This window comes from Micromonospora zhanjiangensis (assembly GCF_042650605.1).
GTDB classification, from domain to species: Bacteria; Actinomycetota; Actinomycetes; order Mycobacteriales; family Micromonosporaceae; genus Micromonospora_J; species Micromonospora_J zhanjiangensis.
Genome location: NZ_JBHSBN010000002.1, coordinates 1 through 55,282 on the forward strand (window position 1 = coordinate 1; position 55,282 = coordinate 55,282).

Consider the following 55,282-nt stretch of genomic DNA (forward strand, 5'->3'; position numbering starts at 1 on the left):
AGCAGGACTACCCGGACGTGGAGAACTGGATCGGTCCGCTGTTCGTCACCGGCGGTTCCTCCAACGACGGCCAGTACACCAACCCCGAGGTGGACAAGCTCTACAAGGAGGGCACCGCGGCGGCCGATGTCGAGGCGGCGCACGCCAAGTTCGCCGACGCCGTGGCGCTGGTCGACAAGGACGTGCCGTCCATGCCGATCTACTTCTACGGTCAGCAGTCGGGTTACTCCGACAAGCTCAAGAAGGTCGAACTCAGCGCCAAGGGCCCGATCGACCTGGCCTCGATCGAACTCAAGTAGACGGACGTGGCTCCGGCCCGGTAGGGGTCCCGGACCGGAGCGCGCGCCGGGTGACGATCAGGTGCTCCAGCAGATTGAGCCCCGCGACCAGGGTCGCGAGGACGAGCAGTGCGGCGAGTGCCGGCACCAGCAGGGCGACCGGCAGCAGCGCCAGCACCACCACCGCCGTGCTCAACCGCGTCGTCGACCAGGTACGGAACATCCGGTACCGGGTGTACCCGAACGTTGCCAGGTACAACCCCGTACCGCCGAACAGGAACGCGGCGGCACCCGGGCCGAGGGGCCGGCCCGGATGGGCGACCACCTCGGTGAGTCCCACCGCGACGGCGACGACGGCCGCCACGAAGGCCAGGTGGCCCCAGGTCAGCACCGGTCGGATCACGTCCGTCTTGATCTCCGCGGTGGCGACGGCGTACCGCATGGCGCTGCTGGCGTAGACGAAGTAGACCCACCACAGCGCGCAGGCCAGGGCGAACGCCGCGGTGACGGCGAGCACCACCGCCGCGGACAGGTGCTCCAGGTGCGCGGCGGTCGCGCCGATGCCGACCACCGACTCGCCGAGCGCGATCATCAGGAACAGACCGAACCGCTCGACCAGGTGACCCGGGTCGAAGGCGGTCCGGATCATCCGCGACCGCAGGACCCGGGGAGCGGCCAGGTCCACCAGGGCGACCAGCGCCCACAACAGGGTCCGCCACGGCATCGGCGCCAGACCACCGGCGAGCATCAACGGCCCGGTCACGCAGACCGCGATCTGCGGAGTGACGATGAACGTCTGCCGGCCGCGCAGGTAGAGGGCGGCCAGCAGCACCCGCAGGGCCACGTACGCGCCGGCGAACAACATGCCCCGCGGCCCGTACGCCTCCGGCAGGGCGAGCGCCATGAACAACGCGCACAGCGCCAGCGCGCCGAGACCCAACCGGTCGGTCGGGTTCTCCACGTCGTGCAGGTTGGCGTGCACCGTGGTGCCGACCCAGGCCCAGTAGACCGGCATGAAGACGATCAGCGCCTGGCCCACCCCGGCCCAGGTGTGCTGATCGTGCAGCAGCTCGCTGACCTGGGTGATGGCGAAGACGAGGACCAGGTCGAAGAAGAGTTCCGCCCAGGTCACCCGCTTTTCCCGAGTATCCGTCACGTCGTGCACTGTGCAATACCGCCGATCGATGCGCCAGAGCCGCGGTTGCGCTGTCGGCGAAGCAGGTACGCGGCGCCGGTCTCCGGTGCTCCCGGACGCTCCGCCGGGGGCGACCGTGACGGTACGGTCGCCAACGGTGACTGAATCGGGTGAGTCGCCTTAGGCCGCCGCCAAGCAAGTCTTAAGACTCGGCTAAGTGTGCCGGCACGCTGGTGTCGGGGGGTGCGGACCGGTAGACAGGCACCGTGAAACGGGATGTCGAGACCAGGGAGCCGCTGACCAACTGGGTTTCCACCCTGCGCGATGCTCCCGACCCGTTCGCCGACTTCGACGAGCCGGCGGACCTCGACGAACCGGAGCCACGGGCGAACCGGGCCCCCGGCCCTCGGGACGGGTGGACCGGCGAGCAGCCCCGGCTCGCCCCGACCGGCGAGCAGCCGCTCCTCGGCCGTACCGGCGAGCAGTTCCGCTCGGGTCGTACCGGGGAGATGCCGCGGCGGTCGTCCTGGACCGGCGAGCAGCCCCGGGTGGACCGGACCGGCGAGATCCCGCGCCGGACCCGCACCGCCGAGCGCCCCGGCTTCACCCGCACCGGCGAGCACCCGAGCCTGGCCCGTACCGGCGAGCACCCCAGGGTGGCGGAGAGCCAGTACCAGCCCGCGCAGCCCGGCCCGGCGCAGCACCGCGAGGGCGAGGCCCCCGAGCCGTACGACAAGGGTGGCCGGCTGTTCTTCCACATCGTCTTCTGGTGCGCGCTGGCCGCCAGCGTCGAACTGTGGTGGCTGAACACCGCGCCCGGGTCGGTCCGCAGCACCACCGACATCCTGCTCGCGGGCGGCCGGCTGACCGGCATGGTCGGCGGCTTCCTGATGCTCGCCCAGGTGCTGCTGATGAGCCGGGTGTGGTGGCTGGAACGCTGGATCGGCGCGCACTCGCTGCTGATCTGGCACCGGGAACTCGGCGGCGCGCTGCTGTTCATGATCCTGGCGCACGTCGGTCTGATCACGGTCGGCTACAGCCAACTCGGCCAGCAGTCGGTGGTCGAGGGCACCTGGTCGCTGATCACCGAGTACGAGGACATGATCGGCGCCACCGTGGCGACCGGCATCCTGGTCGCCACCGGGCTGTTGGCGATCCGGGCCGTCCGGCGGGTGATGCCGTACGAACTCTGGTACTACCTGCACCTGACCACGTACCTGATCCTGCTGCTCAGCTACGGTCACCAGTTCGCCACCGGGCAGGAACTGGTGAAGGCGGGCTTCGGCCGGTACTACTGGATCGGGCTCTACCTGTTCGTCGTCGCCTGCCTGGTCTGGGGCCGGGTGATCACCCCGCTGATGCTGAACGCGCGGCACCGGCTGCGGGTGGAACGGGTGGTGGACGAGGCCGCTCCCGGCATGATCTCCATCTACGTCAGCGGCCGGCGGCTGGAGGACCTCAACGCCCGGGCCGGCCAGTACTTCCGCTGGCGCTTCCTGACCGCCGGTTGCTGGTGGCAGGCGCACCCGTTCTCGCTCTCCGCCGCCCCGAACGAGCACTTCCTGCGGCTGACCATCAAGGTGGTCGGCGACCACACCGAACAGTTGCAGCACCTCCGGCCCGGCGTCCGGGTCTTCATCGAGGGCCCGTCCGGGGTGTTCACCGCCGACCGCCGGATCCGGCCGCGGGCGCTGCTGATCGCCGGCGGCAGCGGGATCGCCCCGATCCGGGCCCTGCTGGAGGACCTGCCCCCGATGACCGTGGTCATCTACCGGGCCCGCAACGAGGAGGAACTGGTCTTCCGCCGCGAGCTGGACTGGCTGGCCCGGGAGCGTGAGGCGCAGGTCTGGTACGTCCTGGGCTCCCGGGACGACCCGGCGCCGCAGCACCTGTTCACCGCCAAGGGCATGCGTGAGCTGGTGCCGGACGTCCGGCGGCGGGACGTGTTCCTCTGCGGCCCGCAGGGTCTGGTGGACACCTCGGTCCGGGCGCTGCGCCGGCTGCGGGTGCCCCGCCGACAGATCCATCTCGACCCGTTCGAATTCTGATCCCCGCCGGATCCGCACCCCTCGGATCCCCACCCCCTCGGAGGCATCACGTGCGTCGCGCGGCTCTGGCCCTGCTCGGCACCGCTGTCGGTACGTCGCTGCTGGTCGGCGCGAAGCTCGGTACACCGGTCAAGAACACCGCCGGTCAGGTCATCACCGACCCGAACGGCGGCGCGGCGGGAGCGCCCCCGGCCGACCCCGTGGGGGCGCCGGCCGACCCGGCCGCACCCGCACCGACCGGTGCCGCCGGGGCGCCCGACGGTGCCGCCGCGCCGACCGGACCGGCCGCCCGGAAGACCACCGCCCCGGCCGCCGGTGGCACGAAGACCCAGCAGGCGGCCCCGAAACCGCCGGCCGCCCCGGCCGGCCTGCGCAGCGGCACCTACACCGGCTCCGGGGTGAGCCACGAGTACGGCACCGTCCAGGTCACCATCACGGTCGCCGGGGGCGTGGTGACCAAGGCCAGCGCCACCTTCCCGACGGACAGGTCGACCAGCCGGTCGATCAACAACGGCGCGGTGCCCACCCTGAACAGCCGGGCGGTGGCCGCGAAGACCAGTTCGAACATCCAGTCCGTGTCGGGCGCGACGCTGACCAGCGACGCGTACAAGTCGTCGTTGCAGTCGGCCCTCGACAAGGCCAAGTGACCCGGGCGGTGGCCGGTGCCGGACTGCGCCGGGTGGAGCAGGTGATGGGTACTGCGATCAGTCTCCAGATCAGCGACCCGTTGCCCGAGTCGCGGTTGCACGAGTTGGCCGACGACGTCTTCGACTGGCTGCGGGCGGTCGACCGGCGGTTCAGCACGTACCTCGAGGACAGCGAGGTGAACCGGTTCGACCGGGGGGAGCTGTCGGTCGGCGAGTGCTCCGCCGACCTGCGCACGGTGATCGACGCCTGCGCCTCGCTGTGGCGGACCACGGACGGCTACTTCGACGCGTACGCGACCGGGCGGTTCGACCCGTCCGGGTACGTGAAGGGCTGGTCGGTGCAGGTCGCCTCGGACCGGCTGCTGGCCGCCGGCAGCGGGTCGCACTGGATCAATGCCGGTGGGGACATCCGGGCCCGGGGCGGTCCGGCGCCCGGCCAGCCGTGGCGGATGGGCGTTCGGCACCCGGAGCAGGCGGACAAGATCTGCTGGGTGCTCACCGGTCACGACTTCGCGATCGCCACCTCGGGCACGTACGAGCGGGGGCATCACGTGATCGACCCGCACACCGGCCGGCCGGCCACCGCGCTGCGCTCGGTCACCGTGGTCGGCGCGGACCTCGGCCTCGCCGACGCGTACGCCACGGCCGGACTGGCGATGGGCCGCGGCGGGCTGCGCTGGCTGGCCGCGTTGCCCGGCTACGAGGTCGGGGTGATCAACGCGGACCTGGAGGGGTTCTGCTCGGCCGGCTTCCCGGCCCTGCCCGACGACGATCCGGCCGGCTGAGCCCGACTGTCCCGCCGGCCGAGCCCGAGACGACCGGGAGGTCACCGGTCGTCCGAGTGCTCCTGTTCCGCGTCCCGCCGATCGGTGGTCGCCTGCGGCGCTCCGGCCACGCAACGCACCTCGACGTTCAGGTGCCGCCGCCCGGCCTCGAAGGTGAGCCGGGCGACGACGGCGGGCCCGCGGGCGACGTGTTCGGCGTGGTAGCCCGGCGTCGGGCTCCACGACACGAGGTACGCCTGACCGCCGGCGCACCGGGCCACGACCGACCCGCCCGGGGTGGTGAAGCTGTTCTCCACCGGGCGCGGGGTGCCCGGGCCGCGCCCGGTGGCGCCGCCACCGGCGGTCGCCGTCGGCCGGACGGTCGCCCGGCGCGGTGAGACGGTCGGGCGCGGCGTACCGGCGGCGGAGGCCGAGGGAGCATCCGGTACGGCACTGGTCGTCACCGGGTCCGCGCTCAACGGTCGTACGCCGTCGGCGGCCAGCCCGTCGTTGATCTGGGTCAGCGCGGCCACGCCCACGGCCACCGACACGGCCGCGCCGCCGAACCAGGCGACGACGTTCACGGCCATGCGACGCATCGGGCGACTCACCCGGCCACCATCGCACATCCCGCACTAATGCCTGGTTAAGAGGCGCTTAGATCTCCCGAAGGTCCTTCACCGGCTGCCGAACGGTGACCACCGGCGACTACCGTTGCGGCATGCCGCAGCTGTTGTTGATCGAGGACGACCCGGAGATCCGCCGGGCGTTGATCAAAACGCTGACCGAGTTGGGGCATGTGGTGGAGAGCGCCACGGACGGGCTGACCGGGTTGGCCGCGGCCCACCGGTCCCCGGCCGACCTGGTCGTCCTCGACCTCGGCCTGCCCGACGTCGACGGCACCGAGGTGCTGCGCATGATCCGCGCGATCAGCGACGTACCGATCATCGTGGCGACCGCGCGGGACGACGAACCGGCCATCGTCGCGGCCCTGCACCACGGCGCCGACGACTATCTGACCAAGCCGTTCGGCGCGACCCAGCTCGACGCCCGGATCCGGGCGGTGCTGCGTCGGGCCGGCACCGGGCCGGCCGACGGGCCGATCGAGATCGGTGGCCTGGTGATCGACCTGACCACCCGGCGGGTCACCGTCGACGGGCGCGAGGTGGAGCTGACGCCGCGCGAGTTCGACCTGCTCGGCTACCTGGCCGCCCGGCCCGGCACGGTGGTCACCAAGCGCGAGCTGATCCACCAGGTGTGGCGGCAGCCGGCCGGCGGCGCGGACAAGACCGTCGACGTCCACCTGTCCTGGCTGCGCCGCAAGCTCGGCGACAACGCCAAGGACCCCCGGTTCCTGCACACCCTGCGCGGTGTCGGGGTCAAACTGGCCGCGCCGGAGGGCCGGCCCGGAGGAACCCCGGTACGACCTTGAGGGGTCGGCTGATCCTGCTCGTCGCCGCGACCAGCCTGCTGGTGGTGGTGGCCTTCCTGGTGCCGCTGGCGTTGCTGGTCCGTTCGTCGGCCGAGGACCGCGCGGTCAGCGCCGCCGCAATGGAGGCGCAGACCTGGGCCCCGGTGGTCGCCACGGCCGACCGGACCACGCTCGAACGCACCCTCGCCGAGACGAACGCCGACAATCCGCACCGGGTGACCGTGTTCCTCCCGGACGGCACGACGCTGGGCGCGCCCGCCGACCAGTCGGCCGCGGTGCGGTTGGCCGCCGGTGGCCGCAGCGTCACCTCCGACGTACCGGGCGGCCGGGAGGTGGTGGTCGCGGTGGCCGGCCTGCCCGACGGTACGGCGGTGATCCGTACCCTGGTCCCGGAGTCGGAACTGCATCGCGGGGTGACCGGCGCGTGGGCGGTGCTCGGGCTGCTCGGCGCGGGCCTGGTGCTGGTCAGCACGCTGGTCGCCGACCAGCTCGCGCGCAGCTTCATCCGGCCGCTGGCGGCGGTCGCCGGGGTGTCGCACCGGATGGCGAACGGCGACCTGACCGTCCGCGCCGACGCCGACGGCCCCGCGGAGGTACGCGCGGTCGGGCTCGGCCTCAACCTGCTGGCCGGCCGGATCGGCGACCTGTTGCTGCGCGAACGGGAACACGTGGTCGACCTGTCGCACCGGCTGCGTACCCCGCTGACGGCCCTGCGGATCGACGCCGAGGGACTGCCCGACGGCGCGGACCGGGCCCGGATCGTCGGCGACGTGGACGCGCTGGAACGCCAGGTGGACGACATCATCCGGACCGCCCGGGGACTCGGCCGGTCCACCGAGGACGCCGCCTGCGACGCCGCCCGGGTGGTGGCGGACCGGGTCAACTTCTGGTCGGCGCTCGCCGACGAGGAACAACGGGCCGTCCGGGTCGACCTGGTGCCCGGCCCGGTGCCGGTGCGGGTCGCCGCGGACGAGTTGTCCGCCGCCGTGGACGCCCTGCTGGACAACGTCTTCGCGCACACCCCGGAGGGCAGCGGCTTCGCCGTACGACTGGGTCACCGGACCGGTGGCGGCGCCCGGCTGGAGATCGCCGACTCCGGGCCGGGACCGCCGGACGAGTTGCTGCTGCAGCGCGGCCGCAGCGGTCGCGGCTCCACCGGCCTGGGCCTGGACATCGCCGCCCGCACGGCCACCGACTCCGGCGGCGGCCTGACCCTGGGCCGGGGAGAGAACGGCGGCGCGACGGTGACCCTCGACCTCGGCCCGCCCCGCCCCGCCGGTGGCCCGCCCACCGCGATCACGGCCCGGCCCGGCGGCCCGCCCGGGTAGCTGGTCGACACCGTCGGGACCTGGCCGACGGTGCGGACAGGGGCGTCGCCGGGGCCATCCGCCGGGCGCCGGGCGTCTTCATGATCCCGGAGAGTTCTGCTCGTCAGGACGAGCAGAACTCTCCGCGCTGCACCTGCGTAAGCTCTCCGCGTACGGGATGTTCGCAAGCTTCGCGGAACAGTTCGAGCAGATCTGGGACACGGTGAAGGCGCCGGAAGGTGGCAGGGCATGAGCCGGCGGGTCGACTACTACGACGATCCGGACGCGCCGACGGCGAACTCGCTCGTGCCGGGTGGCTCGGCCCTGGTGACCGACGACCAGGGTCGCATCCTCATCCAGAAGCGCGTCGACAGCGGCAACTGGTCGCTGCCGGGCGGCACGATGGAGATCGGCGAAACGCTGGCCGGCGCCGTGGTCCGGGAGACCCGGGAGGAGACCGGCCTGGACATCGAGATCACCGGCATCCTCGGCATCTTCACCGATCCGCGGCACGTCATCGCGTACGACGACGGTGAGGTCCGGCAGGAGTTCAACGTGACCTTCACCGCCCGCCCGGTCGGTGGGTCGTTGTTCGTCAGTCCGGAGTCGACCGACGTACGCTTCGCCGCTGCCACCGAGATAGCCGGTCTTCGGATGCACGAAACGGTACGGCTGCGCATCCGAACCCATCTCGACGCGAGGCGCACTCCGTTCATCGGATGACCGCTCCCTGTCAGCGATGGTCGCCGAGGAAGGCGGGGATGTCGGCGGGTTTCGGGTAGTCGGGCAGGGGCGCCGGCCGGTCCTCCAGGAAGGCGGTGATGACCGCGCCGGCCCGTTCGTTGTTGTCGTCGAGGCCGTTCCACATGCGGTGTCCGACGCCCGGCAGGTACTGCGTGCGCCGGATGGTGGGGACGGCGGCCAGGACGGCGGTCTCCCAGGCGCGGACCTGCGACGAGCATTCCGCGATCATCAGCATCGCGGGAGTACGGGCGAGGCCCAGCGGTGCGGTGATCGCGGGCGAGTCCTTGACCGTCTGCTGGATCCGGAGGCTGGCCGCCGGGCTGAAGGAGAAGGTCTCGGCGGTGTCCTCCGCCGGAATGCGGTGCGCGTCCCGCGCGCAGTACGCCGACGCCGTGTCACCGCCGAGGTCGGCGGCCCGGAAGGCGTTGTCGCCCTCGGCCTGCCCGATCAGGGCGGTGTCGGGGGACAGCAGTCCGAGGCGCATGAGGCCGAGCGCCACGGCGTACCGGGGAACGTGCGTCGACCGGGGTCCCGTCGGCGCCGGCGCGAGACCCCGCGCGGACGGTCGGCCGGTCTGCCCGCCGATCGCGGCGGTGGGGCCGTCCATGGGACCGGGTTCGGCGATGACGGCCCGGTGCAGCCGCGCGGCGGCCTGCGGATCGGCCATGGCCCGGGTGAGCACGACCGCGCCCGCGGAGAAGCCGAGCACGTCGGCCGGGCCCTTCCCCAGGCGGTCGAGGAAGGCGTCGAGGTCACGGACCAGCCGGTCGATCGTGTACTCCCGGATGGGAAGCAGGTCACTGCGCCCACCGCCGGCCTGCTCATAGGCGTACACGTCGTAGCCCTTGTCGGCCAACAGTTTCAGGAACCGGTGGTCGATCAGCGAGATCGCCCGGATCGGCCCGCCGTGCAGGTAGACCAGCGGCGTCGGGCGCCGGACCGACGCCGGGGCGGGCGGGTAGTGGTAGACGGCGACCCGGCTTCCGGTGGCGAGGTCCCAGCGCTCCGTCGCCACGAACGGAAGGTCGGCCGGCGGGCGTCGCTGCGTGGGGACGGTCGGGACGCAGACGGAGCCCGCCAGCGCCGCCGCGAGGAGCACCGGCAGCAGGCGGGTGAACCGCTGCGGCCAGCTGCGGCGACGGGTCAGCAGGAGCGTGGCGACGGTGCCCGATCCGACGGCCGTCACCCAGGCGGCGAATCCGGACCAGGCCCCGTCGGTGACGACGAGCAGGGCGAGGAACAGCACGATGAGGCCGATCGCGGCGGCCAGGGCCAGGCCCAGTCGGGCGACGACGCGGACGGGACGGTTGCGGGGGCGGTGCACGACGAGGGCCCTCCAGGGTTTCCAAACGATGTTTCAAAACAATGTATCAGAACTGGTTGCCCGGAAGCTCGCGCCGACGTGGCCTTCGCGGCCGAGGGCTTTACGCTGGTCGTCATGGGTCGCCCCAGGACGAACGACGACACGGTGCGGGAGCGACTCGTGGTGTGCGCCACCGAACTGTTCGCGACCCGCCCACCGGAGTCGGTAAGCGTCCGGGCCCTGGCCGCGGCCGCCGGTACGGCGACGGCGGCGGTGTACTCGTTGTTCGGCAGCAAGGACGCGCTGATCGGCGAGGTGCGCAACCGGGCGGTCGGTGGACTCTTCGGCGAGCTGTCGACCGTGCCGGCCTCGGCCGACCCGCTCGCGGACATCCACGCGCTCGCCGAGGCGTACCGGCGGTGGGGGCGCGAGCACCGGCACCTCTACACCGTGCTCTTCGGCGGTGTGCAGTCCTTCGATCCGACCGGACCGGTCGGCACGGGCGATCCGGTACGACCGCTCATCGAGGCGATCGACCGCGCGCTGTCGGGCGCGGTGCTCGCCGGCGACGCCACGGCCATCGCCCTCTCGGTCTGGGTCTGCCTGCACGGGCTCGTGGCGCTCGAACTGGCCGGGGCGCTGGACGCCGCGACGGCGGATCGAACGTTCGACGTCAGCGTCCGGGCCACCCTGCGCGGCTGGGCGACCCCGGCGACGTTCCGGGTCCTGCGCCGGGCGGACTCCCCACCGGTACGGTGACGGCGCGGTCGATCCCGGCCGCGCTGCCGGCGTCGGTCGTCAGGGGTGGACGACGCGGTCGACGACCGCCGCGCCGCCGACCTCGACCAGTGGGCCGCTGTCACCATCCCGGACGGTCGTGCTGATGCTGGCCGGCACACCCAGCGCGTCACCCATGTCGACGGTGAGGTCGGTCGTACCGGCTCGGGCCAGGTGGGCGGCCAGGCAGGCGGTGCTGTTGGCGTTGGCGATGTCCTCCGGCACCCCGATCGACGGGGCGAACATCCGGGCCGCCACACGACCGCGCCGGGAGTCCCCCGGCACCCGGCCGTCGGCGGTCGGTCCGTGGTAGACGTAGCAGCCGAGCAGGCCGAGCCGGTCGCAGGCGACGCGCAGCCGGTCGAGGTCCGGGGCCAGCCCGGCCAGCACGGACCGGGCGGAGACCGGGACCAGCAGGCGCGGCCGGCCGAGCGTGGCGACGTGGGCGTCGACGGCGAGCGGGTCCGCGTCGAGCCCCAGCGCGCGGAGCACCGGGACCGTCTCGTCCGGCGCCGGTTCCCGTACCGTGACGGGACCTGGATCGAAGGCGGCCCGGAACTCGCGGCCGACCCGGCCGACCCGGCCGGTGAAGACCCGGCCCGGCGTGCGGAGGGTGACCGGCGAATGGTCGGCGGGGCCGAGCGCGTCGCCGTGCCCTCCGGTCGTTTCCCGCGGGGCGGCCAGGTAGGCCAGCGCCGCCACCGTCCCGTGCCCGCAGGCCGGCAGTTCGCCCGTGGTGGTGAAGAAGCGCAGCGAGACGTCGGCGCTCACCGGCCCGGCCGGGGCGAGCGAGACGAAGACGGCGTGTGAGGTGCCCAGCAAGGCCGGGACGGCGCGGCGTTCGCGGTCGCTCAGGCCCGTCTCGGGCAGCACCGCGGTCGGACTGCCACCGGCACCGTCGCGCAGGCACGCGCGCACGACAGTGACGGTCGGTGCCACACCATCACGCACGGCAGCAAGCGTAGTGCGGCGGTGGCCGCACGCACGGAGAGGCTGGGTACGTTTGTTGTCACCCCGATGATAAGAAACGCACCCGGCCTCCCGGGTCACCATCGGGGGTCGGCCCTACCGTCGATGGTGGGGCTCGCGGGATGGTTCCGGGCGCGGGCGGGCGGTTGGCTGTGGCCATGACAGCACTCAGCCGCCGCGGCCTGTTGGGCGCCGCCGCGGGAACGCTTGCCGCGGCTCTGCCGGCCCTGCCCGCCCTCGCTGATCCGACCCGCTCGCACCGCCGGGATTCCCGCCCGGACCCGTCCGGCCCGCGACCGTGGGTGCCGCTCCCGCCGCCGACCGGTCCGCATCCCGTCGGCACGGTGGAGCTGCGGCTGGTGGATCCGTCGCGCCGCGACCCGTGGGTTCCGTCGGTCCCGTTCCGGGAGCTGATGGTCAGTGTCTGGTATCCGGCGGCGCCGAACCACCGCGCCCGCGCGGGGTACATGCGGCCGGCCGCGAGCGCCCACTACGACCAGGGACTGGCTCGGCAGATTCCGCGGTACACGACCGGCGTCGTCGACTTCGCCGGCACCCCCACCCACGCCGGCCTCGGGGCACCGGTGCGGCCACGCCGCGGCGGCCGCCCCGTCGTGCTGTACGGACCGGGCGGCGGCAACGCCCGCACCACCGGCACCGTCCTGGTGGAGGAACTGGCCAGCCAGGGGTACGTGGTGGTCACCGTCGACCACACGTACGAGGCGGCGGAGGTGGAGTTCCCCGACGGTCGGCTGGCGGTGGATCGCCGGCCGACCGATGCCACCCGGGAGGCGTCCGCTCTGGTCCGGGTCGACGACACCCGGTTCGTGCTGGACACCATGGCCCGGCTCAACGCCGGCTCCCTCCTGCGGGGGGCTCTCGATCTGGACCGGATCGGCATGGTCGGCTACTCCGCCGGCGGGTACGCCGCCGCCGAGACGATGCTCGTCGACCGGCGGGTGCGTGCCGGCTGCAACCTCGACGGCAAGCTGCTCGCCGACGACGATCCGGTGCTGCTCGGCCGGGCGGCGCGGCAGGGGCTGGACCGGCCGTTCCTGCAGATCGCCACGCCCGGCCACGACGGCAGCACCGACCCGTCCTGGGCGGCGATCCGGGCCAACTCCCGCGGCTGGTACCGGGAGCTGCGCCTCGACGGCTCCACCCATCTCGGCCTGAGCGACCTGCAGATCACCATCCCGTTCCTGGCCGAGGTCTTCGGGCTCACCGCCGAAGAGGTCCGGTACGCCCTCGGCACCATCGACCCGACCCGCGCCGTGGCGACCGTGCGGGCGTACGTGACCGCGTTCTTCGACCGGCAGTTGCGCGGTGCCGGGGGCAATTTGCTGGACCGGCCGTCCCCCCGGTATCCGGAGATGGTGATCGTCGCCTGACCGGGAGCGGCGGTCGGTCGCCGGGGTCTGGCCGGGAGCCGCGGTCAGCGGGCGGCGGGGGTGCTGGGGAGCGTGTGCGAGCCGCAGGTGTCGCGGACGACGAGGCGGGTGGGAAGGATCTCGTGGCGGGCCGGCGTCCGGTCGTGGTCCGGTTCGGTGATCCGTTCGTGCAGGCGTTGGGCGGCGGTGGCGCCGAGTTCGCGCAGCGGCTGGCGGACGGTGGTGAGGCCGGCGAACCGGGCCGCCATCACGTCGTCCCAGCCGGTGATGGCCAGATCCTCGGGCACCCGCAGGCCGCGTTCCCGGGCCGCGGTGAGCAGGCCGAGCGCCACCTCGTCGTTGGCGCAGACCACCGCGTCCGGCCGGTCGCGGCTGCGCAGCAGTCGGCTGCCCTCGGCACGGCCGGCGGCCAGGTCGAAGGCGCACGGCACCGGCGTGGGCGCCGGCAGCGACGCGCGGGCGAGCACGTCGGCGAAACCGGCGTACCGGTCGGCGACGTCGGGGGAGCGGTCCGGGTCGCCGAGGAAGGCGAACCGCCGGTGCCCGTGGGCCAGCAGGTGTTCGGTGACCTCCCGGGAGCTGCGCCGGCTCTCGGTGGTGATGGTGTCGACCTCGCCGACCGGGTGCCGGGCCACCAGCACCATCGGCAGGCCGCTCGCGGCGATCCGGCGGACCACGTCGTCGTCGACGGTACGACCCATGATGACCAGTCCGTCGACCCGGCCGGCCAGTTCCAGTACGGTGCGTTCGGTCGACCGGCGCCCGCCGGTGGTCAGGATCAGGACGCTGCGGCCCAGGTCGGCGGCCACCTCCTCGTAGCCGAGCACCACCTCCGCGTAGTACGGACCGGCCAGGTCGGGGAAGACGATGCCGTTGGCGGCGTGCTGCCGTTCGGCCAGGGATCGGCCCAGCCGGCTGGGGGTGAAGTGCAGTTCCTCGGCCACCGCGCGGATCCGGGCCGAGGTTTCCGGTGCGCCCTGACCACGCAGCGCGCGGGAGACGGTGGCGGTCGAGACACCGCACCGTCGCGCCACGTCGTAGATCGTTACCGGCCGTCGGCGAGTCATGAGTTCCGCTCCGAACAGGACGTAAGCGCTTGCATCGTGGGAACTACACGGTAGCGCGCCCATTCGCGTACCCGGTCCGGTCGGCGTCGGCATGCCGGGCCGTCGAGGTGCGGGGTATGGGGTTCAACTGCTACAAACACGTTCTGTCATCGCTCACGTTCGATGTGCCGGCCTTGACAGGTGGCGGGACAGTGAGCATATTTCCATGAAACCGGTTACATGAAGCTCCGGTTACGGCGCGGGCGTGGAGGTCGGCGGATGAGGATCAGACGATGGCGGTTGGCCACGGCGGTCGCCGTACTGGTGGCGTTGCCGCTGGCGGGCTGCGGCCGCGCGGACGACGCGGGCGGTGACTCCGGCGGTGCCGGGCAGGCGGTCGGCGCCGGACCGGCCAAGGGCGAGATCGCCGTCTGGGCGATGGGCACCGAGGGGGAGAAGCTGCCGGCCCTGGCCGCGGACTTCATGAAGGAGAACCCGGAGGCGAAGGTCAACGTCACGGCCGTACCGTGGGACGCCGCGCACCAGAAGATCGCCAACGCGGTCGCCGCCCGGCAGACTCCGGACGTGAGCCTGGTCGGCACCACCTGGATGGGCGAGTTCGCCAAGACCGGCGCCCTGGACAGGACCCCGGACGGCCTGATCGACAAGGCGTCGTTCTACCCCGGCGCGTGGGACACCACCGAGGTCAAGGGCGCCTCGTACGGCATCCCCTGGTACGTCGAGACCCGGCTCATCTACTACCGCACGGACCTCGCCGCCAAGGCCGGCATCACCAGCCCGCCGAAGAACTGGGACGAGCTGAAGGCGATGGCCACGGCGATGAAGGAGAAGACCGGCGCGAAGTCCGGCTTCTACCTGCAACCCGGCAAGACCGGAAGCTGGCAGAGCGTCCTGCCGTTCGCCTGGCAGGCCGGCGCCGAGCTGACCAAGGGCGACGCGTTCAACCTGAACAGCCCGGAAATGACCGAGGCGCTCAGCTACTACCAGTCCTTCTTCAAGGAGGGACTGTCGGTGACCGACATGGACCCCGGCGCCACCGAGCAGGAGTTCATCGCCGGCCGGATGGGCGCGTTCATCTCCGGCCCGTGGCACATCGGCCTGCTCAAGGAGAAGGGCGGCCCCGCCTTCGCCGACAAGTTCGCGGTGGCCCACATGCCGACCGGCAAGAAGGCCGCCACCTCGTTCGTCGGCGGCGGCGACCTGGCCGTCTTCAAGGACGGCAAGAACCGCGACGCGGCCTGGAAGTTCGTCGCCTGGCTGGCCAAGCCGGAGACCCAGGCCAAGTGGTACGGGCTGAGCACCGACCTGCCGGCGATGAAGCAGGCATGGGACGACCCGAAGCTGCGGGCCGACCCGATGCTCAAGACGTTCGGCGCGCAGCTCGACGACGCGAAGTCGCCGCCGGCCATCCCGAACTGGGAGCAGATCGCCGCGGCCGTCGACGACCAGGTCGAGCAGCTCTGCAAGAGCGACCGGTCGGCCGCCGACGCCGCCGCCGCGATGCAACAGAAGGCGACGAGCATCGGCACCGGGGCCTGACGTGAGCACCGGCGCCCGTCAGGAGGTGCCCGCGGCGGCGGCGCGCTCGGGACCGGAGGCGCCCGCCGTCGACACCATCTTGGACAGGGCCGGCCCGCGCCGGCCGGCCCTGCGCCGGGCCGTCGTCGGCTGGGCCTTCGCGCTGCCGTTCGTGGTGCTGTTCCTGATCTTCATGGCGGGGCCGGTGCTCGCCTCCCTGCTGATGAGCTTCACCGACCTGCGCAGCGCCGACCTGCGCAACCCGCTGGCGGTGGACTTCGTCGGGCTGGACAACTACGCGCGGCTCTTCTCCGACGAGCTGTTCCGCCGGGCGGCGCTGAACACGGTGCTGTTCGTCGTGGTCGGGGTGCCGCTCACCATGGCCACCGGGCTGGCCGCCGCGGTCGGGCTGAACGCCGGGGTCACCAAGTTCCGCACCGTGTTCCGGGTCGGCTACTACCTGCCCGTGGTGACCAGCATCGTCGCGGTGTCGGTGGTCTGGAAGTTCCTGCTGCACCCGGACGCCGGTCTGGTCAACAGCCTGCTCTGGCTGGTCGGCGTGGACGGCCCGAACTGGTTCTTCGAGTCCCGGTACGCGCTGCCGTCGCTGATCCTGATGGCGACCTGGCGCAACCTCGGCTTCCTGATGGTGATCTTCCTGGCCGGGCTGCAGGCGGTGCCCGGCCAGCTCTACGAGGCGGCGGTGATCGACGGGGCCGGCCGGTGGACCCGGTTCCGCCGGGTCACCCTGCCGTTGCTGCGGCCCACCCTGCTGTTCGCCGCCGTGGTGACCGGCATCGGTTACCTCCAGGTGTTCGAGGAACCGCTGGTGATGACCCAGGGCGGGCCGCTCAACTCGACGCTGTCGGTGTCGTACCACATCTACAACCAGTTCGGGTTCGGCAACTACGGCTACGCCTCGGCGGCCAGCTACCTGCTGTTCGTCGCCGTCGTGCTGCTGTCGCTGCTGCAGTTCCGGCTGATGCGGTCCACGGACTGAGGGGCGCGGTCATGCGAACGCGAACCCGCCGACCGGTGGACACGGTGGCCACCGTGGCGCTGCATGTCGTCCTGGTGGCCGGGCTGCTGGTGATGGTCGGACCGATCGTCTGGATGCTGCTGTCCTCGCTGAAACCCGAGGGCGAGATCCTCCGGGTGCCGCAGACCTGGTGGCCGGAGCACCCGACGCTGGCGAACTTCCGGCACCTGTTCGCCCGGCTGGACTTCTCCACGTACGCGGTGAACTCGGTGCTGGTCGCGGTGGTGGTCACGGTCGGCAACCTGCTGATCTGCTCGGCGCTGGGCTACGCGCTGGCGAAGCTGCGGTTCGCCGGTTCCCGGCTGCTGCTCGGTACGGTGCTGGGCACCCTGATGGTGCCCGGCATGGTGACCTTCGTGCCGCTGTTCGTGCTGGTGTCCAACCTGGGGCTGGTCAACACGTACGCCGGGTTGATCCTGCCGTTCCTCGCCCAGGCGTTCGGGGTGTTCCTGATGCGGCAGTTCATCCTGTCCATCCCGGACGAGCTGCTGGAGGCGGCCCGGGTGGACGGGGCGGGCGAGTTCCGCATCTTCTGGCGGATCGTGCTGCCGCTGTGCCGGCCGGCCCTGGCCACCCTGGGCATCCTGACCTTCCTCGGCTCGTGGAACAACTTCCTCTGGCCGGTGGTCGCCGCCACCACCGAGGACAAGTACACCCTGCCGGTGGCGCTCGCGCTGTTCAGCGTCGGGCAGAACCGCGTCGAGTACGGCCTGCTGCTGGCCGGCTCGGTGGTCGTGGTGCTGCCGGTCGTCCTGGTCTTCGTCGCCCTGCAGCGCCTGTTCACCCGGGGCATCGCAATGACCGGCATCAAGTAGGGACAGCTCACACCCCCCGTAGAGGAGCGCCATGACCCGCACACCGCGACGGCTGCTCGCCGCCGCCGTCACCACGCTGGCCCTGGTGGCCGCCGCGATCGTCCTGCCGTTTGCGCCGGCTGGGGCGCGGGTAACGGGGTTCACGGCATCGAGCACGGAAAGGGTGGCGTAGGGGCCGGGCGGACACGGCCGCGGCTGGGCGACCGGGGGAGGAACGGTGAGGCGGACCCTGAACGGGCGCTACGAGCTGCAGCAACGCGCCGGCATCGGCGGGATGTCGGAGGTCTGGCGGGCCCGGGACCGGGTGCTGGACCGGCCGGTCGCGGTGAAGCTGCTCGCCCCCGGACACGCCGAGGAGCCCGGTTCGCTGGAACGGATCCGCACCGAGGCCCGCGCTGCGGCCAAGCTTTTGCACCCCAACGTGGCGAGCGTGCACGACTTCGGCGAGGCCGAGCTGCTGCCCGGCGAGTCGCTGCCGTACCTGGTGATGGAGCTGGTCGAGGGGGAGACCCTGGCCGCGCATCTGGCGGCCGGCCCGATCGACTGGCGGATCGGGGTCCGGGTCTGCGCCGAGGTGTGTGCCGCGCTGGCCGCCGCGCACGCGCACGGCGTCGTGCACCGGGACATCAAGCCCGCCAACATCATGCTCACCCCGGCCGGGGTGAAGGTGCTCGACTTCGGCATCGCCGCCTCGGCCGGCCAACCCGATCCCGAGGTGGACGGCCTGGTCATCGGCACCCCCGCCTTCGTCGCGCCGGAACGCTTCGACGGGATTCCGGCCACCCCGGCCACCGACATGTACGCCGTCGGCGTCCTGCTGCACCTGTGCCTGTCCGGCCGGCTGCCGTGGGCGGTCGACACCGAACTGCGGCTGGGCCGGGCCGGCCGGCACCGCAGCCCCGAGCCGCTGCCGCCGATCGACGGCCTGCCGCCCGAGGTGGCCGACCTGTGCCGTGACTGCGTCTCCCGCGACCCGGTCGACCGGCCGACCAGCATGGCGGCGGCACTGCTGCTCGCCGAGGCGGTCGACGCCCGGGTCTACGTACCGCTGGCGGACCTGGCGGTGCCGCGGCCCCGACCGGCGGCGATCTCGCCGTGGGACGACCAGGCCGCCAACGCGCCCACCGATGTGGCCGCGACGTCGGGCGGCTGGTAGACCGGCGGTCGGGCCGCGCTGGACCCGGCGATCGGTGGCCGGTGGGCCACCGTCAGGCGGCCGGGAGGCGGACCACGAACCGGCAGCCGTCCCGGATGTTGTGTACGTCCACCCGGCCGCCGTGCGCCTCGACCAGGCCGCGGACGATGGCCAACCCCAACCCGCCGGCGCCCCCCGCCGTGCCGCCACCCGGTTGGTGCGGGGTGCGCGCCCGCTCGCTGCGGAACGCCACGTCGAACAGCCGGGGCAGGTCCGGCTCGGGGATGCCGCCGCAGGTGTCCGCCACCGACAGCCAGGCACTGCCCGCGTCCCGCCCGGCGGACACCATCACCGTGCCGTCCTCCGGGGTGTAGCGGACCGCGTTGACCAGCAGGTTCGCCACCACCCGGGCCAGCTCCGGCGGGCTGGCCGTGACCACGGGCCAACCCGACTCGGCCGCGACCAACCGGATCCGCCGGGCCGCCGCCATCGGCGCGGTGCTGGCCAGCGCGTCGGAGACCAGGTCACCCAGGGGTACGGCGGTGAGCGACAGCCGCAGCGCGCCCGCGTTGATCCGGGACAGCTCGAACAGGTCGTCGACGAGTTGGCTCATCCGGTCGGTCTCCACCCGGATCCGGCGGTGGTACTCGCGCACCGTCGCCGGGTCGCGCACCACCCCGTCCTCCAGCGCCTCGGCCATCGCCCGCATCCCGGCCAGCGGGGTGCGCAGGTCGTGCGACACCCAGGCGACCAGGTCGCGGCGGCCCTTCTCGATCCGGCGCTCCCGGTCCCGGGCCTGGTCGGCCCAGACCGCGGCGGTGGCCAACCGCCGGCCGAACAGCCAACCGACGGCCAGGCTGACCACGGCCGCGGCGGTGACGGTGATCAGGACGACCTTCTCGTCGTGCGGGGAGAGGAACATCGCCTCGGCGATCACCACCACGCCGGCCACCACCGCGGTCACGGTCATCGTCAGCAGGACGCAGATGTGTGTGGTGATCGACCGGCCGGGCATCAGCCGCAGGGTCAGGGCGCCGAGCAGGCCCACCACCACTGCCGCGGCCAGCGCCGCGCCGAAGATGAGCAGCAGGTCAGTCACGGCCGTACTCGTACCGGTAGCCGACCCCCCAGACGGTGACGATCCGGCGCGGGTCGGCCGGGTCGTCCTCGACCTTCTCCCGCAGCCGCCGCACGTGCACGGTCACCGTCGACTGGTCGCCGAAGCTCCACCCCCACACGCGCTCCAGCAGGTCGGCCCGGCCCAACGCCCGGGACGGGTGACGCATCAGGTAGGTCAGCAGGTCGAACTCGCGCACGGTGAGGGTGAGTTCGGTGCCGCGCAACCGGACCAACCGGCGGGCCACGTCCACCACCAGGTCGCCGTCGACGAGCGTCTCCGGCCGGATCCGCGCCGGCTCGGCACGGGTACGGCGCAGCACCGACCCCACCCGCAGCACGAGTTCCCGGGGGGAGAACGGTTTGCTGACGTAGTCGTCGGCGCCAAGACTCAGACCGGCTATCCGGTCCGCCTCGTCGCCGAGCGCGGTGAGCATGATGATCGGCGGGCTGCCGACCCGGCCGCGCAGCCGCCGGCACACCTCCAGCCCGTCGACCTCCGGCAGCATCAGGTCCAGCACCACCAGGTCGGGCCGGTCCCGGTCGACGGCCGCGAGCGCGGCGGCGCCGTCCCCGGCGTGCGAGACCGCGTAGCCCGCGTGCTCCAGGTAACGGCAGACCACGTCGCTGACCGTACGGTCGTCGTCGACCACCAGGACCCGCCGTACCGGGTCGGTCCGCTGCGTCACCACCCGGTCAGGTTAGCCGCGCCCGGCCGGCCCGCCGTTGTTGATCTATTTCGGGGTGCTTACGGTGTGCCGCGCGGGTGCTCCGGGGCATTCCGGGGCGCCTAGCGTCTGCCTGATGCGGGTACTCGTCACCGGGGCAGCCGGGTTCATCGGATCGCACGTCGCGGACCTACTGGCGGACGTGGGCCACGAGGTGGTGGCGCTGGACGCGCTGCTGCCGCAGGCGCACGGCGGTACGGTGCCGCCCTGGGCCGCCCGGCACGGGCTGGTCCGCGGCGACGTCCGCGACCTGGCCATGCTGCCCGACCTGCTGATCGGGGTGGACGCGGTGTGCCACCAGGCCGCCATGGTGGGCCACGGGCTCGACCCGGGCGACGCCCCCGCGTACGCCGACCACAACGACCACGGCACCGCCGTGCTGCTCGCCGCGATGCACCGGGCCGGGGTGTCCCGGCTGGTGCTGGCCAGTTCGATGGTGGTCTACGGCGAGGGCCGGTACGTCTGCCCCGAGCACGGGGTACGGCCACCGGCGCCCCGCCGGGCCGAGGACCTGGCCGCCGGCCGGTACGACCCGACCTGCCCGTCCTGCGGTGCGACCCTGGCGCCGGAGCTGGTGCCGGAGGACGCCCCGTTGCGCCCACGCAGCACGTACGCGGCCACCAAGCTCGCCCAGGAGCACCTGGCCGCCGCGTGGGCCCGACAGACCGGTGGCACGGTCCGGGCGCTGCGCTACCACAACGTCTACGGCCCGCGGATGCCCCGGGACACCCCGTACGCCGGGGTCGCCTCGATCTTCCGGTCGGCGCTGGCCGCCGGCCGGCCGCCCCGGGTGCTGGAGGACGGCCGGCAGCGCCGCGACTTCGTGCACGTCACCGACGTGGCCCGGGCCAACCTGTTGGCGCTGACCGCCACCGACGTGCCGGACGACGAGGGCTTCCTCGCGGTGAACGTCTGCTCCGGCGAACCGCGCACCGTCGGCGACCTGGCCGCCGCGCTGGCCGCCGCGATGGGCGGACCGCCGCCCGAGGTGGTCGGCGGGGCCCGGGCCGCGGACGTCCGGCACGTGGTGGCCTCCCCGGAGTTGGCGGCCCGGCTGCTCGGCTTCCGGGCCCGGGTGGATTTCGCCACCGGCGTCGCCGCGTTCGCCACCGACCCGCTCCGCGATCCGGCCACCGTGTCCGCCTGACCACGCGCCGGCGGCCGAGGACGGCCCGACAGGTCACCGTCCGCTACGAGCTGGTGAACACCAAATGGTTGACCGCCAGCGCGGTGACCGCCTGGCCCGCCAGCCACCACCGCCGGTCGGCGGCCGGCAGGCGCGCCACCGCGACCAGCAACCACACCGCGAACGGCACCCAGATCCGCTCCACCTCAGCCTTCGACAACCCCGACAGATCGGCGAGGGCCACAACCCCCAGGGCAACCACCGGCAACCACACCACCGCCCCCCGCTCCCCGTTGATCATGAAGTTGTTGTCGCGACGCGCCGAGGGGCGGGACAACAACTTCATGATCGACCCGGATAGGTGGGACCAGGCGGCGACGGTCGCGCGGCGGAGGGCCGGGGCCACCGCCGGGCCGGCCGACAGGATCAGGGCGGCCAGGTTGGCCCAGAGCCAGTAGGTGTAGGGGCGGTCGGCGGCCCAGCCCTGGTAGTAGCGCTGGACGACGAGGTGGTAGCCGTCCGGCCACCAGAAGCCGGTCGCCGTGAACGCGGCGACCACCGCCGCGGTGCCGAGCGCGGCGGCGGCGAGGGCCGCGACGCGGCCGGCGTGGCGCAGCGCGATCACCGTCGCCGCGAGCAGGCCGACCAGCACGAAGCCGTACGACAGGTAGAGCGCGGAACCGAGCAGCAGGCCCCCGCCCAGGGCGGCGAGATGGCGAACGGGCGTCCGCCCCAGCGGCTGGACGGCGAGCAGGGCGAGACCGGCGGCCACCACGCCGGCGAAGATGCCGTCCGCCGAGGCGCCCACCCAGACGGCGCCGGGGAACAGCACCAGGAACGGTACGACCGCGCGGGCCGCCGCCTCGTCGCCCAGCGCCCGCAGCGTCACCGGCACCGAGACGGCCACCGTCGCACCGACCAGTACGCAGCAGAACGCGGCCGGCCCACCGCCGCCGAGACCGATCCGGTCCAGCACGACGAAGAGCAGCAACGCGCCGGGCGGATGCCCGGCCGCGTGGGTGGCGTACGAGTCGGGCTGGAAGTCGAGGATGCGCCCGGTGAACTCGGCCAGCAGCCGGGACACCGATCCGGCCTTGGGCACCTCGGGCAGGTACTCGGCCTGCGGGGTGAGCCGGTCGATCAGTCCGCGCCGCCAGCCGTCCACCAGGGCCAGCGCCAGCGTCCAGGCCACCGAGCCGAGGTAGCCGGCGGTCAACAGGCGACGCCAGGACGCCCGGGTGGCCCAGGCCGGTCCCCACCAGAGCACCGCCCCGGCGAGCAGCACCGCCGCCGGGGTGCCCCAGCCGAGGTGCGGTCCCCAGGTCGCGTAGAGCGGCGCGGCGTCGGCGTGCAGCCGCACGCCCCGCCCGTTCAGCAGCGCGCCGACCAGCGCCGCGCCGGCCACCAGCACCACCTCGACGGCCAGCACGAACAGGTCCACCCGCCGGTCCCGACCCGCCGGTGCCCGCGCCGCCGCTCCGGTGGCCGGGCCTCCGGCGACCATCGCAGCCGGTCCGGACCCGCCGGCGGCCGGGCAAACGTGGGCTGCGGCCAGGCCAACCGGGGCCGCGGCCGGGTCGGCGGGGGCTGCTGCCGAGCCAACCTGGGCCGCGGTCGGGGCGTGGGCCGGGTTGACGGGAGTGGCGGGACCGCCGTTCCGGGCATGGGCTCGGGTCATGGTGAGGGCGACCATAGGGCCACCGGGCCCGGGCCGGGGCGCTTCGCCGGCAGCCGTCAGCGGTTCGTAAGAAAGGTTGCGGCGTAAGGGATCCGTAATCGGCCGGGGCACGCCGGGCGGCGGCCGGCGGGCCTAGCGTCGCGGCCATGGCCAATCGGATTGACGTGGTGCTGCCCTGCCTGGACGAGGCGGCAGCCCTCCCCGCGGTGCTGGCCGCGCTGCCGGACGGTTACCGCCCGATCGTGGTGGACAACGGCTCGACGGACGGCTCGCCCGAGGTCGCCGCCGCGCACGGCGCGTACGTGGTGCGCGAGTCACGCCGCGGCTACGGCGCCGCCGTACACAGTGGACTGGAGGCCGCCGACGGGGACATCGTCTGCGTGCTCGACGCGGACGGCTCGCTGGACCCGCGGGCGCTGCCCGGACTCGTCGAACCGGTGTCGGCCGGGCGGGCCGAGCTGGCGGTGGGCCGCCGGGTGCCGACCGCCCCGGGGGCCTGGCCGTGGCACGCCCGAGCCGGTAACGCGGTGCTGGCGGCCCTGCTGCGCCGCCGTGGCGTACCGGTGCGGGACATCGGCCCGGTGCGCGCGGCCCGGCGGGCGGACCTGCTGGCGCTCGGCGTCACCGACCGCGCCTTCGGCTACCCGCTGGAGCTGTTGCTGCGGGCCGGTGCCGCCGGCTGGCGGATCGCCGAGCTGGACGTCGGGTACGGACCGCGCGCGGCCGGCACCCGGTCGAAGGTCTCCGGCACCGTGCGCGGCACCCTGCGGGCCGCCCGGGACATGGCCGGGGTGCTGCGGTGACCGTGCTGCTGGTGGTGGCCAAGGCGCCGGTGGCCGGGCTGGTCAAGACCCGGCTCTGCCCGCCGGCCACCCCGCGACAGGCGGCCCGGATCGCCGCCGCGGCGCTGCTGGACACCGTCGACGCGGTCCGGGCCGTGCCGGAGGTGACGCCGGTGCTGGCGTACGCCGGTTGGCTGGCCCGGGCCGAGCGGTCCGACGAGATCGACCGGGCGCTGGCCGGTTGGTGGCTGCTGCCGCAGCGCGGTGCCGGGTTCGCCGCACGGTTGGCGAACGCGTACGCCGACGTCGCCGCCCGGCATCCCGGCCGGCCGGTCCTGCAGCTCGGCATGGACACCCCGCAGGTGACCCCGGCGGTGCTGACCGTCGCGGTCGACCGGCTGGCCGGGTCCGACGCGGTGCTGGGCCGGGCGTGCGACGGCGGTTGGTGGACGCTCGGCCTGCGCGACCCGGCGCACGCCGAGGTGCTGCGCGGGGTGCCGATGTCCACCCCGGAGACCGGGCGGCTGACCCACCGGGCGCTGGTCTCCCGCCGGCTGCGGGTGGCCGCGCTGCCGACCGAGACCGACGTGGACACCTGGTCCGACGCGGTGGCGGTCGCCGAGCGGTACGCCGCCGGCCGGTTCGCCGCGGCCGTGGCGGCGGTGGCCGGCGCGCTGACCGGCGGGCGGCCGCGATGACCGACGTGACCGCGCCGAGCGGTTCCGACGTGGCGGTGGCCGAGCCGGTCGGCTCCGACCTGGCGGGCTCCGAGCCGGTCGGTTCCGACGTGGCGGTCGGTTTCGACGTGGCGGTCGGTTTCGACGCGGCGGTCGGTTTCGACGCGGCGCTGGCGGCGTCGGGCGGGGGGTCGGGCGGGCGGCACTGGCTGGTCGACGCCGGCGGGCGCCGCGTCCCGCTCCCGGTCGGCCGCTGGCACGGACCACCCGAACCGGCGGTCCGGGAGCTGGTCGACCGGTGCACCGGGCCGACCGTGGACGTCGGCTGCGGACCGGGTCGGCTGGTCGCCGCCGTGGCCGAGCGCGGCGTCGTCTCGCTGGGGATCGACACCTCGGCGGTGGCGGTGCGGCTGACCCGGCGGCGCGGCGTACCGGCCCTGTGCCGGGACGTGTTCGCCCCGCTGCCGGGCGAGGGCCGTTGGGCGTACCTGCTGCTGGTCGACGGGAACATCGGCATCGGCGGGGATCCGGTCGCGCTGTTGCGCCGCTGCCGGCAACTGCTGCGGCCGGGCGGCACCGCGCTTGTCGAACTGGCCGCGCCCGGCACCGGCCTGTGGCGCGGCACGGTCCGGGTGGAGTACGACGACCGGACCGGCATGACGTACGCCGGGCCCGCCTTCCGCTGGGCCCGGCTCGGCACCGAGGCGATCCACGACCTCGCCGGTCCGGCTGGCCTGCGGGTACGGTCGGTCCGGTCCACCGACGGCCGCTGGTTCGCCGAGTTGGTGCGACCGTGACCGGCCGGCGGGCCGGACGGGTCCGGTTGCCCCGACCGGCGGACTTCCGGTCGCCCAACCACTCGCCGGCGGTGGCGGCCCGGCTCGGCGTGTGGCTCGGGGTCGCCTTCGGGTTGTGCTTCGTCACCGGGGTGACCAGCCACCTGATCCAGCACCCGCCGGTCTGGTTCGGCTGGCCGTCCCGACCGGTGCAGCTCTACCGGATCACCCAGGGCGTGCACGTCCTCGCCGGGGTGGCCGCGATCCCGCTGCTGCTGGCCAAGCTGTGGAGCGTCTACCCGAACCTGTTCGTCCGGCCCCGGCTGTGGCCGCCGGTGCGGGCACTGGCCCAGGCGGCGGAGCGGCTGTCGATCTTCGTGCTGCTGGCGGCCGCCTTCTTCGAACTGGTCACCGGGCTGTTCAACGTGGCGCAGTCGTACCCCTGGCGGTTCTTCTTCCCGGCGGCGCATTACGCGGCCGGTTGGGTGGCGACCGGGGCGCTGGTCGTCCACATCGGAGTGAAGCTGCCGGTGGCCCGGTCGGCCCTGGCCCGCGCGGACCGGCGGACGGCCCCGCCGGCCGGGCGGCGGGCCTTCCTCGGTACGGCTCTCGGCGCGGCGGCCGTGGCGGTGCTGGCCACCGCGGGTGGGACGGTGCCCGCGCTGCGCCGGGTGTCGGCGCTGGCCTGGCGCGCCGGCGACGGTCCACAGCGGTTGCCGGTCAACCGCACCGCCGCCGCGGCCGGGATCAGCGTGCCGCCCGACTGGCGGCTGCTGGTCGCCTGGCCCGGCGGCAGGCGCGCGTTCTCGCTGGCCGAGCTGAACGGCCTGCCGCAGCGCACCGCGAACCTGCCGATCGCCTGTGTCGAGGGCTGGAGCGCCACGGCCGACTGGACCGGCGTGCCGATCGGCGCGCTGCTCGCCGCGGCCGGGGCACCCACCGGCCGTCCGGTACGGGTCACCTCGCTGGAGGGCCCCGGCCGGTACTCCGGCAGCGTCCTGCCGGCCGGGCACGTCGACGACCCGCTGAGCCTGCTGGCGCTGCGCTGCAACGGCGAGGTGCTGCACCCGGACCACGGCTACCCCTGCCGGATCATCGCGCCGAACCGGCCGGGCGTCCTGCAGACCAAGTGGGTGTCCCGACTGGAGGTGCTCGGGTGAGGGCGGTCCGGGTCGTCCTGGTGCTGCTCGGCGCGGCCGTGGCCGGTTACGGCCTGTTGCTGGCCCGGCCCGAGTTGCCTGCCATGGCCGGCTGGCTGGTCGCCGGTCCGGTGCTGCACGACCTGCTGGTCGCCCCGCTGGTGGGGTTCGTCGGGCTGGCCCTGTCCCGGCTGCCGGTGCGGCGGTGGCGCGGCTGGCTGGCCCTGGCTCTGGCCGCGACCGGTACGTCGCTGCCGCTGGCGGTGCCGCTGTTGTGGCGGCCGGTGCCCGCACCGGTGAACCCCGGCCTGCACGACCGTGACTACCGCCTCGCGCTGCTGATCTGGCTGGCCGCGATCTGGGCCGGCGCACTGCTCGCCGGGCTGGTCACCGCTGTTCGTCGGACTCGCGGCGGTGCACTGCTCGGCGGGCTGGTCACCGCTGTTCGTCGGACTCGCGGCGGTGCGCCCGGATCCGCCAGCCGATGAGACCGCCCACCACGATCACCGCGAGCACGATCGCCGTGCCGCGCCCGAGGTACCGCTCCACCTGGTGGTAGGAGTTGCCGGCCAGGTAGCCGGCCAGCACCGAGCCGGCCCCCCAGACCAGCCCGCCGGCGGCGTTCCAGGCCAGGAACCGGCGGTACGGCATGTGCGCGGTGCCGGCCAACGCCGGCATGACGGCGCGCAGGAACGCGACGAACCGACCCAGGAAGATGGCCTTGCCACCCCGTCGGGCGAGCAGGTCGGCGGCCCGGTCCAGGCTTTGCCGGCGGTGCCGCAGCGGCCTGGTCTCCAGCAGCCGGCCACCGAGCCGGTGCCCGACCTCGTAGCCGATGCTGTCGCCGATTATCGCGGCCAGCACCACGACCGCGATCATGCCGGTCAGCGACACGTGACCGAGTCCGGCGGCCACCCCGCCGAGGACGGCGGCCGTCTCGCCGGGCACGACGAAGCCGACGAACACGGCGTCCTCGGCCAGTACCAGCCCGCCGACGACGAGGTAGACAACAGTGCCCGGCAGCGCGATCAACCGTTCCAACAGCCCGGTCACCGGTCGAGTCTAGGATCATCGCGTGTTCGACCGGCGGTTGTTCCTGCACCTGGTGACCTGGCTCGGCCAGTGGCCGGCCGGTCCGGGGCTGCACGTGGTGGGTTCCCGGCAACGTACCCGGCCCGGCTGGGACGGGCAGGTCCGGCCGGTGGTGGGTGTCGGCACGCCGACCAGCACGCTGGTGTCCGTACCGGTGCGGTTGGTCTCGGCGGCGCGGCTGCTGCCCGCCGGGTCGCCCGCGAAACTGGTCGGTGCCCTGCCGAAGCTGCTGGAGCGACCGGACTGGCAGGGCTTCCGGGCGGTGTTCCGGTCCACCCGGGCGCCGGCGCCGCTGCCGGACGCGGGGGAGTGGGTCCGGGCGGACGACCCGGTGGTGCCGGGGTGGCTGCGCCCGTTCGGGCCGGAGGTGCTGCTGGCCCGGGACGACGAGGGCGGTTACCTGGCCGGCGTCGGGGTGAAGCGGCACGACCGGTACGGGCGCGAACTGGCGGTGGGTACGGACCCGGCGGCCGAGGGGCGTGGGCTGGCCCGGCGGTTGGTCGCGCAGGCGGCCCGGCGGGTGCTGGACGAGGGGGCGGTGCCGACGTACCTGCACGCCCCGGACAACGTCGCGTCGGCCCGGGTGGCCGAGGCCGCGGGCTTCGCCGACCGGGGCTGGTCCATGTACGGCCTGTTTAAGGCGGATGGCGAGTAAAGTGGTGTGACGGCCGTCACCGTCATAGGGTGCCGGAATGACCACGTCCCCCCCGACCTCCACGCCCCCGCCGTCCGACCCGGCCGGGGACGCCGCGCCGGCGCGGCGCCAGGACCGCACCCGTTACCTCTATCTGGCCGTCATCGTCGCGGTGCTGGCCGGCATCGCGGTCGGGTTCCTCTTCCCGGACTTCGCCAAGAAACTCGCGCCGCTCGGCACCGGCTTCGTCAACCTGATCAAGATGATGATCGTCCCGGTCATCTTCTGCACGATCGTGCTCGGCGTCGGGTCGGTACGCCGGGCCGCCCAGGTGGGCAAGGTCGGCGGGCTGGCGCTCGGGTACTTCCTCACCATGTCGACCGTGGCGTTGACGATCGGCCTGGTGGTCGGCAACATCATTCACCCCGGCACCGGTCTGCACCTGAGTGACACGGTGGCCAAGGCGGGCCAGAAGGCGGCCGGTGGCGCCGAGGAGGGCACGGTCGAGTTCCTGCTCGGCATCGTGCCGAAGACGCTGTTCTCCGCGCTGACCGAGGGCGAGGTGCTGCAGGCGCTGCTGGTGGCGCTGCTGGTCGGCTTCGCCGTGCAGAGCCTGGGCCGGCGCGGCGAGCCGGTGCTGAACGCCATCGAGATCGCCCAGCGGGTGATCTTCAAGGTGCTGGCCATGATCATGTGGGTGGCACCGATCGGCGCGTTCGGCGCGATGGCCGCCGTGGTCGGCGCGACCGGGTTGGACGCGCTGAAGAGCCTGCTCCAGGTCATGATCGGCTTCTACGTGACCTGTGCGATCTTCGTCTTCGTGGTGCTGGGGTCGCTGCTCTGGTTCGTCGCCCGGATCTCGATCTTCAAGCTGCTGGCCTACCTGGGCCGCGAGTTCCTGCTGATCCTGGGTACCTCGTCGTCCGAGTCGGCGCTGCCCCGACTGATCGCCAAGATGCAGCACGTCGGGGTCAGTCGCTCGGTGGTCGGCATCACGGTCCCCACCGGCTACTCGTTCAATCTGGACGGCACCGCGATCTACCTGACCATGGCGTCGCTGTTCATCGCCGACGCGCTCGGCAAGCCGCTGTCGGTGGGCGAACAGATCTCCCTGCTGCTGTTCATGATCATCGCCTCCAAGGGCGCCGCCGGGGTCACCGGCGCGGGTCTGGCCACCCTGGCCGGTGGGTTGCAGAGCCACCGCCCGGATCTGGTCGACGGGGTCGGCGTGATCGTCGGCATCGACCGGTTCATGTCCGAGGCCCGGGCGCTGACCAACTTCGCCGGGAACGCGGTGGCCACCGTGCTGGTCGGCACCTGGACCGGTGGGTTCGACCGGGACCGGGCCCGTACGGTGCTGGCCGGCGAGGACCCGTTCGACGAGACGACCATGGTGGACGACGACCATCGGGGCGGCCCCGAGCGACCGGCCGAGCCGGTGCCGGCCTGCGCCCAGGCCACCGACGAGAGTTCGATCCCGCACCAGCGGTAGCGCGGACCGCTCCGGGCCGGTCGGGGTGACTGCCGGCCGGGGTGCTGCCGGTCGGTGCGGCAGCCGACCCGGAGCTGGCACCGGCCCGGAGGCGGGGTCAGCCGGCCAGGCCCAGGGCCTCGGCGGCGGCCCGACCGTTGGCGTGGCTGGCCCCGTACGTGGTGAGGAACGCCCGCGCGCCGGCCGGCCGCCAGTCCGAGGGCCAGCCCATCTCCACCACCGTCACCGGGTGCGCGGCGGCCAGCGCCTCGACCAGTTCCCGGGCCCCGGGCAGTCGGTGCAGGTGGCGGCCGACCAGCACGATCGGCCGGCCGGCGGCCCGCTCCCGCAGGGCGCCGGGGTCGGTCTCGGTGGCCATTATCGGGAGCAGTTCGGCACCGGCCAGGTGCGGGCCCAGTCCCCACGGCACCCGCCCCTCGGCCACGGTGGAGGCGGCGAGCAGTTGCACCACCAGGGGCGTCGTGCCGAGGCCCGCGAGCACGCCCTCCACCCGGACCGCCCGGCGGGCCGCGGCGTAGCCGAGGTCGCCGTCGGCCGGCGGGGCGTCGACCACCGTACGCGTCCAACCGGCCAGGTCGTCGGCCCGGCCGGCGGCCTCCTCGACCCGGGCCAGGTCGAGCCGACCGTCGTCCAGCGCGCCGACGATCTCGTCGACCACCCGCTCGACCAGGGTGGCGTCCACCTCGGAGCCGATGCACAGCAGGTCGGCCCCGGCCGCCAGGGCCAGGACCGCAGCCGGGCCGGTGCCGCCGGCCGCCGCGGCGGCGCCCTTCATCTCCAGCGCGTCCGTGATCACCGTGCCGGTGAAGCCGTACTCCCCGCGCAGCAGGTCGCCGAGCACGGCGGGGGAGAAGGTGGCCGGCCCGTCACCGGTCAGCGCCGGCACCCGGATGTGCGCGGTCATCACCGCCCGGGTCCCGGCGGCGATCACGGCCGCGAACGGGGGCAGGTCGCGTTCGCGCAGCACCTGCACCGGTACGTCGACGGTCGGCAACTCGTGGTGCGAGTCGGTCACCGTGGCGCCGTGTCCGGGGAAGTGCTTGGCGCAGGCGGCCACCCCGGCCGCCTGCAGGCCGGCGACCGCCGCCGCGGCGTGTGCGGCGACCGGGACCGGGTCGGCGCCGAACGAGCGGGTGCCGATCACCGGGTTGTCGGCGGCGGAGTTCACGTCCACCGTGGGGGCGAGGTTCACGTTGATCCCGAGGGCGGCCAGTTCGTCGCCGATGGCCCGGTAGACCCGACGGGTCAGCCCGACGTCGCCGACCGCGCCGAGCGCCGCGTTGCCCGGATACGGGCTGCCGGTGGCGTGCGCCAGCCGGGTGACGTCGCCGCCCTCCTCGTCGATGGTGAGCAGGACGTCGGACCGGGCGGCGCGCAGCGCGGCGGTGCAGGCGGCCACCTGGTCGGGATCCCGCACGTTGCGGCCGAACAGGGTGTATCCGGCCAGCCCGTCGCGGAGCAGTTCGAGCGCCCAGTCCGGCGGCGCGCTGCCGGGAAAGGCGGCGAGCAGCGTACGTAGCGCCAGTCGGCGAAGTCCCGGGTCGGTGCCCATGGTGTCTCCCTTCGACACGGTCGTCCGAGCGTGCAACCCGGGACGGGCCGTTACGCTACGGCTACCCTTCAGGTGATCAGCTTAGTTAAGTTTGCTTACAATAAAGGACATCGCATGGGTGCCTCCCACCTCCCCGGCACACCCCGCCTGCTGCGCGCCCTGAACGACCGGGCCGCGCTGGAGCTGTTGCTGGAGCGGGGACCCCTCACCCGGGCGCAGCTCGGCGAGCTGACCGGGCTGTCCAAGGTGACCGCCTCGCAACTGGTGGAGCGATTGGAGGCACGGGGACTGGTGACCCGGGTCGGCGAGCAGGCTGGCGGGCGGGGACCCAACGCACAGCTCTACGCCGTCCGACCGCGCAGCGCCCACGTGGTGGGGGTGGACGTCGGCCCGGACCGGGTGGTCGCCGCCTGCGCGGACATCACCGGCGCCGTGGTCGGCCGGGTGGAGCAGTCCACCGGAGACAGCGACGACCCGGTCGGCGTGGTGCACACCGCGGTGGTGCGGGCGGTCGCCAGCGCCCGGGCCGACCTCGGCACGGTCCGCCGGGTGGTGCTCGGTACGCCCGGCCTCGTCGATCCGGCCACCGGCGACATCACCTTCGCCTTCAACCTGCCCCGCTGGCACCGCGGCCTGCTGGCGGCGCTGCGGGAGGACCTGCACACCCCGGTGGTCTTCGAGAACGACGTCAACCTCGCCGCGGTGGCCGAGGCGCAGTCCGGTGCCGCGGCGGGCGTCGACGACTTCGTCCTGGTCTGGGTCGGCGTCGGGGTCGGTCTGGCGATCATGCTGGGCGGCCGGCTGCACCACGGCAGCTCCGGGGCGGCCGGGGAGATCGGCTACCTCCCGGTGCCGGGGGCGCCCATCCCGCGCGGTGCCGCGCGCCGGGCCACGCCGGCCTTCGGGGCGCTGGCCGGGGCCGAGGCGATCCGGGCGGTCGCCCGGGAGCACGGTTTCCGGGCCGGCACGGCGGCCGAGGCGATCCGGGCCGCGATCGCCGCCGGCGCGCGGGGCGGGCCGGTGCTCGACGAGGTGGCCCGTCGACTCGCCCTCGGGGTGGCCAGCACCTGCGTGGTGCTCGACCCGCCGCTGGTGGTGCTGGCCGGCGAGGTCGGCCAGGCCGGCGGTACCGCGCTGGCCGAGCGGGTGCAGCGGGAGGTGGCGACGATCACGCTGGTCAGCCCGCGGGTGACGGTGACCGGCCTGACCGACGAGCCGATCCTGTGCGGCGCCCTGGGGACCGCCCTGGGCGCGGTCCGGGACGAGGTGTTCGGCTCGACCGTCGGCTGACCGGCGCGGCCGTTCGGCGCTTGTTGCCGGTCCGATGGCGTTCACGCGAAGGAATTCTTCACCATCCCGACCGGCTTGGAAAGGGGCCCCGCCGCTGGTCGGGGCCCGTCGACCGAAACCCGCGGACCAGTCAGGCGAGGTCGCGGCGGCGGAAGGTGGCGAACGTGGTGACCAGGCAACCGCCGACCAGTACGACCAGGACGGCCAGCGCGCCGACCCAGGTGATCGTGTACGACGGATCGCAGTTGGCGGCGCTCGGCCCGACGCACGCGGTCCGGTCCCAGAAGTCGACGCGGCCGGACATCCAGGCGATCAGATAGCTGGACAGCATCCACTGCTCCGGCCGGGCCGCCTGGACGATCTCCATCATCAGCCGGGCGCCGAGTTCCCAGACCACCGCGTACGCCGCGACCACACCCAGCGCGGCCGACGTCCGCCGGCCCAGGGCGGCGATGCCGAAGCCGGCCGCCGTGGCGAGGCCGATCAGCACCAGGCCGCGTACCGCGATCAGCGCCAGCCGTCCCCAGAACGCGCCGTCCAGCAGGCCGGGGAAGCCGGCCACCGCGGCCACCAGCCGGAACGCCCCGACGTACAGGGCCCCGCCGACGACCGCCAGGGCCAGCACGCCGGCCAGCAGGGTGCCGAGCTTCGTGCCGAGCACCACCATCCGCTGCGGTCGCCACAGCAGCAGGTTGGTCATCCCGCCCGAGGTGAGTTCGGCGCCGATGGCGGACGCACCGACCAGGAAGCCGAACAGGGCCAGGAAGACGACCAGGAAGTGCATCAGGTCCGGCATCTGGTACTGGAAGACGAAGACGCCGTCCAGGAACTGGGTCAACTCGGCGCGTTTCGGCGCCTCACCACAGATCCGTCGCGGGTCGATCCGGATCTCACCCGGCTCCGCGCGGGACAGGCACTCCGCGCGCGCCTGCTGGGCCTGGATCCACTGTTCGTCGGCCTGCTGCCGGGCGCTGACCACCTCGTTGCCGGTGGGCTTGTGCGAGCCGGCCAGGGTGGTGGCCACGGTGAGCCCGAAGGCGACGACCAGCAACGCCACCATCAACCGGACGAAGCCGCGGGCGGCGAGCCGGCCCAGTTCGGCGCGGACCAGGTTCATGCCGTCACCTCCGGGGTGGTCGGGCCGAGTTCGACGTGCCCGTCGGTCCCGGGTGGTCCGCCCGCGTCGTCCACCTGCCGGGGGACCCGGGCGCCGGTCAGTTCCAGGAAGACGCTCTCCAGGTCCGGCGTGAGCGGGGTCAGCTCGCGTACCCACAGGTCGTGCCCGCCGAGCAGCTCACTGAGCCGGGCCGGGTCGTCGACGCCGGAGACCACCAGGTGGTCGTCGTGGATGACGACCCGCAAACCGGCCGCCTCGACGACCTCGGCGGCACGGGCCGGCTCGGCGACCCGGACCAGGTAGTCGCCGTGGTCGAAGCCGGCGAGGACCGCACGGACGGTGCCGGCCGCCACCCGGCGACCACGCGAGATGATCGTCACATGGTCGCAGATCAGTTCGATCTCGGCCAGGATGTGGCTCGACACCAACACCGTCACACCGTCGGCAGCGAGCGCGCGCATCATGTCCCGCATCTCGCGGATCCCGGCCGGGTCGAGCCCGTTCGCCGGTTCGTCCAGGATCAGCAGCTCCGGCTGCTTGAGCAGGGCCGACGCCACCGCCAGCCGCTGCTTCATGCCGAGCGAGTACGCCTTCACCCGGTCGTCGCCGCGATCGCGCAACCCGACCCGCTCCAGCGCCTCGTCCACCCGTACGGCCGGCACGCCACCGGCCGTAGCCAGCAGTTGCAGCGTCTTGCGGCCGGTGAAGTTGCCGAAGAACTGCGGGCTCTCCACGATCGCGCCGAACCGGTTGGACACCGCCCGCAACAGCCGCGGCGCCGGCTGACCCAGCACGGTCATCCGGCCGGCGTCGGCGCGGACCAGGCCCAGCAGGGCGCGCAGTGTGGTGGTCTTGCCGGAGCCGTTCGGGCCCAGGAAGCCGTGCACCTGACCCGCCTCGACCAGCAGGTCGAAGCCGTCCAGCGCGACCCGGTCGCCGTGCCGCAGCCGCCGGAACGACTTGCGTAGTCCCTCGATCTCGATGACCGCGCTCACGTCGTCCCTCCACTTCGCCCCGCCCCGGTCAGCCCCGCCCCGGTCAGCCCTGGCCGGCTCGGCCCCCGCCCGCTCGGCCCGAGCCCCGACCCGGCGGTTCCGGCCGGCACAGTGATCAATGACACGGCACACACCCTACGGGCGGGGCGACTGCCGTGGGGGGCACCCGGGAGCGCGTGGTTGGATGGTCGGGTGCCTATCGAGCTGGTCGACGGTGTCCACAAGACGCCCGACTCCGTGGACGTTGACGACCTGGTGATCGCCCTCGACGCGGTGACCGTGCAACGGTCGGGCAACCATCTGCTGCGCGACGTGACCTGGCGGGTCGAACTGGACGAGCGGTGGGTGGTGCTCGGCCCGAACGGCGCCGGCAAGAGCACCCTGCTCAACCTGGCGGCCGGCCTGATGTACCCGACCACCGGCACCGCGTACGTCCTGGGCGAGCGCCTCAGCCGCACCGACGTCAACGAGCTGCGTACCCGGATCGGGTTGTCCACCGCGGCGCTGGGCGGCCGGATTCCCGCCCAGGAGCGGGTCCGCGACGTTGTGGTGACCGCCGCCTGGTCGGTGGTCGGCCGCTTCCGGGAGAGCTACGACCCGATGGACGAGGCCCGCGCGACCGCGCTGCTCGGCCAGCTCGGCGTCGGCGCGCTGGCCGACCGGGCGTACGGGACGCTGTCCGAGGGCGAGCGCAAGCGGGTGCAGATCGCCCGCGCCCTGATGACCGACCCCGAGTTGCTGCTGCTCGACGAGCCGGCGGCCGGCCTCGACCTGGGTGGCCGGGAGGACCTGGTGGCCCGGCTCGCGCGGTTGGCCCGGGATCCGGACGCGCCGGCGTCGGTGCTGGTCACCCACCACGTCGAGGAGATTCCGCCGGGCTTCACCCACGCCCTGCTGCTGCGCGCCGGCGTCGTGGTCGCGCAGGGACTGCTGACCGACACCCTCACCGGCGAGAACCTGTCCACCACGTTCGGCGTCCCGCTGCAGGTCGAGCGGCGCGGCGACCGTTACACCGCCCGCGCCGCCTGACCCGAACGCCGGCCGCGGCACCGCCGTCCGCGGTGAGCGCCCGCCGTCCGCGGTGAGCGCCCGCGGTCAGTCGCGGAGCAGCGGGAGGAGGGCCTCGGCGGCCAGGGTGATCTGGGCGACCGCGAGCTGCGGGTCCGGCGGCGGGACGAGGACCACCGCGTCGGAACGGTCAGCCGGGCGTGCCGGCCGTTGACGCTGAGCCGGTCGCCGGCCAGCAGGCCGCGTACCGCCTCGACGGTCTCGCCGAGCACGGCCAGCGGTGACGGGTGCCCGGCACCGACCTGGCGGACCCAGTCGGCGACGCCGTGGCCGAAGCCGGGCCGGATCCGGCCGCAGGTGGCCGGAAGCCGGACATCCCGCCGCCGAACCGTCCCCACCGCGTCCGGGCTGACCTCGGCCTCGGCGCGGGTACGCCTACACTCGCCGCATCCGCCGAACCGGGAGGTGCCCGTGGATCGTCCGTCGGTCGTCGTGGTCGGCAGTGCCAACATGGACCTGATCGGGATGGCGCCCACCCTGCCGTCGCCCGGGGAGACCGTCCTCGGCTCCGACTTCGCCATGCTGCCCGGTGGCAAGGGCGCCAACCAGGCGATCGCGGTGGCCCGGGCCGGTGGCCGGTGCACCTTCCTCGGCGCCGTCGGCTCCGACTCGTTCGGCGTCACGCTGACCGCCCGGATCGCCGCGTCCGGCGTCGACACCGGGCAGTTGCGGGTGGTGTACGGCTCCTCCGGGGTGGCCCTGGTCATGGTGAGCGCGAGCGGTGAGAACGCGATCGTGGTCACGCCCGGCGCCAACGCCGCGTTCACCGCGCTGACCGAGGCCGAGCTGTCCGCCGTACGCCGGGCGGACGTGCTGGTCGCGCAGCTGGAGGTGCCGATCGGCACGGTGCTGCAGGCGGCCCGCGCGGCCCGCGCGGCCGGCACCCGGGTGGTGCTCAACGCCGCGCCGGCGCGGGACCTGCCGGCGGAGCTGTTCGAGGTGGTCGACGTGCTGGTGGTCAACGAGGTGGAGGCGCGGGCGATCACCGGTCGGGGTCGGGACGACCCGGCCGCCCTGCTGTCCGTGGTCCCCCGCGCGGTGCTCACCCTCGGCCGCGACGGCGCCTGGTACGGCGACCGGGACGGCACCGAACTGCGCCTCCCGGCGGTGCCGGTCGAGGTGGTGGACTCCACCGGTGCCGGCGACGCGTTCACCGGGGCACTGGCGGTCGCCTGGGGCGAGGGGCGTGACCTGGTCGACGCGGTGCGCTGGGCGGGCGCCGCCGGCGCCGCCTGCGTGCGCCGGTTGGGCGCCTCGGTGGCGCTGCCCGGCCGGGCCGACATCGACGCCCTGTACCGTCCGGAGCCCTGACCGGCGGCCGGGCCGGCGCCCCGCGACGCCGGTTCAGGCCGCGCCGTCGGCGGCCTTGTTCTCGCCGCGCCGGCGCAGCATCCGCATCCCCGGGATGCCGGCCACCGCGAGCTTCAGGTCCCGGGTCACCCCGAGCAGGTCGTGAATGTCCGGGCCGACCCGGTCCAGGGTGGCCAGGATCGGCAGTACGTCCGAGGTGAGGTGCTCGGTCAGCCTCGGCAGCTCGTCGATCAGGCGGATCGCCGCGTCCACCTCCTCGGGGGAGAGTTGCTCGACGAACCGGGCGGCCATCGGGGCGCCCTTGCGCAGCGTCGCCCCGTACGCGGTGAGCAGTTCGTCCGCGGTCAGGCTGAGCCCCTCGGCGCGGGCCATGGTGGCGCCCGCCCGGTCGACCAGGTCACCCGCGGTGCCGGTGATCCGTCGCGCGTCCTCGACCACGCCGCCGGCGGAGCCGGTGATCTGCCGCGCGCCGTCGACCACGTCGGCCGCCGTGGCGGTGACCCGGCCGGCGTCGTCGACCAGGTCGCCGGCGGTGCCGGTGATCCGCCCGGCCTCCGTCACCACGCCACCGGCGGTGGTGGCCACCCGTCCGGCCTCGACGATCAGCGCGTCGGCGTCGGCGGTGAGCCGGGTGACCTGGTCGATCGCGGCGGTGGCGGCCTTGCTGATCACGTCGATCTCGGTGACCGCCCGCTCGGCCTCGCCGACCACCCGGTCGGTGCGCTCCAAGGTCGCCTCGGCCCGGTCCACCACCGCGTTGATCCGCTTGACCAGCGCCTCGACGCTGTCCAGCACGGCGAACGCGCGGGCCGGCGCACCGGCGAACGTGGCGGCCTGGTCGACGGCCGCCCGGGTCAGGTCGAGGACCGCGGCGGGGCGCGGGAGGGGGATCGCCATGCCGCAATTGTGCGTCGGCCGCACCACCTCCGCCCGGAGCGCGTGTCTCTTTCGAGGGTTTTGCGCATTCCGAGCGTGTGCCGGGAGCAAGATCAGCGGGGGAGGGATGGATGGGATGGGCGACCAGGAGGATCCGGATTCCGGGGCGATGGCCTCCCGGGACGCCGAGGCACTGGCCCGGCAGGGCACTCCGGTGGGCGGGGGCGAGGCGATCGCCTCCGCCGAGACGGAGGCGGCCGAGACGCGCAGTGCCGACGCCCCGCTGGGGCGACCCGGCCGCCGGTTGGACCGCCGGTCGCCGTACCTGTTGGGGCTGCTCGGCGCGGCCGGCGTGGCCACCACCTACGCCCTGGTGGAGTTGCTGGTCGCGGCCCGCGGCGTGCTGATCCTGATCGCCGTGGCGCTGTTCCTGGCGATCGGCCTGGACCCGGCGGTACGCCTGTTGGAGCGCCGGATGCCCCGCTGGGCGGCCGTCACCGTGGTGGTCTGCTGCCTGCTGGCGGTGGTCGGCGGGTTCCTGGCCGTGGCGATCCCGGCCCTGATCAGCCAGGTCGGACAACTGACCCGGCAGCTGCCGCGCCTGCTCGCCGAGTTGCGCGACCACAGCACGCTGATCGGCCGGGCCAACGACCACTTCCACCTCCAGAAGCGGCTGGAGGAGGTGGCGACCGGCAACGACCGGCAGCTCGCCGGCGGGGTGGTCGTCGCGGGCCGGCTGGTGCTCGGCGCCACCACGGCCACCGTCACCGCCCTGGTGCTGACCATCTACTTCCTGGTGGACCTGCCCCGGATCCGACAGTTGATCTACCGGATGTTCCCGCACAGCCGCCGCCCGCGCGCGATCCTGCTCGGCGACGAGATGTTCGCCAAGATTGGCGGCTTCGTCCTGGGCAACCTCCTCACCTCACTGATCGCCGGGCTCGGCACCTTCCTCTGGTTGGTCATCTTCGGCGTGCCGTACCCGCTGCTGCTGGCGCTCATGGTGGCCCTGCTCGACCTGGTGCCGATCATCGGCTCGACGGTCGGCGGCATCGTGGTCACGCTTGTCGCGTTCTCGGTCTCGCTGCCGGTGGCGCTGGCCACGCTGGCCTACTACATCGTCTTTCGGCTCACCGAGGACTACCTGCTGGTGCCCAAGATCGTGGGCCGGGTGGTGCGGGTGCCGGCGACCCTCACCTTCGTGGCCGTCCTGATCGGCGGCGTGTCGCTGGGCATCGTCGGCGCGCTGATCGCCATCCCGGTCGCCGCGTCGATCCGCATCGTCCTGGAGGAGACCGTCTTCCCCCGTCTCGACCGCTCCTGACCGTCCGCCGGTCAGGCTGACGGCTCGGGTTGTCCGACACCCACCCGGCGCCACCGGTGACCGGCGTGATCGGTGAAGACCAGCTCGATGACGACCTGATCCTGCGGGGTCACCGCCGCCTGCTGCCCGAGCGTGACGAACAGCTCCCGGGTCTCGCGGCCGTTGATCCGACGCAGTTCCCCCCGCACGGCGGCCACCGGCAGCCGGAGCCACGTCCCGTCGTCGCCGGGCATCGGTGAGCATGTGGTGGGTGCTGCCGATTTCGGCGCCACAGCAAAAATGTAGTGGCTACTACGTTCTTCGTGTGACGCCGAAATCGCCAACCACCGCTTCCGGCCGGGACCGCCTGTCGCGACCGGGGCCTCCGGATGCCATCGGCGTTGGGGCCGCCGGCCGGGTTGGAGTCGGTGTCGGTCGGGCCGGGGTTGACCACGTTCACGGTGATCCCGCGCGGGCCCAGCTCGCGGCCGAGGCCCTTGGTCAGCCCGGTCAGCGCGGTCTTGCTCATCGAGTAGAGCGAGAAGCCGGGAAACACCGCCCGCTCGGCCATGTTGCTGCCGATGTTGACGATTCGGCCGCCGTCGGCCATGTGTCGGGCCGCCGCCTTCGACGCCACGAACGGCGCCCGAATGTTGACCGCCACGGTCCGGTCGAACTCCGCCGCGCCGAGATCCTCCACCGGCGCGACGATGAAGGCACCGGCGTTGTTGACCAGGATGTCGAGCCGTCCGAACCCGGCCGCCACCCGGTCCACCACGCCGGTGACCGCGTCGGCGTCGGCGCTGTCCACCCGTACCGCCAGGGCCCGCCGCCCGACGGCCTTGACCTGGTCGACCACCGGGTCCGGTCCACGCTCAGGATCCGCTCGATCAGTCGCCGCCCTGCTGTTCGACGGCCCGTTGCAGGGCACGGTAGATCTGACCGAAGCGATGGGCGTCCTCGGTACGCAGCAGCATCAGCTCCTGGCCGTTGTGCTGCACCCAGAGCTCCTGCACCGCCGAACCCCGACTGTAGGAGCGGTCCAGCCAACCCAGCGGCAGCTCCATGAACGGCGTCAGGGCCAGCGCGGCCGCGAGGCAGACGGCGAGGATGGCGATCGCCAGCCCCCACCTGCCGCGGGCCTGCGCCGAGTAGGCCAGCGCCACCACGCAGACCAGCGCCACCAGAGGTGGAAGTGACAACAGCACGATCAGTACGCCCCGGGTGAAGATCCGGGACCGGACCCGGGCCGTACCCCGGCCCCGATCGTGCCAGACGAAGGTGATGTCGGCGATCCGAACGGTCATCCCGTTCGCGTGGATGGACTCGGAGGTCACCTGCGCCGACGTGTCGCGGTAATAGACCGTCACCTCTCCAGGAAAGCGGACGTGTCAACACCCACCGGATCGGGCCGACTACCCGCCGCTGCCGATGGCGCGCCGGGTCAGCGCCGGCTCGGGGCGAGACCGGCCTGCTCGACGGCGCGTTGCACGGCCCGGTAGATCTGGCCGAACCGCAGCGCGTCCCGGGTGTGCAGCAGCAGCACCCGCCGTCCCCGCACCTCGGCCCAGAGCCGCAACTCACGCGCGCCACGGGCGTACGACCGGTCCATCTGTTCCAGCAGCACGTCGGCCAGCGGTCCGGCGGTGAGGCCGACCAGGCAGGAGACGCCGACCAGGGCGACCGTGACGGTCAGCGAGGCGTGCAGGCCGAGCGCGATCAGCAGGCCCGCCACCGCCGCGACGACCGGTCCGGCCATGGCCGCGCCGAGCGCGCCGCGCCGGGCGGTCACCCGCCACGACCGGCGACCCCGCTCGTGCCAGACCCGGGTCAGGTCGCGCACCGGCACGGTCCGCCCGCCGACGCGTACCGCGTCCGAGGTGACCTGGACCGACCGGTCGTCGTAGTAGGTGATCATCGCCCCGATCCGTATCGACGCCTGTACCACACCCTACGTACCCAACGAGGGCCGCCGTAATGTGGGCACGCGACGTCGAGGTCGAGGTGAGAGTGAGGGGCTCGTGGGAGATTTCGTCCGGGTGGAGAGCAAGGACGGTATCGGGACGATCCGGCTGGAGCGCCCGCCGATGAACGCCCTGAACACCCAGGTGCAGGAGGAGTTGCGGGCCGCGGCGGCCGCCTGCGCCGCCGACGCGGACGTCCGCGCGGTGATCGTGTACGGCGGGGAGAAGGTCTTCGCGGCCGGCGCCGACATCAAGGAGATGGCCGACATGTCGTACGTGGACATGTCCGATCGCGCGGCCGACCTGTCCAGCGCGCTGGGTGCCATCGCCCGGATCCCCAAGCCGGTGGTCGCCGCCATCACCGGCTACGCCCTGGGCGGCGGCTGCGAGTTGGCGCTGGCCTGCGACTGGCGGGTGGTGGCCGAGGACGCCAAGCTGGGCCAGCCGGAGATCAAGCTCGGCATCATCCCCGGCGCCGGCGGCACCCAGCGGCTGGCCCGGCTGGTCGGACCGGCCCGCGCCAAGGACCTGATCATGTCGGGCCGGATGGTTGACGCCCAGGAGGCGCTGGCGATCGGCCTGGCCGACCGGGTGGTGCCGGCGGCGGAGGTCTACGCCGCGGCGATGGAACTCGTCCGGCCGTTCCTGACCGGTCCGGCGCAGGCGCTCCGGGCGGCCAAGCTGGCCGTCGACGGTGGCCTGGAGATGGACCTCGCCTCCGGCCTGGCCTGGGAGAGCCAGCTGTTCGCGGCGCTGTTCGCCACCGACGACCGGCGCGAGGGCATGGCGGCGTTCGTCGAGAAGCGCAAGCCGAACTTCACCGGCCGTTGACACCGGGGCTGGGGCGCGGCCCGGAGGTGACCGGCCGGTAACGTGCATCCCATCGGGCTGACGACGGGAGCGGTTATGGCGGAGCAGATCGAGGGTCACGGCGGCGAGTTGGTCCTCGCGGCACTGAGGTCGTACGGGGTGGCCGAGATGTTCACCCTGTCCGGCGGCCACGTCTTCCCGCTGTACGACGCCGCGCACCGGACCGGCTTCCCGATCTACGACGTGCGGCACGAGCAGTCGGCGGTGTTCGCGGCCGAGGCGGTCGCCAAGTTGCAGCGCCGGCCCGGCCTGGCCGTCCTCACCGCCGGTCCCGGGGTCACCAACGGGATCTCCGGGCTGACCAGCGCCTACTTCAACGCCTCGCCGGTGCTGGTGCTGGGCGGCAGGGCGCCGGCCTTCCGGTGGGGCGCCGGCAGCCTGCAGGAGGTCGACCACCTGCCGCTGGTCCGCCCGGTGACCAAGCACGCCGCCACGGTCGGCTCCGGCGACGAGATCCCGGGCGCGGTGCAGCAGGCCCTGGCCGCCGCGCTGACCCCGCACCGGGGGCCCGCCTTCCTGGACTTCCCGCTGGAGGTCATCTTCTCGGTCTCCGACGCCACCGTGCCGGACCGGCCGGCCCTCGCGCCGATCGAGCCGGACCCGGAGGAGGTGACCCGGGCCGCCCGGCTGATCGCCGGCGCGCAACGACCGGTGATCATCGCCGGCTCGGACGTCTGGACCGGCGACGCCGTCAACGCCCTGCGGGAGGCCGCGGAGGCGCTACGGGTGCCGGTCTTCACCAACGGCATGGGTCGTGGCGCGCTACCGCCGGAGCATCCGCTCGCCTTCGCCAAGGCCCGCCGGCACGCGCTCTCCGGCGCGGACGTGGTGGTCGTCATCGGCACCCCGCTGGACTTCCGGCTCGGCTTCGGGGACTTCGGCGACGCCCAGGTGGTGCACGTGGTGGACGCGCCGAGCCAGCGGGCCACGCACGTCCAGCCCGCCGTCAGCCCGACCGGTGACCTGCGACTGATCCTCTCCGCCCTGGCCGACCACGGCGGTGACCGGGAGGACCACGCCGGCTGGGTGGCCGACCTGCGGGCCGCCGAGGACGCGGCGAAGGCCCGCGACGCCGAGGCGATGGCCGCCGACACCGACCCGATCCGGCCGGCCCGGGTCTACGGCGAGCTCCGGCAGGTGCTCGCCCCGGACGCGGTGACCATCGGGGACGGCGGTGACTTCGTCTCGTACGCCGGGCGCTACCTGGAGCCGGCGATGCCCGGCACCTGGCTCGACCCCGGCCCGTACGGCTGCCTGGGCACCGGGATGGGCTATGCCATGGGGGCTCGGGTCAGCTACCCGGACCGGCAGGTCTGCGTGCTGATGGGCGACGGCGCGGCCGGTTTCTCGCTGATGGACGTCGAGTCGCTGGTCCGGCAGAAACTGCCGGTGGTCATCGTGGTCGGCAACAACGGCATCTGGGGTCTGGAGAAGCACCCGATGCGGGCCATGTACGGCTACGACGTGGCCGCCGACCTGCAGCCCGAACTGCGCTACGACGACGTGGTCACGGCGCTCGGCGGGGCCGGCGAGACCGTCGCGAAGGCGGCCGACCTGGGCCCGGCCCTGCGCCGGGCGTTCGACGCGGGCGTGCCGTACCTGGTGAACGTGCTCACCGACCCGGCCGACGCGTACCCCCGGTCCTCGAACCTGGCCTGACCGGCTCCCGCGCCGTGGCGTCCGGCCCGTCGGACGCCGCGGTCAGGGTTCCGGGGCGGTGGTCCGTCGGCGGGTCGCGGCCAACAGCGGTAACAGCAGGATGCCGATCACCATCGGCACGGCCATGTACCGGGCGGCCTGGGCGGCGTTGAGCACCAGCGTCGACACCTGGACGCCGAGGCTGAGAGTGCCCAGCGCGAGCAGGGCGCGTTCCCGCCGGCGCCACGCCGCGAGCCCCAGCACCAGGTAGCTCAGGTACGCCCAGGTGGCGCCCCGCCACAGCAGCCACTCCGGGGCGGCGGTCGCCTTGTTGAGCCGGTCGGCGACCGACCGCACCTGCCGGTTCAGCGGCCGCGGGCGGACCGTGGCGGCGAACGGGCTCCGCGCGAACGCGGGGTCCCGCGCGACGTAGGTGCGTACGGCCCGCCAGCCGGGGTTGCGACTGAGCCTTCCGGTCGAAATGGGCTGCCAGGCAATGGCGCCCCGACAGAGCCGCATCCCGACCACCGTGCCGGGGGACCGGGTCGCCAGGTGTGTCCAGGCCGCCAGCAGTTGGTTCCGCTGGTCGTAGGCGGCCTGCCGGTCGAAGGACGGGTTCCAGACGGTGGGGTCGACGGCCCGGCAGTCGCCGGAGGTCCGCCACAGCTCCAGCGGTGCCACCTTGGCCATCGCCGCGGTGTCGGCGGCGGGGAACGAACCGGGGTCCCGGCCGTAGCCGACGGCCAGGTCGGCGAAGAACGACTCGAAGGCGACGATCGAGCTGCTGTGCCGCACCCCCAGGGCCGGCAGCAGCAGCCAGTTCGTCAGCAGCGCGATCGCGACGGCGGTCGCCCCGGCGACGACGACCCGCCGGACGGCACCGCGCAGCAGCAGCGCGCAGAGCGGAATCGTGATCAGTACGGCCGCGAACCCGTTCTGCCGGAACAGGCAGACCAGGGCCAGTTCGACAAGCATCGCGACGAACAGCCCGCGGCTGAACGCCCGGGCCCCACCGGTCTGCCGGTCCGCCCCGCTGTCGGGCCGGTCCGCCCCGGCGCGGTGCCGGGCGACGACCCGGGCCAGCGTGCCGAGCAGGAAGACGCACGAGATGGTGAACGCGACGTCCTTCCACACGCACACCACGAACGTGCCGGTGGGTGGCAGCACCGCGACGACGACCGCCGCCGTCGCCCAGAGCCAGGCCGGGCCGCCGAGCCGGCGCAACCCGGTTGCCGCGTACGCCAGGCCGGCCGCCATCGCCACCGTCTGCGCCCCGGTCAGCGCGCCGAGCCCGCCGGTCAGCTGCAACGACAGCCAGACCAGGGCGGTGTAGGAGATCGGGTGGTGGGTGTTCCAGTTACCGGTGGTCGACTGCCAGATGTAGTTCAGCGAGTCCGGGCTGACCAGACCCGGACGATAGGCGATCCACCAGAAGATCAGGCCGAGTTGGGCCGTTCCGTAGGTGACCAGCGCCAGCACCGGCAACCGACGGCGTACCCGGACCGTGGCCGGCGGCTCCGGGTCGGCGGTGGCGGGGTCGGCGGTGGCCGGTTCGGCGGTGGTGGAGGCAGTCCGGTCGGACCCCGATCCCGGTGGCATGCAGTTCCTTCTGTTCCGGACGGGTGGCCGGCGGATGTCGACCGTGGCCCGGAAACGGCGGGCGACACCGCCGGAACCCGAGGCGGCAAGGGCCGCCGAATCCTAACCGCTCGTCGCCACGCCGGTGGGCCCGTGCTGTGTGACCAGCCAGTCAGAGTGGGCGGGTCACGACTCCGGCCGGTCCTCCCGGGGCGAGGGTTCGCCGTCGCCCGGAACCGGTCCGGTGTCCCGGCGGCGCAGGTCGTCCTCGCGGCGGCGCAGGTCGGCCTCCCAGCGGGCGAACATCTCCTGATCGGACCGGGACCGCTCGCCCAGCGTACGGAGGAACTCCGGATCGTCGTCCGGCGCGACCTGCCGGCGCGGCCGTTCCGCCTCGGGGAAGCCGCCACCCGGCCGCCACCGCCGCCGGTCGACGGGCGCGGTGGCCGGCCGGCCGGCCACGAACCAGGCGATCGAGCCGACCAGCGGGAAGAACAGGATGATCAGCACCCAGACGAGGCGCGGCAACGCCCGGATCTCGTCCTCCTCGGTGGACAGGCAGCTGATCAGAGCGCAGATGGCGAGAACGATCTCGACCAGGAAGAGAAGCACGTAGAGGCGGGCCATCCGCTCATCATGACCCATCGGGTCGACCGTGCCCATCGCCTCTTCCGCCCGCATCCCGGCACCGGCAGCGGTCGACCGCGGCCGGGTCGCGGCCGGTCCGGCACCGGCCGGCCCGGGGGTCAGCGGACGAGGACCAGCAGCGCGCCGAGCGCGGCGTAGCCGGTCACGGCCAGCGCGGCCAGCGGCGCCAGCCGGCCGGCGCCGCCCGACGACGGCGAACCGGCGTACCGGCGGAAGGTCAGCACCACCACCGCCACCCAGCCGACCAGCGCGACCGCCGCGGCCAACGCGCCCGGCGGGCCTGCCGGCAGGGCCAGCCGGACGGTGAGCACGACGACCACGGTGAACCCGAGGACGGTGCGCCGCCAGGCGAGCCGGGTCCGTTGCCGGGCCAGCCCGGGATCGTCGCTCACCGTTGCCCCACGGCCCGCAGCAGCACGGCGACCACCAGCAGCAGGGCGCCGAGCCCGACGGTCAGCGACAGGACGGCGGGGAACCGGGAGACCGGCAGTTCCCGGCGCAGCCGGATGGCCCGTTCGGTGCGGGCCCAGTGGTCCACCGCGCGGACCGCCACCGCCCCGCCGAGCAGCAGCAGCGCGATCGCCAGCGCCTCGCGCAGGTGCGGCACGGGCAGCGGCGGCAGGAACTGGACCACCGCCAGGCCGCCGCCGACCAGCGCCAGCCCGGTGCGCAGCCAGGCCAGGAAGGTGCGCTCGTTGGCCAGCGAGAACCGGTAGTCCGGCTGGTCGCCGACCTCCCGCAGATCCCGCGGGTGGAACCACTGCCTGATCGCACCGCGCATGGACATGATCACGATTATCCGGTGGACGGCCGGCATAGCCTGGGCGGGTGACGGATCTCGACCCGAAAACTCTGCTCGCCGCCTACGACAACCAGTTGCGGCCGGACCTGCCCAACCCGGTGCCGCCGGGGGTGACCCTGGAGGAGGACGGTCCGCTGACCCGGGTGCACGGCCTGGGCCGGGGCGGCTTCCTGGCGTACCGGGATCTCGCCGGCCTGACCGGCGACCGGCTGGACGCGCTGATCCACCGGCAGCGGGACCACTTCGCCGCGCTGGGCGAGCCGGTGGAGTGGAAGACCTACGGCCACGACGAACCGGCCGACCTGCCGGACCGGCTGCGGGCCGCCGGGTTCGAGCCGGAGGATCGGGAGACCGTCCTGGTCGGCCCGGTCGCGTCGCTGGCGGCCACCCTCCCGGTCCCGCCCGACGGGGTACGCCTGCGCGAGGTCACCGACCGCGCCGACCTGGACCGGATCGTGGTGCTGGAGTCGGCAGTGTGGAACGACGACCGCGGTCATCTGGCCGACATGCTGGAGCGGGAGTTGTCCATGGGTCCCGAGGCCATCACCGTGCTGGTGGCCGAGGAGGAGGCCACCGGTCGGGTGGTCAGCTCCGGCTGGGTGCGGTACATCGCCGGGACCCGGTTCGCCTCCCTGTGGGGCGGTTCGACGTTGCCGGACTGGCGGCGCCGGGGCATCTACCGGGCGCTGGTCACCTACCGGGCCCGCCTCGCCGACGCCCGGGGGTACGCGTTTCTGCAGGTCGACGCCTCGGAGGACAGCCGTCCGATCCTGGAGCGACTCGGCCTCGTACCGGTCACCACCACGACCCCGTACGTCTACACTCCGTAACCGTGGCTGTCACGCTTACCGACGACGAGCGGATGACCCTGCGGACGGCCGCGTTCGGGGCGGTCTTCCTGGTCTCCGACGCCGACCCGGGGCCGATCTCGATGATCAAGGAGAGTTTCGCCGCGTCGGACACCATCAACGACTCGTCCGGTCTGGTCAAGGACGTCCTGACCACCGGGCCGCTGCCGCGGCTGCCGGACGATCGGGTGGCGGTGGAGGAGGTCGTCCTGCCGGCGTTGCGCCGCTCGGTGGAGATCCTCGAGGTGCGGGCGCCGGACGAGGTGGGCCGCTACCGGGCCACCGTGGTTGCCGCGGTCCGGCAGGTGGCGGAGGCGACCCGCGGGGTCAACGAGGCCGAGTCGACCGTCGTGGTGAAGGTGATGGGTGCCCTGGGGGCGTTGGGCTGACCGGGCCGTCGCCGAGCCACAGCGCCCGTACCGTCGCCCGTACGCAGGTCTCCCGCAGCCGGCCGCAGGAGCACCGGTGTCCGTCCTGGAGGAGTCGCCGGCCGCAGGTGGCGAAGCGGACCGGCGGCGACGGGGTGGCTTGTGCGGACATTTCGGGCACCTTCCTTTTGTCGGCATCCTACCGTCGAAATGGTCGTCCGCGGTGAGCTGTGTCACTCTGGGTGTCCGATGGTGGAAAGCTACCAGTGGGTAACATTGCTCGTGGGAAACCGCACAACAGCCCGCGGTTGACCAAGCGTTTCCGGACGCGAAAGGCTGCGCCAGCAGAACTACGCGCCGTGCCGGCAGAGGCAGCCCGCGTGGCGACCTCGCCGGGCCGGCCGACAGGCACACCAACAGGAGGGTCGTCGAAGCACGATGAACATCGTCGTACTCGTCAAGCAGGTGCCCGACTCGGGCGCGGACCGCAACCTGCGCAGTGACGACAACACCGTCGACCGCGGGTCGGCAACCAACGTCATCAACGAGATGGACGAGTACGCCATCGAGGAGGCGTTGCGGATCAAGGAGGCGCACGGCGGCGAGGTGACCATCCTGACGATGGGACCGGACAAGGCCACCGAGTCGATCCGCAAGGCCCTGTCGATGGGGCCGGACAAGGCCGTCCACGTGCTCGACGACGCGCTGCACGGTTCCTGCGCGGTGGCCACCTCCAAGGTGCTCGCCGCCGCCCTCGGCCGGCTGAACGCCGACCTGGTGATCTGCGGCGCGGAGTCCACCGACGGCCGGGTGCAGGTCATGCCGCACATGCTCGCCGAGCGGCTCGGCGTCGCCGCGCTCACCGGCGCCCGCAAGGTGGTGGTCGACGGGTCCACCCTGACCGTCGAGCGGCAGACCGAGGAGGGCTACGAGACGGTCAGCGCCGCGACCCCGGCCGTCGTCTCGGTCTGGGACACCATCAACGAGCCGCGCTACCCCTCCTTCAAGGGCATCATGGCGGCCAAGAAGAAGCCGGTCGAGACGTTGTCCCTGGCCGACCTCGGCGTCGCGCCGACGGAGGTCGGGTTCGACGGCGCCACCAGTGCGGTCGTCGAGCACAGCAAGCGGCCGCCGCGCTCCGGCGGCGAGAAGATCACCGACGAGGGCGAGGGCGGCGTGCGGCTGGTCGAGTTCCTCGCGTCCGAGAAGTTCGTCTGAGGGGGGCCGGTCCATGTCTGAGGTTCTGGTAGTCGTCGAGGCCACCCGGGAATTCGGCGTCAAGAAGGTCACCCTCGAACTGCTCACCCTGGCCCGCCAGCTGGGCACCCCGGCCGCGGTGGTGCTCGGCGGCAGCGGTGCCGCCGCCGCGCTCACCGACAAGCTCGGCGAGTACGGCGCCGAGAAGATCTACGCCGCCGAGGGCGACGAGATCGACGGGTACCTGGTGGCGCCCAAGGCGACCGTGCTGGCCGACCTGGTCAGGCGGGTGCAGCCGGCGGCCGTCCTGCTCGCCTCCAGCCAGGAGGGCAAGGAGATCGCGGCCCGGCTCGCGGTCAAGCTGGACAACGGCATCCTCACCGACGTGGTCGGGCTGGACGCCGACGGCACCGCCACCCAGGTGGCCTTCGCCGGCTCGACCATCGTGAAGTCCAAGGTGACCCGCGGCCTGCCGCTGGTGACCCTGCGTCCCAACTCGGTGCCGCCGACCCCGGCCGCCGCCACCCCGAGCGTCGAGCAGCTCGACGTCCAGCTCGGCGACGCGGACAAGCTGGCCACGGTGGTGGAGCGGGTCGCCGAGCAGAAGGGCTCCCGGCCCGAGCTGACCGAGGCGTCGATCGTCGTCTCCGGCGGTCGCGGCGTCGGCAACGCCGACAACTTCAAGCTCGTCGAGGAGATCGCCGACCTGCTCGGCGGCGCCGTCGGGGCGTCCCGGGCCGCGGTCGACTCCGGCTTCTACCCGCACCAGTTCCAGGTCGGGCAGACCGGCAAGACCGTCTCCCCGCAGCTGTACGTGGCGCTGGGCATCTCCGGCGCGATCCAGCACCGGGCCGGCATGCAGACCTCGAAGACCATCGTCGCGGTGAACAAGGACGCCGAGGCGCCGATCTTCGAACTGGCCGACTACGGCGTGGTGGGTGACCTGTTCAAGGTCGTACCGCAGGCCGCCGAGGAGATCCGCAAGCGCAAGTGAGGTGGGTGGCGGGGTGGGCCGCCGTACCCGGCGCGGACCGTCAGGCTTGATGTCCGCGCCGGGCCCGGCGGCCCACCCCTCGCGCGTCGCCCACCGTCGGGGCAGTGTGCGGTCAGGGTGGCATCCGGGCGGCGATAGGCTGGGTCGTGATGACCTACTTGGATCACGCGGCGACCACGCCGATGCTCGACGAGGCGCTGGAGGCGTACGTCGCCACCGCCCGTGAGGTCGGCAACGCCTCGTCGCTGCACGCCGCCGGTCGGGGCGCCCGCCGCCGGATCGAGGAGTCGCGGGAGCGGATCGCCGCCGCGCTGGGTGCCCGGCCGTCCGAGGTGATCTTCACGGGCGGCGGTACCGAGAGCGACAACCTGGCGGTGAAGGGCATCTTCTGGGCGCGCCGGTCGGCCACACCGGGCCGGACCCGGGTGGTGGCCAGTTCCGTCGAGCACCACGCGGTGCTGGACACAGTCGAGTGGCTGCGCCGGCACGAGGACGCCTCGGTCGGTCTGCTCCCGGTCGACTCCGTCGGTCGGCTCGACCCGGCCACGCTGGCGGCCGAACTCGACGCGCACGGCGACCGGGTCGCCGTGGTCAGTGCCATGTGGGCCAACAACGAGGTCGGCACGGTGCAACCGGTCGCCGAGCTGGCCGCCCTGGCCGCCCGGCACGGCATCCCGTTCCACACCGACGCCGTCCAGGCGGTCGGGCAGGTCCCGGTCGACTTCGCGGCCAGCGGTGCCGCCGCGCTCACCGTGACCGGGCACAAGCTCGGCGGCCCGATCGGGGTGGGCGCGCTGCTGCTCGGCCGGGACGTGCCGTGCACCCCGCTGCTGCACGGCGGCGGCCAGGAGCGGGACGTCCGCTCCGGCACCCTGGACACCCCCGGCGTCGTCGCGTTCGCCGTCGCGGTCGAGACCGCGGTGAAGAACCAGCAGGCGTACGCGGCCCGGGTCGGCGCGCTGCGCGACGACCTGGTGGCCCGGATCCGGCAGGCGGTGCCGGACGCGATCTTCAACGGCGACCCGGAGCACCGGCTGCCCGGCAACGCGCACTTCTCCTTCCCCGGCTGCGAGGGCGACGCGTTGCTGCTGCTGCTCGACGCCCAGGGCATCGCCTGCTCGACCGGGTCCGCCTGCTCGGCCGGGGTGGCCCAGCCGTCCCACGTACTGCTCGGGATGGGTGCCGACGACGACCGGGCACGCTCCTCGCTGCGCTTCGCCCTGGGCCACACCTCGACCGCCGCGGACGTGGACGCGCTGGTCGCCGCGCTGCCGGCGGCCGTCGACCGGGCCCGCCGCGCCGGCTCCCTCGGCTCCGCCCGCCCATGATCCGGGAGAGTCCTGCTCGCTCTGACGAGCCGAACTCTTCCGGATCATGATTGGCCCGGCCCGGCGCGGGTGTCGTCATCCGGGGCGGTCGGCCGTCGGAGAGGTGAACCTGCGCACCCGTACGGGCGGTAAGGAGCGGCGCGCCGGGCCGGGCTACGCTCGATGGCGTGAAGGAGGTGTCCCGGTGAGGGTGTTGGCGGCGATGTCCGGTGGGGTCGACTCGGCGGTGGCCGCCGCGCGGGCGGTGGCGGCCGGGCACGACGTGACCGGCGTGCACCTGGCGCTGGCCCGCAACCCGCAGACCTACCGCACCGGGGCCCGTGGCTGCTGCACGCTGGAGGACTCCCGGGACGCCCGGCGGGCCGCGGACGTGCTCGGCATCCCGTTCTACGTCTGGGACATGGCCGACCGGTTCCACGCCGACGTGGTGGACGACTTCGTCGCCGAGTACGCGGCGGGGCGCACCCCGAACCCGTGCCTGCGCTGCAACGAGAAGATCAAGTTCGCGGCGGTGCTGGACCGGGCGGTGGCGCTCGGCTTCGACGCCGTGGTCACCGGTCACCACGCCCGGCTGGGCGCCGACGGGCTGCTGCGGCGCAGCGTCGACGCGGCCAAGGACCAGTCGTATGTGCTGGCGGTGCTGACCCGCGAGCAACTCGACCGGTCGATGTTCCCGCTCGGCGACTCGACCAAGGCGCAGGTCCGCGCCGAGGCCGCCGAGCGTGGCCTGGCGGTGGCCGACAAGCCGGACTCGCACGACATCTGCTTCATCGCCGACGGGGACACCCGTGGCTTCCTCGCCGACCGCCTCGGATCCGCCCCCGGCGACATCGTCGACGCGGGGACCGGCGCGGTGCTGGGCGGCCACGACGGCGCGTACGCCTACACCGTGGGCCAGCGACGCGGCCTGCGGTTGGAGACCCCGGCCCCGGACGGCCGGCCGCGCTACGTGTTGTCCATCACTCCGAAGACCAACACCGTGACGGTCGGCCCGGCCGAGGCGCTGGACGTGTCCGAAGTGAACGCCGAGCGCCCGGTCTGGACCGGTGGTCCGGTGCCGACCGGACCGGTCGACTGCCAGGTGCAGCTGCGCGCGCACGGCGGCGTGGTGCCGGCGACGGTGCGCCTGGACGGCGGCACGCTCCGGGCCGAGCTGCACTCGCCGGCCCGCGGGGTGGCCGCCGGTCAGGCGATCGTGGCCTACCGTCCCGACCCGGCCGGCGACGTCGTCCTCGGCTCCGCCACCATCCGCTGACCGCGGCCCGCCCCCGCATCCGCGTCCGCCCGGTGGCTCCGGGTCGGTGGGCCCGGCCGGGGCGGTGCGTAGAGTGATCGGACGTGACCCAACCAACCTGGCCGTGGCCGGCCGGCGCGGCGACCGGGGTCGGGTCGATGCCCGGCACCGACGTCGCCGAGGCCCAGCGGATCGTGCTCGGTGAGCTGCCGGACCTGCCGCACCTGCCCGAGTTGCCCGCCCGTGGACCGGGGGCCGACCTGATCGGCCGGACCGCCGGGCTGCTGGTGGACCTGCCGGTCGAGCTGCACGCGGCCCGCTGGCGGATCGCCGGCCGTCCCGGCCGGGACCTGCGTCGCGCGCACGACCTGATGGAACGCGACCTGGACCAGCTCACCGAGCAGGCCGACGGGCTCGCCGGTCCGGTCAAGATCTCGGCGGCCGGCCCGTTCACCCTGGCCGCCGCGCTGGACCGGCCGATCGGCGGCCGGATGCTGCGGGACCCGGGAGCCGTGCGCGACCTGACCGGCTCGTTGGCCGAGGGGCTGCGCGAGCACGTCGCCACGGTGCGCCGCCGGCTGCCCGGGGCCACCGTGCTGCTCCAACTGGACGAGCCGTCACTGCCGACCGTGCTGGCCGGACGGGTGCCGACCGAGAGCGGGCTCGGCGCGTACCGGCCGGTGGAGCAGAACGTGGCCGTCGACGCGCTGCGTTCGGTGCTGACCGCTGTCGGGGCGCCCGTCGTGCTGCACTGCTGCGCGCCGGACGTACCGGTGGGGTTGTTCCGCGCGGCCGGCGCGGCCGCGGTGGGGTTGGACCTGGACCTGTTGGGCCGCGACCTGGACCCGCTCGGCGAGGCGCTCGACGCGGGTCTCGGCCTGCTGGCCGGCGCCGCGCCGGCGACCGCGCCGCCGGCCGGTCGCGCGCCGTCCTCCGCCCAGGTCGCCGACCGGGTACGCCAGCTCTGGCACCGCCTCGGCTTCCCGCCCGCCCGGCTCGCCACGCAGGTGGTGGTGACCCCGACCTGCGGCCTGGCCGGCGCCACCCCCGAGTACGCCCGCGCGGTCCTCACCGCCTGCCGGGACGCCGGCCGGCGGCTGGCCGAGGCCTGACCCGGGTTTCCTGTCGCACCCGCCGGGCACTATCACCGGCATGATCGGAAAACTGCGCAGCGTCGTCATCGACTGTCCCGATCCGCGCTCGCTCGCCGCCTTCTACAGCGAGTTGCTCGGCATCCCGGTCACGTACGACGACGAGGACGAGTGGGTGGTGGTCGGCGGTCCGGGACACGACGTCCGGCTCGCCTTCCAGCAGGCGCCGGGCCTGCGGGAGCCGCGCTGGCCGGATCCGGAGCGGCCGCAGCAGTTCCACCTCGACGTCACCGTCGACGACGTCGACGCGGCCGAGCGGCGGGTGCTCGAACTCGGTGCCACCCGGTTGCCCGGCGGCCAGGAGGGCGGCGACGACCGGTTCCGGGTCTACGCCGACCCGGCGGGTCACCCGTTCTGCCTCTGCTGGGAGTGACCGGTCCGCGGTCCGCCGGGAGCGACCGGCCGGCCGTGGTCCGCCCGGCCCGTGGTCCGCCCGGCCCGTGGTCCGCCCGGTCCGGCCGGCCGCGGGGCGGCGACGGGCCGGTCCGGCCGGGGTGGCGGGGTGGCCGGTCTTTCGTGGATCATGGCGGGATGACCGGGAAGCGGGCGTCGGGATCACTGTTCGGGCTGGCCTACGGCGACGCGCTCGGCAAACCGACCGAGTTCCTGTCGGTGGCCCAGATCGTCGACCGGTACGGTCCGGCCGGCCCGCGCGATCTGACCGGCGATCCGGCCATGGTCACCGACGACACCCAGATGGGCCTGGCGGTGGGCTGGGCGCTGCGCGAGGCCCCGGCCGCCGCCCCGGACGCACTGGAGCCGGTGCTGCGTCGGCGGTTCCTCGACTGGGCGAACAGCCCCGACAACAACCGGGCGCCCGGGATGACCTGCCTGCGGGCCTGCGGAAAACTGGCCGACGGCGGACCGTGGCAGCGGGCCACCGAGGGCCGGTCCAAGGGCTGCGGGGCCAACATGCGGGTCACCCCGGTCGGCCTGATGCCCGGCTACGACCTGGACACCCTGGCCGGGGTGGCCCAGTTGCAGGCCGGCCTGACCCACGGTCACCCGACCGCCCTGGCGGCCAGCGAGCTGACCGCGTACGCCGTGCGCATGCTGCGCGACGGCGCGGCGGTGGGCGACCTGCCCGGCCTGCTGCGGCTGCGGGCGGCCGAGCAGCGCACCACCTACCGGGCCGACTGGCTCGGTGACCTGTGGCGGTGGGCGGAGGGCGCGGATCCGGTCGGTTTCATCGCCACCGGCTGGGACGAGTGCCTCGGCGCGCTCGACCGGCTGGCGGCGGCGTTGACCGACCCGGACGACGGCGACGACCCGTGCCTGCGTACCGGTGACGGCTGGATCGCCGAGGAGGCGCTGGCCACGGCGGTGTACTGCGCGGTGCGGCACCGGGACGACCCGGTCGCCGCGCTGGCCCGGGCCGCCACCACCCGGGGCGACTCCGACTCGATTGCCTGCCTCACCGGCGCCTTCCTGGGCGCCGCCCACGGCATGGCGGCCTGGCCGGCGGGTTGGGCCGCCCGAATCGAGTACGCCGACCAGCTCACCGCCCTCGGCGCCGGCTGGGACTGAGCCGCCCCCGATGT

55 protein-coding genes and 2 pseudogenes are annotated in these 55,282 nt (G+C 73.8%); 37 read left to right on the top strand and 20 right to left on the bottom strand.

From position 1 onward, the window contains the following. Window positions 1-299 (top strand): annotated as a pseudogene (locus tag ACFOX0_RS03040) (ABC transporter substrate-binding protein); the annotation flags it as partial. On the opposite strand, the gene ACFOX0_RS03045 reads toward ACFOX0_RS03040, so the two are convergent. Next, complete coding sequence (locus ACFOX0_RS03045; RefSeq protein WP_377541904.1) at window positions 292-1,434, bottom strand: low temperature requirement protein A; 1,143 nt, start codon at window positions 1,432-1,434, stop codon at window positions 292-294. The pseudogene ACFOX0_RS03040 and the gene ACFOX0_RS03045 sit on opposite strands and share 8 nt — an antisense overlap. Window positions 1,435-1,679: 245 nt before the next feature. Between ACFOX0_RS03045 and ACFOX0_RS03050 the strand changes: the two genes are divergently transcribed. The 3 genes from ACFOX0_RS03050 to ACFOX0_RS03060 are packed head-to-tail and all read left to right on the top strand — an operon-like array spanning window position 1,680 to window position 4,893. Then, a complete protein-coding gene (locus tag ACFOX0_RS03050) occupies window positions 1,680-3,461 on the top strand; it encodes a ferric reductase-like transmembrane domain-containing protein (RefSeq protein WP_377541905.1) in 1,782 nt (593 codons plus the stop codon). 50 nt (window positions 3,462-3,511) lie between these two features. Then, complete coding sequence (locus tag ACFOX0_RS03055; RefSeq protein WP_377541906.1) at window positions 3,512-4,108, top strand: FMN-binding protein; 597 nt, start codon at window positions 3,512-3,514, stop codon at window positions 4,106-4,108. Between the two features lie 44 nt (window positions 4,109-4,152). Then, entirely contained in the window at window positions 4,153-4,893 is a 741-nt protein-coding gene (locus ACFOX0_RS03060; protein ID WP_377541908.1) for an FAD:protein FMN transferase, read from the top strand. Window positions 4,894-4,934: 41 nt separating this feature from the next. Here ACFOX0_RS03060 and ACFOX0_RS03065 read toward each other — a convergent pair whose 3' ends face one another. Beyond that, complete coding sequence (locus tag ACFOX0_RS03065; protein ID WP_377541909.1) at window positions 4,935-5,471, bottom strand: hypothetical protein; 537 nt, start codon at window positions 5,469-5,471, stop codon at window positions 4,935-4,937. 122 nt (window positions 5,472-5,593) lie between these two features. Between ACFOX0_RS03065 and ACFOX0_RS03070 the strand changes: the two genes are divergently transcribed. From ACFOX0_RS03070 to ACFOX0_RS03080, 3 genes are all read left to right on the top strand, one after another. Beyond that, on the top strand, window positions 5,594-6,304 hold the full coding sequence (locus ACFOX0_RS03070; protein WP_377541911.1) for a response regulator transcription factor: 711 nt from the start codon (window positions 5,594-5,596) through the stop codon (window positions 6,302-6,304). Beyond that, window positions 6,301-7,632, top strand: coding sequence for a sensor histidine kinase (locus ACFOX0_RS03075; protein WP_377541912.1), 1,332 nt, complete (start codon window positions 6,301-6,303; stop codon window positions 7,630-7,632). The genes ACFOX0_RS03070 and ACFOX0_RS03075 overlap by 4 nt, the downstream gene beginning before the upstream one ends. Window positions 7,633-7,860: 228 nt before the next feature. Then, entirely contained in the window at window positions 7,861-8,334 is a 474-nt protein-coding gene (locus tag ACFOX0_RS03080; protein WP_377541913.1) for an NUDIX domain-containing protein, read from the top strand. A gap of 10 nt (window positions 8,335-8,344) precedes the next feature. Here the strand turns inward: ACFOX0_RS03080 and ACFOX0_RS03085 are convergent, their stop codons facing one another. After that, complete coding sequence (locus ACFOX0_RS03085) at window positions 8,345-9,679, bottom strand: alpha/beta fold hydrolase (protein WP_377541914.1); 1,335 nt, start codon at window positions 9,677-9,679, stop codon at window positions 8,345-8,347. 114 nt (window positions 9,680-9,793) lie between these two features. Between ACFOX0_RS03085 and ACFOX0_RS03090 the strand changes: the two genes are divergently transcribed. Next, entirely contained in the window at window positions 9,794-10,417 is a 624-nt protein-coding gene (locus ACFOX0_RS03090; protein ID WP_377541916.1) for a TetR-like C-terminal domain-containing protein, read from the top strand. 39 nt (window positions 10,418-10,456) lie between these two features. Here ACFOX0_RS03090 and ACFOX0_RS03095 read toward each other — a convergent pair whose 3' ends face one another. Next, entirely contained in the window at window positions 10,457-11,386 is a 930-nt protein-coding gene (locus ACFOX0_RS03095) for a PhzF family phenazine biosynthesis protein (RefSeq protein WP_377541917.1), read from the bottom strand. Window positions 11,387-11,562: 176 nt separating this feature from the next. On the opposite strand from ACFOX0_RS03095, the gene ACFOX0_RS03100 reads away from it, so the two are divergent. Continuing rightward, window positions 11,563-12,795 (top strand): alpha/beta hydrolase family protein, encoded by a 1,233-nt coding sequence (locus tag ACFOX0_RS03100; protein WP_377541918.1) that lies wholly within the window; start codon window positions 11,563-11,565, stop codon window positions 12,793-12,795. Window positions 12,796-12,839: 44 nt separating this feature from the next. On the opposite strand, the gene ACFOX0_RS03105 is transcribed toward ACFOX0_RS03100, so the two are convergent. Then, the gene (locus tag ACFOX0_RS03105) at window positions 12,840-13,829 is read right to left on the bottom strand and encodes a LacI family DNA-binding transcriptional regulator (protein WP_377541920.1); all 990 of its coding nucleotides are present in this window, start codon (window positions 13,827-13,829) and stop codon (window positions 12,840-12,842) included. Window positions 13,830-14,120: 291 nt separating this feature from the next. Between ACFOX0_RS03105 and ACFOX0_RS03110 the strand changes: the two genes are divergently transcribed. The 5 genes from ACFOX0_RS03110 (at window position 14,121) to ACFOX0_RS03130 (ending at window position 18,390) form a co-directional block, all read left to right on the top strand. Next, on the top strand, window positions 14,121-15,401 hold the full coding sequence (locus ACFOX0_RS03110) for a sugar ABC transporter substrate-binding protein (RefSeq protein WP_377541921.1): 1,281 nt from the start codon (window positions 14,121-14,123) through the stop codon (window positions 15,399-15,401). Window position 15,402: 1 nt separating this feature from the next. Beyond that, on the top strand, window positions 15,403-16,380 hold the full coding sequence (locus ACFOX0_RS03115; protein WP_377541922.1) for a carbohydrate ABC transporter permease: 978 nt from the start codon (window positions 15,403-15,405) through the stop codon (window positions 16,378-16,380). Between the two features lie 11 nt (window positions 16,381-16,391). Beyond that, the gene (locus ACFOX0_RS03120) at window positions 16,392-17,234 is read left to right on the top strand and encodes a carbohydrate ABC transporter permease (protein ID WP_377541923.1); all 843 of its coding nucleotides are present in this window, start codon (window positions 16,392-16,394) and stop codon (window positions 17,232-17,234) included. 31 nt (window positions 17,235-17,265) lie between these two features. Beyond that, entirely contained in the window at window positions 17,266-17,406 is a 141-nt protein-coding gene (locus tag ACFOX0_RS03125) for a hypothetical protein (RefSeq protein WP_377541924.1), read from the top strand. Between the two features lie 102 nt (window positions 17,407-17,508). Beyond that, on the top strand, window positions 17,509-18,390 hold the full coding sequence (locus ACFOX0_RS03130; RefSeq protein WP_377542504.1) for a serine/threonine-protein kinase: 882 nt from the start codon (window positions 17,509-17,511) through the stop codon (window positions 18,388-18,390). Between the two features lie 52 nt (window positions 18,391-18,442). Here the strand turns inward: ACFOX0_RS03130 and ACFOX0_RS03135 are convergent, their stop codons facing one another. Both ACFOX0_RS03135 and ACFOX0_RS03140 read right to left on the bottom strand, forming a co-directional pair. Further along, a complete protein-coding gene (locus ACFOX0_RS03135) occupies window positions 18,443-19,468 on the bottom strand; it encodes a sensor histidine kinase (RefSeq protein ID WP_377541925.1) in 1,026 nt (341 codons plus the stop codon). Continuing rightward, window positions 19,461-20,177 carry a response regulator transcription factor gene (locus ACFOX0_RS03140; RefSeq protein ID WP_377541926.1) on the bottom strand — a complete coding sequence of 239 codons (717 nt, stop codon included), beginning with the start codon at window positions 20,175-20,177 and terminating at the stop codon, window positions 19,461-19,463. The genes ACFOX0_RS03135 and ACFOX0_RS03140 overlap by 8 nt, the downstream gene beginning before the upstream one ends. Before the next feature lie 112 nt (window positions 20,178-20,289). Here ACFOX0_RS03140 and ACFOX0_RS03145 point away from each other — a divergent pair, with 112 nt between their 5' ends. Next, on the top strand, window positions 20,290-21,360 hold the full coding sequence (locus ACFOX0_RS03145; protein ID WP_377541927.1) for an NAD-dependent epimerase/dehydratase family protein: 1,071 nt from the start codon (window positions 20,290-20,292) through the stop codon (window positions 21,358-21,360). A gap of 43 nt (window positions 21,361-21,403) precedes the next feature. On the opposite strand, the gene ACFOX0_RS03150 is transcribed toward ACFOX0_RS03145, so the two are convergent. Further along, a complete protein-coding gene (locus ACFOX0_RS03150) occupies window positions 21,404-22,843 on the bottom strand; it encodes a hypothetical protein (protein ID WP_377541928.1) in 1,440 nt (479 codons plus the stop codon). 320 nt (window positions 22,844-23,163) lie between these two features. Between ACFOX0_RS03150 and ACFOX0_RS03155 the strand changes: the two genes are divergently transcribed. From ACFOX0_RS03155 to ACFOX0_RS03175, 5 genes are read left to right on the top strand one after another with little or no spacing between them, the layout of a single operon-like run. After that, entirely contained in the window at window positions 23,164-23,820 is a 657-nt protein-coding gene (locus tag ACFOX0_RS03155; protein ID WP_377541929.1) for a glycosyltransferase family 2 protein, read from the top strand. Then, window positions 23,817-24,497 (top strand): TIGR04282 family arsenosugar biosynthesis glycosyltransferase, encoded by a 681-nt coding sequence (locus ACFOX0_RS03160; RefSeq protein WP_377541930.1) that lies wholly within the window; start codon window positions 23,817-23,819, stop codon window positions 24,495-24,497. Before ACFOX0_RS03155 ends, ACFOX0_RS03160 begins: the two co-directional genes overlap by 4 nt. After that, a complete protein-coding gene (locus ACFOX0_RS03165) occupies window positions 24,494-25,273 on the top strand; it encodes a methyltransferase domain-containing protein (protein ID WP_377541931.1) in 780 nt (259 codons plus the stop codon). The genes ACFOX0_RS03160 and ACFOX0_RS03165 overlap by 4 nt, the downstream gene beginning before the upstream one ends. Beyond that, window positions 25,270-26,412, top strand: coding sequence for a molybdopterin-dependent oxidoreductase (locus ACFOX0_RS03170; RefSeq protein WP_377541933.1), 1,143 nt, complete (start codon window positions 25,270-25,272; stop codon window positions 26,410-26,412). Before ACFOX0_RS03165 ends, ACFOX0_RS03170 begins: the two co-directional genes overlap by 4 nt. Beyond that, window positions 26,409-26,879 (top strand): hypothetical protein, encoded by a 471-nt coding sequence (locus ACFOX0_RS03175; RefSeq protein ID WP_377541934.1) that lies wholly within the window; start codon window positions 26,409-26,411, stop codon window positions 26,877-26,879. Before ACFOX0_RS03170 ends, ACFOX0_RS03175 begins: the two co-directional genes overlap by 4 nt. Here ACFOX0_RS03175 and ACFOX0_RS03180 read toward each other — a convergent pair. Further along, window positions 26,827-27,444, bottom strand: coding sequence for a DedA family protein (locus tag ACFOX0_RS03180; protein ID WP_377541935.1), 618 nt, complete (start codon window positions 27,442-27,444; stop codon window positions 26,827-26,829). The genes ACFOX0_RS03175 and ACFOX0_RS03180 overlap by 53 nt on opposite strands. 22 nt (window positions 27,445-27,466) lie before the next feature. Between ACFOX0_RS03180 and ACFOX0_RS03185 the strand changes: the two genes are divergently transcribed. After that, the gene (locus ACFOX0_RS03185) at window positions 27,467-28,138 is read left to right on the top strand and encodes a GNAT family N-acetyltransferase (protein ID WP_377541936.1); all 672 of its coding nucleotides are present in this window, start codon (window positions 27,467-27,469) and stop codon (window positions 28,136-28,138) included. A gap of 37 nt (window positions 28,139-28,175) precedes the next feature. Then, entirely contained in the window at window positions 28,176-29,609 is a 1,434-nt protein-coding gene (locus ACFOX0_RS03190) for a cation:dicarboxylate symporter family transporter (RefSeq protein ID WP_377541938.1), read from the top strand. Between the two features lie 97 nt (window positions 29,610-29,706). On the opposite strand, the gene ACFOX0_RS03195 is transcribed toward ACFOX0_RS03190, so the two are convergent. Beyond that, the gene (locus tag ACFOX0_RS03195; RefSeq protein WP_377541939.1) at window positions 29,707-31,161 is read right to left on the bottom strand and encodes a glycoside hydrolase family 3 N-terminal domain-containing protein; all 1,455 of its coding nucleotides are present in this window, start codon (window positions 31,159-31,161) and stop codon (window positions 29,707-29,709) included. Window positions 31,162-31,275: 114 nt separating this feature from the next. Between ACFOX0_RS03195 and ACFOX0_RS03200 the strand changes: the two genes are divergently transcribed. Continuing rightward, window positions 31,276-32,451, top strand: a complete 1,176-nt coding sequence (locus ACFOX0_RS03200) for an ROK family transcriptional regulator (RefSeq protein WP_377541940.1) — start codon at window positions 31,276-31,278, stop codon at window positions 32,449-32,451. A 130-nt stretch (window positions 32,452-32,581) separates the two neighbouring features. Here the strand turns inward: ACFOX0_RS03200 and ACFOX0_RS03205 are convergent, their stop codons facing one another. Together ACFOX0_RS03205 and ACFOX0_RS03210 are read right to left on the bottom strand one after the other, a co-directional pair. Further along, window positions 32,582-33,568, bottom strand: coding sequence for an ABC transporter permease subunit (locus ACFOX0_RS03205; protein WP_377541941.1), 987 nt, complete (start codon window positions 33,566-33,568; stop codon window positions 32,582-32,584). Next, a complete protein-coding gene (locus ACFOX0_RS03210; protein WP_377541942.1) occupies window positions 33,565-34,563 on the bottom strand; it encodes an ABC transporter ATP-binding protein in 999 nt (332 codons plus the stop codon). The genes ACFOX0_RS03205 and ACFOX0_RS03210 overlap by 4 nt, the downstream gene beginning before the upstream one ends. 192 nt (window positions 34,564-34,755) lie before the next feature. Between ACFOX0_RS03210 and ACFOX0_RS03215 the strand changes: the two genes are divergently transcribed. Together ACFOX0_RS03215 and ACFOX0_RS03220 are read left to right on the top strand one after the other, a co-directional pair. Beyond that, entirely contained in the window at window positions 34,756-35,592 is an 837-nt protein-coding gene (locus tag ACFOX0_RS03215) for an ABC transporter ATP-binding protein (RefSeq protein WP_377541943.1), read from the top strand. Between the two features lie 450 nt (window positions 35,593-36,042). Then, window positions 36,043-36,942, top strand: coding sequence for a ribokinase (locus tag ACFOX0_RS03220; RefSeq protein WP_377541944.1), 900 nt, complete (start codon window positions 36,043-36,045; stop codon window positions 36,940-36,942). A 33-nt stretch (window positions 36,943-36,975) separates the two neighbouring features. Here the strand turns inward: ACFOX0_RS03220 and ACFOX0_RS03225 are convergent, their stop codons facing one another. Further along, window positions 36,976-37,839, bottom strand: coding sequence for a hypothetical protein (locus ACFOX0_RS03225; protein ID WP_377541945.1), 864 nt, complete (start codon window positions 37,837-37,839; stop codon window positions 36,976-36,978). Window positions 37,840-37,954: 115 nt separating this feature from the next. Between ACFOX0_RS03225 and ACFOX0_RS03230 the strand changes: the two genes are divergently transcribed. After that, the gene (locus ACFOX0_RS03230) at window positions 37,955-39,142 is read left to right on the top strand and encodes an AI-2E family transporter (RefSeq protein WP_377541946.1); all 1,188 of its coding nucleotides are present in this window, start codon (window positions 37,955-37,957) and stop codon (window positions 39,140-39,142) included. Window positions 39,143-39,515: 373 nt separating this feature from the next. Here ACFOX0_RS03230 and ACFOX0_RS03235 read toward each other — a convergent pair. The 3 genes and pseudogenes from ACFOX0_RS03235 to ACFOX0_RS03245 all read right to left on the bottom strand — a co-directional run. Continuing rightward, window positions 39,516-40,022 (bottom strand): annotated as a pseudogene (locus ACFOX0_RS03235) (SDR family NAD(P)-dependent oxidoreductase); the annotation flags it as partial. Further along, the gene (locus ACFOX0_RS03240; protein ID WP_377541948.1) at window positions 40,012-40,491 is read right to left on the bottom strand and encodes a DUF6232 family protein; all 480 of its coding nucleotides are present in this window, start codon (window positions 40,489-40,491) and stop codon (window positions 40,012-40,014) included. The gene ACFOX0_RS03240 and the pseudogene ACFOX0_RS03235, both read right to left, overlap by 11 nt. 74 nt (window positions 40,492-40,565) lie before the next feature. Beyond that, window positions 40,566-41,039, bottom strand: a complete 474-nt coding sequence (locus ACFOX0_RS03245) for a DUF6232 family protein (protein ID WP_377541949.1) — start codon at window positions 41,037-41,039, stop codon at window positions 40,566-40,568. 103 nt (window positions 41,040-41,142) lie between these two features. On the opposite strand from ACFOX0_RS03245, the gene ACFOX0_RS03250 reads away from it, so the two are divergent. Continuing rightward, window positions 41,143-41,916, top strand: coding sequence for an enoyl-CoA hydratase/isomerase family protein (locus ACFOX0_RS03250; protein ID WP_377541950.1), 774 nt, complete (start codon window positions 41,143-41,145; stop codon window positions 41,914-41,916). Window positions 41,917-41,991: 75 nt separating this feature from the next. Then, complete coding sequence (locus ACFOX0_RS03255) at window positions 41,992-43,614, top strand: acetolactate synthase (RefSeq protein WP_377541951.1); 1,623 nt, start codon at window positions 41,992-41,994, stop codon at window positions 43,612-43,614. Window positions 43,615-43,656: 42 nt separating this feature from the next. Here ACFOX0_RS03255 and ACFOX0_RS03260 read toward each other — a convergent pair whose 3' ends face one another. The 4 genes from ACFOX0_RS03260 to ACFOX0_RS03275 form a co-directional block, all read right to left on the bottom strand. Continuing rightward, window positions 43,657-45,192, bottom strand: a complete 1,536-nt coding sequence (locus ACFOX0_RS03260) for a hypothetical protein (RefSeq protein WP_377541953.1) — start codon at window positions 45,190-45,192, stop codon at window positions 43,657-43,659. A 165-nt stretch (window positions 45,193-45,357) separates the two neighbouring features. Then, window positions 45,358-45,798 (bottom strand): PLD nuclease N-terminal domain-containing protein, encoded by a 441-nt coding sequence (locus tag ACFOX0_RS03265; protein ID WP_377542505.1) that lies wholly within the window; start codon window positions 45,796-45,798, stop codon window positions 45,358-45,360. Between the two features lie 119 nt (window positions 45,799-45,917). Further along, window positions 45,918-46,211: a DUF202 domain-containing protein gene (locus ACFOX0_RS03270; RefSeq protein WP_377541955.1), complete on the bottom strand. Its 294-nt coding sequence runs from the start codon at window positions 46,209-46,211 to the stop codon at window positions 45,918-45,920. Further along, window positions 46,208-46,600: a YidH family protein gene (locus tag ACFOX0_RS03275; protein ID WP_377542506.1), complete on the bottom strand. Its 393-nt coding sequence runs from the start codon at window positions 46,598-46,600 to the stop codon at window positions 46,208-46,210. The genes ACFOX0_RS03270 and ACFOX0_RS03275 overlap by 4 nt, the downstream gene beginning before the upstream one ends. 47 nt (window positions 46,601-46,647) lie before the next feature. Here ACFOX0_RS03275 and ACFOX0_RS03280 point away from each other — a divergent pair, with 47 nt between their 5' ends. From ACFOX0_RS03280 to ACFOX0_RS03320, 9 genes are all read left to right on the top strand, one after another. Beyond that, window positions 46,648-47,451: a GNAT family N-acetyltransferase gene (locus ACFOX0_RS03280; protein ID WP_377541956.1), complete on the top strand. Its 804-nt coding sequence runs from the start codon at window positions 46,648-46,650 to the stop codon at window positions 47,449-47,451. Between the two features lie 32 nt (window positions 47,452-47,483). Then, complete coding sequence (locus ACFOX0_RS03285) at window positions 47,484-47,858, top strand: hypothetical protein (RefSeq protein ID WP_377542507.1); 375 nt, start codon at window positions 47,484-47,486, stop codon at window positions 47,856-47,858. 417 nt (window positions 47,859-48,275) lie between these two features. Then, complete coding sequence (locus ACFOX0_RS03290; protein WP_377541957.1) at window positions 48,276-49,055, top strand: electron transfer flavoprotein subunit beta/FixA family protein; 780 nt, start codon at window positions 48,276-48,278, stop codon at window positions 49,053-49,055. A 13-nt stretch (window positions 49,056-49,068) separates the two neighbouring features. Further along, the gene (locus ACFOX0_RS03295) at window positions 49,069-50,028 is read left to right on the top strand and encodes an electron transfer flavoprotein subunit alpha/FixB family protein (protein ID WP_377541958.1); all 960 of its coding nucleotides are present in this window, start codon (window positions 49,069-49,071) and stop codon (window positions 50,026-50,028) included. A 149-nt stretch (window positions 50,029-50,177) separates the two neighbouring features. Then, window positions 50,178-51,356, top strand: coding sequence for a cysteine desulfurase family protein (locus tag ACFOX0_RS03300; protein WP_377541959.1), 1,179 nt, complete (start codon window positions 50,178-50,180; stop codon window positions 51,354-51,356). Window positions 51,357-51,540: 184 nt separating this feature from the next. Next, window positions 51,541-52,611: a tRNA 2-thiouridine(34) synthase MnmA gene (gene mnmA, locus ACFOX0_RS03305; protein WP_377541961.1), complete on the top strand. Its 1,071-nt coding sequence runs from the start codon at window positions 51,541-51,543 to the stop codon at window positions 52,609-52,611. Window positions 52,612-52,694: 83 nt separating this feature from the next. Next, complete coding sequence (locus ACFOX0_RS03310; protein WP_377541962.1) at window positions 52,695-53,702, top strand: methionine synthase; 1,008 nt, start codon at window positions 52,695-52,697, stop codon at window positions 53,700-53,702. 40 nt (window positions 53,703-53,742) lie between these two features. Beyond that, window positions 53,743-54,114, top strand: coding sequence for a VOC family protein (locus ACFOX0_RS03315; RefSeq protein ID WP_377541963.1), 372 nt, complete (start codon window positions 53,743-53,745; stop codon window positions 54,112-54,114). 158 nt (window positions 54,115-54,272) lie between these two features. Beyond that, on the top strand, window positions 54,273-55,268 hold the full coding sequence (locus ACFOX0_RS03320) for an ADP-ribosylglycohydrolase family protein (protein WP_377541964.1): 996 nt from the start codon (window positions 54,273-54,275) through the stop codon (window positions 55,266-55,268). Window positions 55,269-55,282 lie beyond the last annotated feature (14 nt).

What these genes read in the sequence shown, in the direction of transcription:
- ACFOX0_RS03060 (WP_377541908.1), top strand. Translation starts at nt 4,153, where the DNA reads ATGGGTACTGCGATCAGTCTCCAGATCAGCGACCCGTTGCCCGAGTCG.
- ACFOX0_RS03065 (WP_377541909.1), bottom strand. Translation starts at nt 5,471, where the DNA reads ATGCGTCGCATGGCCGTGAACGTCGTCGCCTGGTTCGGCGGCGCGGCC.
- ACFOX0_RS03070 (WP_377541911.1), top strand. Translation starts at nt 5,594, where the DNA reads ATGCCGCAGCTGTTGTTGATCGAGGACGACCCGGAGATCCGCCGGGCG.
- ACFOX0_RS03080 (WP_377541913.1), top strand. Translation starts at nt 7,861, where the DNA reads ATGAGCCGGCGGGTCGACTACTACGACGATCCGGACGCGCCGACGGCG.
- ACFOX0_RS03090 (WP_377541916.1), top strand. Translation starts at nt 9,794, where the DNA reads ATGGGTCGCCCCAGGACGAACGACGACACGGTGCGGGAGCGACTCGTG.
- ACFOX0_RS03100 (WP_377541918.1), top strand. Translation starts at nt 11,563, where the DNA reads ATGACAGCACTCAGCCGCCGCGGCCTGTTGGGCGCCGCCGCGGGAACG.
- ACFOX0_RS03110 (WP_377541921.1), top strand. Translation starts at nt 14,121, where the DNA reads ATGAGGATCAGACGATGGCGGTTGGCCACGGCGGTCGCCGTACTGGTG.
- ACFOX0_RS03120 (WP_377541923.1), top strand. Translation starts at nt 16,392, where the DNA reads ATGCGAACGCGAACCCGCCGACCGGTGGACACGGTGGCCACCGTGGCG.
- ACFOX0_RS03125 (WP_377541924.1), top strand. Translation starts at nt 17,266, where the DNA reads ATGACCCGCACACCGCGACGGCTGCTCGCCGCCGCCGTCACCACGCTG.
- ACFOX0_RS03130 (WP_377542504.1), top strand. Translation starts at nt 17,509, where the DNA reads ATGTCGGAGGTCTGGCGGGCCCGGGACCGGGTGCTGGACCGGCCGGTC.
- ACFOX0_RS03145 (WP_377541927.1), top strand. Translation starts at nt 20,290, where the DNA reads ATGCGGGTACTCGTCACCGGGGCAGCCGGGTTCATCGGATCGCACGTC.
- ACFOX0_RS03150 (WP_377541928.1), bottom strand. Translation starts at nt 22,843, where the DNA reads ATGGTCGCCGGAGGCCCGGCCACCGGAGCGGCGGCGCGGGCACCGGCG.
- ACFOX0_RS03155 (WP_377541929.1), top strand. Translation starts at nt 23,164, where the DNA reads ATGGCCAATCGGATTGACGTGGTGCTGCCCTGCCTGGACGAGGCGGCA.
- ACFOX0_RS03165 (WP_377541931.1), top strand. Translation starts at nt 24,494, where the DNA reads ATGACCGACGTGACCGCGCCGAGCGGTTCCGACGTGGCGGTGGCCGAG.
- ACFOX0_RS03190 (WP_377541938.1), top strand. Translation starts at nt 28,176, where the DNA reads ATGACCACGTCCCCCCCGACCTCCACGCCCCCGCCGTCCGACCCGGCC.
- ACFOX0_RS03195 (WP_377541939.1), bottom strand. Translation starts at nt 31,161, where the DNA reads ATGGGCACCGACCCGGGACTTCGCCGACTGGCGCTACGTACGCTGCTC.
- ACFOX0_RS03200 (WP_377541940.1), top strand. Translation starts at nt 31,276, where the DNA reads ATGGGTGCCTCCCACCTCCCCGGCACACCCCGCCTGCTGCGCGCCCTG.
- ACFOX0_RS03205 (WP_377541941.1), bottom strand. Translation starts at nt 33,568, where the DNA reads ATGAACCTGGTCCGCGCCGAACTGGGCCGGCTCGCCGCCCGCGGCTTC.
- ACFOX0_RS03225 (WP_377541945.1), bottom strand. Translation starts at nt 37,839, where the DNA reads ATGGCGATCCCCCTCCCGCGCCCCGCCGCGGTCCTCGACCTGACCCGG.
- ACFOX0_RS03230 (WP_377541946.1), top strand. Translation starts at nt 37,955, where the DNA reads ATGGGCGACCAGGAGGATCCGGATTCCGGGGCGATGGCCTCCCGGGAC.
- ACFOX0_RS03245 (WP_377541949.1), bottom strand. Translation starts at nt 41,039, where the DNA reads ATGATCACCTACTACGACGACCGGTCGGTCCAGGTCACCTCGGACGCG.
- ACFOX0_RS03255 (WP_377541951.1), top strand. Translation starts at nt 41,992, where the DNA reads ATGGCGGAGCAGATCGAGGGTCACGGCGGCGAGTTGGTCCTCGCGGCA.
- ACFOX0_RS03260 (WP_377541953.1), bottom strand. Translation starts at nt 45,192, where the DNA reads ATGCCACCGGGATCGGGGTCCGACCGGACTGCCTCCACCACCGCCGAA.
- ACFOX0_RS03265 (WP_377542505.1), bottom strand. Translation starts at nt 45,798, where the DNA reads ATGGCCCGCCTCTACGTGCTTCTCTTCCTGGTCGAGATCGTTCTCGCC.
- ACFOX0_RS03275 (WP_377542506.1), bottom strand. Translation starts at nt 46,600, where the DNA reads ATGCGCGGTGCGATCAGGCAGTGGTTCCACCCGCGGGATCTGCGGGAG.
- ACFOX0_RS03285 (WP_377542507.1), top strand. Translation starts at nt 47,484, where the DNA reads ATGACCCTGCGGACGGCCGCGTTCGGGGCGGTCTTCCTGGTCTCCGAC.
- ACFOX0_RS03290 (WP_377541957.1), top strand. Translation starts at nt 48,276, where the DNA reads ATGAACATCGTCGTACTCGTCAAGCAGGTGCCCGACTCGGGCGCGGAC.
- ACFOX0_RS03295 (WP_377541958.1), top strand. Translation starts at nt 49,069, where the DNA reads ATGTCTGAGGTTCTGGTAGTCGTCGAGGCCACCCGGGAATTCGGCGTC.
- ACFOX0_RS03300 (WP_377541959.1), top strand. Translation starts at nt 50,178, where the DNA reads ATGACCTACTTGGATCACGCGGCGACCACGCCGATGCTCGACGAGGCG.
- ACFOX0_RS03315 (WP_377541963.1), top strand. Translation starts at nt 53,743, where the DNA reads ATGATCGGAAAACTGCGCAGCGTCGTCATCGACTGTCCCGATCCGCGC.
- ACFOX0_RS03320 (WP_377541964.1), top strand. Translation starts at nt 54,273, where the DNA reads ATGACCGGGAAGCGGGCGTCGGGATCACTGTTCGGGCTGGCCTACGGC.